The organism is Paraburkholderia sartisoli (assembly GCF_900107685.1).
Lineage (GTDB): Bacteria > Pseudomonadota > Gammaproteobacteria > Burkholderiales > Burkholderiaceae > Paraburkholderia > Paraburkholderia sartisoli.
This window is the reverse complement of the sequence record NZ_FNRQ01000005.1, coordinates 171991-229661: the sequence shown is the minus strand read 5'-3', so window position 1 is coordinate 229661 and position 57671 is coordinate 171991. Positions and strand designations below refer to the sequence as shown.

The 57671-nt window shown below is 62.8% G+C and carries 48 protein-coding genes (2 of these 48 only partly in view); 5 read left to right on the top strand and 43 right to left on the bottom strand.

Features of this window, described 5'->3' with window-relative positions; translation table 11 throughout:
* The 14 genes from BLV45_RS16905 to hemE all read right to left on the bottom strand — a co-directional run.
* Positions 1-372 carry the start of an NAD(P)/FAD-dependent oxidoreductase gene (locus BLV45_RS16905; protein ID WP_245753332.1) on the bottom strand. It extends 969 nt beyond the left edge of the window, so 372 of the gene's 1341 nt are visible here — the first part of the coding sequence; it begins with the start codon at positions 370-372; the stop codon falls past the left edge of the window.
* Positions 372-1409 carry a DUF2156 domain-containing protein gene (locus BLV45_RS16900; protein WP_090535101.1) on the bottom strand — a complete coding sequence of 346 codons (1038 nt, stop codon included), beginning with the start codon at positions 1407-1409 and terminating at the stop codon, positions 372-374. The genes BLV45_RS16905 and BLV45_RS16900 overlap by 1 nt, the downstream gene beginning before the upstream one ends.
* Complete coding sequence (locus tag BLV45_RS16895; RefSeq protein ID WP_090535100.1) at positions 1399-1875, bottom strand: hypothetical protein; 477 nt, start codon at positions 1873-1875, stop codon at positions 1399-1401. Before BLV45_RS16895 ends, BLV45_RS16900 begins: the two co-directional genes overlap by 11 nt.
* 10 nt (positions 1876-1885) lie before the next feature.
* Entirely contained in the window at positions 1886-2689 is an 804-nt protein-coding gene (locus BLV45_RS16890) for a glutathione S-transferase family protein (protein ID WP_090535099.1), read from the bottom strand.
* A 21-nt stretch (positions 2690-2710) separates the two neighbouring features.
* Positions 2711-3355, bottom strand: coding sequence for a methyltransferase family protein (locus BLV45_RS16885; protein ID WP_090535098.1), 645 nt, complete (start codon positions 3353-3355; stop codon positions 2711-2713).
* Positions 3356-3368: 13 nt separating this feature from the next.
* The gene (locus tag BLV45_RS16880; protein WP_245753330.1) at positions 3369-4607 is read right to left on the bottom strand and encodes a cytochrome P450; all 1239 of its coding nucleotides are present in this window, start codon (positions 4605-4607) and stop codon (positions 3369-3371) included.
* Between the two features lie 31 nt (positions 4608-4638).
* Positions 4639-6468 carry a fatty acyl-AMP ligase gene (locus tag BLV45_RS16875; protein WP_090535097.1) on the bottom strand — a complete coding sequence of 610 codons (1830 nt, stop codon included), beginning with the start codon at positions 6466-6468 and terminating at the stop codon, positions 4639-4641.
* Positions 6469-6504: 36 nt separating this feature from the next.
* Entirely contained in the window at positions 6505-9384 is a 2880-nt protein-coding gene (locus BLV45_RS16870; protein WP_245753329.1) for an aminotransferase class III-fold pyridoxal phosphate-dependent enzyme, read from the bottom strand.
* Positions 9385-9919: 535 nt separating this feature from the next.
* Entirely contained in the window at positions 9920-11068 is a 1149-nt protein-coding gene (locus BLV45_RS16865) for a branched-chain amino acid ABC transporter substrate-binding protein (RefSeq protein ID WP_090535096.1), read from the bottom strand.
* Between the two features lie 88 nt (positions 11069-11156).
* Entirely contained in the window at positions 11157-15107 is a 3951-nt protein-coding gene (gene putA / locus BLV45_RS16860) for a trifunctional transcriptional regulator/proline dehydrogenase/L-glutamate gamma-semialdehyde dehydrogenase (RefSeq protein WP_090535095.1), read from the bottom strand.
* Positions 15108-15571: 464 nt separating this feature from the next.
* Positions 15572-15838 carry a hypothetical protein gene (locus tag BLV45_RS16855; protein WP_245753327.1) on the bottom strand — a complete coding sequence of 89 codons (267 nt, stop codon included), beginning with the start codon at positions 15836-15838 and terminating at the stop codon, positions 15572-15574.
* A 2-nt stretch (positions 15839-15840) separates the two neighbouring features.
* Positions 15841-17280, bottom strand: coding sequence for a YeiH family protein (locus tag BLV45_RS16850; protein WP_090535094.1), 1440 nt, complete (start codon positions 17278-17280; stop codon positions 15841-15843).
* A 188-nt stretch (positions 17281-17468) separates the two neighbouring features.
* Positions 17469-19724 (bottom strand): primosomal protein N', encoded by a 2256-nt coding sequence (locus BLV45_RS16845; RefSeq protein ID WP_090535293.1) that lies wholly within the window; start codon positions 19722-19724, stop codon positions 17469-17471.
* Positions 19725-20173: 449 nt separating this feature from the next.
* On the bottom strand, positions 20174-21271 hold the full coding sequence (gene hemE / locus BLV45_RS16840; RefSeq protein ID WP_090535093.1) for a uroporphyrinogen decarboxylase: 1098 nt from the start codon (positions 21269-21271) through the stop codon (positions 20174-20176).
* Positions 21272-21516: 245 nt separating this feature from the next.
* Here hemE and BLV45_RS16835 point away from each other — a divergent pair, with 245 nt between their 5' ends.
* Positions 21517-22335: a transporter substrate-binding domain-containing protein gene (locus BLV45_RS16835; protein WP_090535092.1), complete on the top strand. Its 819-nt coding sequence runs from the start codon at positions 21517-21519 to the stop codon at positions 22333-22335.
* Positions 22336-22966: 631 nt separating this feature from the next.
* On the opposite strand, the gene BLV45_RS16830 is transcribed toward BLV45_RS16835, so the two are convergent.
* The 20 genes from BLV45_RS16830 to BLV45_RS16735 form a co-directional block, all read right to left on the bottom strand.
* Positions 22967-24697: an AMP-binding protein gene (locus tag BLV45_RS16830; RefSeq protein WP_090535292.1), complete on the bottom strand. Its 1731-nt coding sequence runs from the start codon at positions 24695-24697 to the stop codon at positions 22967-22969.
* 249 nt (positions 24698-24946) lie between these two features.
* Positions 24947-25372 carry a F0F1 ATP synthase subunit epsilon gene (locus BLV45_RS16825; protein ID WP_090535091.1) on the bottom strand — a complete coding sequence of 142 codons (426 nt, stop codon included), beginning with the start codon at positions 25370-25372 and terminating at the stop codon, positions 24947-24949.
* Positions 25373-25462: 90 nt separating this feature from the next.
* The gene (gene atpD / locus BLV45_RS16820; RefSeq protein WP_074281813.1) at positions 25463-26857 is read right to left on the bottom strand and encodes a F0F1 ATP synthase subunit beta; all 1395 of its coding nucleotides are present in this window, start codon (positions 26855-26857) and stop codon (positions 25463-25465) included.
* Between the two features lie 94 nt (positions 26858-26951).
* A complete protein-coding gene (atpG, locus tag BLV45_RS16815) occupies positions 26952-27842 on the bottom strand; it encodes a F0F1 ATP synthase subunit gamma (protein WP_090535090.1) in 891 nt (296 codons plus the stop codon).
* 136 nt (positions 27843-27978) lie between these two features.
* On the bottom strand, positions 27979-29520 hold the full coding sequence (gene atpA / locus BLV45_RS16810; protein ID WP_090535089.1) for a F0F1 ATP synthase subunit alpha: 1542 nt from the start codon (positions 29518-29520) through the stop codon (positions 27979-27981).
* Between the two features lie 58 nt (positions 29521-29578).
* Positions 29579-30118 carry a F0F1 ATP synthase subunit delta gene (locus BLV45_RS16805; protein WP_090535088.1) on the bottom strand — a complete coding sequence of 180 codons (540 nt, stop codon included), beginning with the start codon at positions 30116-30118 and terminating at the stop codon, positions 29579-29581.
* Positions 30119-30120: 2 nt separating this feature from the next.
* Positions 30121-30591, bottom strand: a complete 471-nt coding sequence (locus BLV45_RS16800) for a F0F1 ATP synthase subunit B (RefSeq protein WP_090535087.1) — start codon at positions 30589-30591, stop codon at positions 30121-30123.
* Between the two features lie 136 nt (positions 30592-30727).
* Complete coding sequence (gene atpE, locus BLV45_RS16795) at positions 30728-30997, bottom strand: F0F1 ATP synthase subunit C (RefSeq protein ID WP_007180033.1); 270 nt, start codon at positions 30995-30997, stop codon at positions 30728-30730.
* 82 nt (positions 30998-31079) lie between these two features.
* Entirely contained in the window at positions 31080-31931 is an 852-nt protein-coding gene (atpB, locus tag BLV45_RS16790; RefSeq protein WP_090535291.1) for a F0F1 ATP synthase subunit A, read from the bottom strand.
* Between the two features lie 143 nt (positions 31932-32074).
* Complete coding sequence (locus tag BLV45_RS16785) at positions 32075-32617, bottom strand: ATP synthase subunit I (RefSeq protein ID WP_090535086.1); 543 nt, start codon at positions 32615-32617, stop codon at positions 32075-32077.
* Between the two features lie 281 nt (positions 32618-32898).
* Positions 32899-34044 (bottom strand): SLC13 family permease, encoded by a 1146-nt coding sequence (locus tag BLV45_RS16780; protein WP_407671025.1) that lies wholly within the window; start codon positions 34042-34044, stop codon positions 32899-32901.
* Between the two features lie 18 nt (positions 34045-34062).
* Positions 34063-34953: a ParB/RepB/Spo0J family partition protein gene (locus tag BLV45_RS16775; protein WP_090535084.1), complete on the bottom strand. Its 891-nt coding sequence runs from the start codon at positions 34951-34953 to the stop codon at positions 34063-34065.
* An 87-nt stretch (positions 34954-35040) separates the two neighbouring features.
* Positions 35041-35811 (bottom strand): ParA family protein, encoded by a 771-nt coding sequence (locus tag BLV45_RS16770; RefSeq protein ID WP_090535083.1) that lies wholly within the window; start codon positions 35809-35811, stop codon positions 35041-35043.
* A 60-nt stretch (positions 35812-35871) separates the two neighbouring features.
* A complete protein-coding gene (gene rsmG / locus BLV45_RS16765; protein ID WP_090535082.1) occupies positions 35872-36561 on the bottom strand; it encodes a 16S rRNA (guanine(527)-N(7))-methyltransferase RsmG in 690 nt (229 codons plus the stop codon).
* Entirely contained in the window at positions 36558-38516 is a 1959-nt protein-coding gene (mnmG, locus tag BLV45_RS16760; protein WP_090535081.1) for a tRNA uridine-5-carboxymethylaminomethyl(34) synthesis enzyme MnmG, read from the bottom strand. The genes rsmG and mnmG overlap by 4 nt, the downstream gene beginning before the upstream one ends.
* 172 nt (positions 38517-38688) lie before the next feature.
* Positions 38689-39453, bottom strand: a complete 765-nt coding sequence (locus tag BLV45_RS16755; RefSeq protein WP_245753363.1) for an ABC transporter ATP-binding protein — start codon at positions 39451-39453, stop codon at positions 38689-38691.
* On the bottom strand, positions 39453-41237 hold the full coding sequence (locus BLV45_RS16750; protein WP_090535080.1) for a branched-chain amino acid ABC transporter ATP-binding protein/permease: 1785 nt from the start codon (positions 41235-41237) through the stop codon (positions 39453-39455). Before BLV45_RS16750 ends, BLV45_RS16755 begins: the two co-directional genes overlap by 1 nt.
* A gap of 4 nt (positions 41238-41241) precedes the next feature.
* Complete coding sequence (locus tag BLV45_RS16745; protein WP_090535079.1) at positions 41242-42297, bottom strand: branched-chain amino acid ABC transporter permease; 1056 nt, start codon at positions 42295-42297, stop codon at positions 41242-41244.
* 206 nt (positions 42298-42503) lie between these two features.
* The gene (locus BLV45_RS16740) at positions 42504-43664 is read right to left on the bottom strand and encodes an ABC transporter substrate-binding protein (RefSeq protein ID WP_090535078.1); all 1161 of its coding nucleotides are present in this window, start codon (positions 43662-43664) and stop codon (positions 42504-42506) included.
* 213 nt (positions 43665-43877) lie between these two features.
* A complete protein-coding gene (locus BLV45_RS16735) occupies positions 43878-45044 on the bottom strand; it encodes an ABC transporter substrate-binding protein (RefSeq protein ID WP_090535077.1) in 1167 nt (388 codons plus the stop codon).
* Between BLV45_RS16735 and BLV45_RS27605 the strand changes: the two genes are divergently transcribed.
* Positions 44932-45285 carry a hypothetical protein gene (locus tag BLV45_RS27605; protein WP_176954183.1) on the top strand — a complete coding sequence of 118 codons (354 nt, stop codon included), beginning with the start codon at positions 44932-44934 and terminating at the stop codon, positions 45283-45285. The two genes, BLV45_RS16735 and BLV45_RS27605, sit on opposite strands and share 113 nt — an antisense overlap.
* 299 nt (positions 45286-45584) lie before the next feature.
* Here BLV45_RS27605 and BLV45_RS16730 read toward each other — a convergent pair whose 3' ends face one another.
* From BLV45_RS16730 to BLV45_RS16695, 7 genes are all read right to left on the bottom strand, one after another.
* Entirely contained in the window at positions 45585-46556 is a 972-nt protein-coding gene (locus tag BLV45_RS16730) for a branched-chain amino acid ABC transporter permease (protein ID WP_176954195.1), read from the bottom strand.
* On the bottom strand, positions 46556-47440 hold the full coding sequence (locus BLV45_RS16725) for a branched-chain amino acid ABC transporter permease (RefSeq protein WP_090535075.1): 885 nt from the start codon (positions 47438-47440) through the stop codon (positions 46556-46558). Before BLV45_RS16725 ends, BLV45_RS16730 begins: the two co-directional genes overlap by 1 nt.
* Before the next feature lie 152 nt (positions 47441-47592).
* Complete coding sequence (locus tag BLV45_RS16720) at positions 47593-48801, bottom strand: ABC transporter substrate-binding protein (RefSeq protein ID WP_090535074.1); 1209 nt, start codon at positions 48799-48801, stop codon at positions 47593-47595.
* Positions 48802-48868: 67 nt separating this feature from the next.
* Positions 48869-49627, bottom strand: coding sequence for an ABC transporter ATP-binding protein (locus tag BLV45_RS16715; protein WP_090535073.1), 759 nt, complete (start codon positions 49625-49627; stop codon positions 48869-48871).
* A complete protein-coding gene (locus BLV45_RS16710) occupies positions 49624-50403 on the bottom strand; it encodes an ABC transporter ATP-binding protein (protein ID WP_090535072.1) in 780 nt (259 codons plus the stop codon). The genes BLV45_RS16715 and BLV45_RS16710 overlap by 4 nt, the downstream gene beginning before the upstream one ends.
* A gap of 231 nt (positions 50404-50634) precedes the next feature.
* Positions 50635-52335, bottom strand: a complete 1701-nt coding sequence (locus BLV45_RS16705) for a GMC family oxidoreductase (RefSeq protein WP_090535071.1) — start codon at positions 52333-52335, stop codon at positions 50635-50637.
* Positions 52336-53096: 761 nt separating this feature from the next.
* On the bottom strand, positions 53097-54617 hold the full coding sequence (locus BLV45_RS16695; protein ID WP_090535070.1) for a CoA-acylating methylmalonate-semialdehyde dehydrogenase: 1521 nt from the start codon (positions 54615-54617) through the stop codon (positions 53097-53099).
* 130 nt (positions 54618-54747) lie between these two features.
* Between BLV45_RS16695 and BLV45_RS16690 the strand changes: the two genes are divergently transcribed.
* Together BLV45_RS16690 and BLV45_RS16685 are read left to right on the top strand one after the other, a co-directional pair.
* Positions 54748-55647: a LysR family transcriptional regulator gene (locus BLV45_RS16690; protein ID WP_090535069.1), complete on the top strand. Its 900-nt coding sequence runs from the start codon at positions 54748-54750 to the stop codon at positions 55645-55647.
* 187 nt (positions 55648-55834) lie between these two features.
* Complete coding sequence (locus tag BLV45_RS16685; RefSeq protein WP_090535068.1) at positions 55835-56383, top strand: class IV adenylate cyclase; 549 nt, start codon at positions 55835-55837, stop codon at positions 56381-56383.
* A 33-nt stretch (positions 56384-56416) separates the two neighbouring features.
* Here the strand turns inward: BLV45_RS16685 and BLV45_RS16680 are convergent, their stop codons facing one another.
* Positions 56417-56917, bottom strand: a complete 501-nt coding sequence (locus BLV45_RS16680; RefSeq protein ID WP_090535067.1) for an Lrp/AsnC family transcriptional regulator — start codon at positions 56915-56917, stop codon at positions 56417-56419.
* A 204-nt stretch (positions 56918-57121) separates the two neighbouring features.
* On the opposite strand from BLV45_RS16680, the gene BLV45_RS16675 reads away from it, so the two are divergent.
* Positions 57122-57448: a 4a-hydroxytetrahydrobiopterin dehydratase gene (locus BLV45_RS16675; protein WP_281246319.1), complete on the top strand. Its 327-nt coding sequence runs from the start codon at positions 57122-57124 to the stop codon at positions 57446-57448.
* A 101-nt stretch (positions 57449-57549) separates the two neighbouring features.
* Here BLV45_RS16675 and BLV45_RS16670 read toward each other — a convergent pair whose 3' ends face one another.
* Positions 57550-57671, bottom strand: partial view of a DUF3717 domain-containing protein gene (locus BLV45_RS16670; RefSeq protein ID WP_090535289.1) — the 3' portion only. 103 nt of this gene lie beyond the right edge of the window; the window shows 122 of its 225 coding nt (coding positions 104-225); its start codon lies off the right edge, out of view — the gene reads right to left on this strand; it ends in the stop codon at positions 57550-57552.

Sequence of the window (57671 nt, the reverse complement as noted above, 5' to 3'; positions counted from 1 at the left end):
GTTCACCAGACTGGCCGTCAACGCCACGGCGTCGAGCGAATACGCGTAGGCCGCATGCGCGAAATCAGGCCCCGGCGAGCGCATCTGTCGCTCGATCGCTGGACCGACCCGCGGCGCGCATTGACCGGAGTTCAGCCCGCTCGCGCCGTACCCGATACGGCCGGCCTCGAGCAGCGCGACGTCGAGCCGTGGCTCCGCCATCTTGAGATGGAGCGCGGTCGAGAGCCCGGCCAGACCACCACCCACGATGGCGATTTCGCAGGTCATGTCGCCGGCTGCCGCGGGCGCGGCTTCGTCGAGTGGAAAGGGAAGCCAGACGGTCGAGGGCGCGCTCACCACCTGGCGCCCCGGAAACAGCATGACGGAAGCCACTAGATCGCTCTCGTCAAACGAAGGAATTGCCACAGTCCGCTGGCGGTCGCGCCGTTCTGAAATGCGATGTACTCAGGCTGAATGAGATCGGGCGCCCATTTGAGCTTGTATTGCAGCTGCGCTTCAGCGGGATAGATGAAGCTGCCGTGCCGCGCCAGTTGCCGGAACGTCCACGCCGTCGCACGGCTGTGCGCGCCCACGATTTCGTGTTCGTCGGCAAGCGATGTGAGCGGCGTGAAGCCGAAATTCAGCATTCCCGCGCCTTCCGCCTTAAAGCGCTCGATGGCCGTGATGTTGATCAACTCCATCACGCCCGTCGTCGCATCGGGCTTGCGCCGGGTAAGGTCGTGCATCCAGCCCATGTGCCGGCCGAAGCTCGCCGTGTAGAGAACGTAGGCCACCGTCACGTCGTTTTGCATCGCCACGAACAGACGCTTGACCGAGCGGTCGAGGCGATCGAGCACGCCCACTTCGCCGATGAGAAAGGCCAGTTCCTTTGCGCCCTTGTCCTTGATCCATTCGCGGTCGATGGCAGCGATCGCGTCCCGGATCTCCGGGGTCACAGGCACGTCAGCGCCAAGTTCGAGCACGCAGACGTGACTGCGGCGCGCGCGCGATATCTTGTTGCGCAGCTTGATGAACGGCGTGCCTGAAATCCTGAAGCGATCAAGACTCACGCTGTACGACGCACCGATCTGGTTGACCCGGAATCCGCGACTCGCGAACAGGACTGCGTCGTCGCGAAGCATCTGGACTGCGACAACCTTGCGCCGCTCCCGGCGCGCCCAGTCGAGAAACTGGTCGAGCAACGCAGCGCGCTGCCGGGGCGCGGCCGTGATGCCCGCGACCATCACCAGATGATGACGACCCGCTGGCCGGTACGCAATCAGCCCGTCGATATTGGGCGCGCGAAACCGCAAGGTCTCCTGATTGACGGCCAGCAACGCCGACGGATGGTCCGCATGGCGCCGCAGCACGTCGACTGGATCGTTCGACGCCCGAACGTCAAGCACTTCAGCGGGCACATTATGTTGCATCTCGACCTCCTCGCCGTGTCGTGGAGGCATTGACGTAGGCCGTTCTGAAATGCACGAACGCGGGATGAGCGGCCGGCTCGAAGCTCACGCCAAAGGGCTTCAGGAAATTGCCGAACAGCGCGCGATCGCCGCACAGGTGGACCGGTATGGCGAGCAACGCCCATTCGGGCCGGACGAGCCATGCCCACAGCGCCGCGACCAGCAATCCGGAGACCGCGCTGTGCGTGCTGTTGTACAGCACATAGAACACACGGTGAATCCGTCTGCCACGTGCGCGCCGGTGAGCGAACGCGCCAGGTACGTATCCGATGACATCGATATAGGCGAACAGGAGCACGAATGCCCACCAGCGGATCTGCGTCAGATGAGCGACGCACAGCCCGACACAGATCACGAGCGCCACCCCGTTTTCCAGCCGCAGCAGCCGGTATGTCGCGGGCGTTTCAAAAAGGTTCTGCTGGTCCATGGCGCCCTCTTCAGTCCGTCTGCTGCATGAGCTGTCCAAGCTTCGGGTGCGCCGCCACCACAAGCTTCGTCATGAGCGCCTGCAGTTCGGGATCGAGATAACGTACGAACGATGGCTGCATGGACGGTCGTGTCAGCATTCGCATGTACCAGGAACGCAGATGTGGATGCGATTCGAACGTCATCAGATCGCCGAGGCCCACGTGCTCCGCGCGCATCACATAAGGCAACGCGGCAAGATCGGCGAGACTGCAGGCCGGCCCGGCGAGCCACGCATGGGCGTCCGCGAGCTGTGCTTCCATGCGCATGAAGAATGCGCGATGCCGGTCAATACAGTCCCGCAGTTCCGGCGCATCGAGTCCGTGCTCCAGCACGCTACGGCGCCACGTGCGCACCGACGCATCAGGTATCGCCTGCAGCAGGGCGTTGACCGCCCCGGACGGCTGCTGCAACAGCAGCGGACGCGCCAGCACCGCCCACGTCACAACACCCGATGCGTGGTGCAGTTCGCGGTCGATCCAGTGGTTCCATTGCCGCGCGGCATAACGATGCGCAGGCGCGACGGGCATCAACGGGTATTGCGGAAACGCTTCGTCGAGGTATTCGCAGATGAACCACGACTCGGTCAATACAAGCCCGTTGTGTTCGAGCACCGGTACTTCCGCCCGCCCGTTCAGACGACGGAAGGCTTCGCTGCAATGCTCGCCGGCAAGGAGATCCACGATGCGATCGCTCCATTCGAGCTGCTTCTCGGCGAGTGCGAGCCGGACCTTCTGCGATGCAACGGAAAATGGCGAATGATGAAGAATGAACATAGAGGTCGTTTATTTCCAGAGTTACCAGACGAGCGGAACCAGCCGCTTCACGCGGCCGCAATAGGTGATGTACTGCGCGCCGAACGTCTGCAGCATCAAACTTTCTTCATAGCGGATGCGTCGTACAAAAGCGGCCAGTAGCAGCACACCGGCCAGCGCGGCGGAGACCGGTGCATGCATCGCGAGCAGCATGCCGGTGTAGAGGAACCACGCACCCGTGTAGCTCGGGTGACGCATCAGGCGATACGGACCGCTCGAAATCACCTGCTGGCCTGACTGCACGCGCACGTGCCAGGTGAAGAAGCGTCCGAGCTCCGCAACGGCCCATGCGCGCAGTAGCGCGCCGGCGATAGCAATCGCGAACGCGGCGATGGCAAGCGTGTCCCAGATCATGCTTGCCGGATAACGCCACACCAGACATTCGACCACCCCGCCCAGCAACGTCAGATATACCGTCCATACGAGTTGCTTCGCGGTGCCTCGATCCTCGGGCGGCGCATCGCGATCGAGCGGGCTATAGGCAGGCTGTGTCAGTGAAGCGAGCAGTCCGGCCCCCACCATCGCCCAGAGCTTCGGCGAAGCGAGCGCGGCGGGCTGAAGAACCGCGGCAGGCACGAGAAAGACAAGCGTCACCGCGACGAGTCCCGTCATGAATTTGCGAATCATGGGAAGCTCCGTGTCACGCGGTAGCGGGCAGGGACTGCAACCCGCGAAACACCACGGTGCCAGGCAGCCAGCGTGGATTGTCGATCTCCGGTTTGAGATCCGGCAGGCGTTCGAAAATCGTTTGCAATGCGACCTCCGTTTCCACCTGGCCGAGTTGCGCGCCAAGGCAGTAGTGCGGACCACCGCCGAACGAAAGCGGGTAGCTGTTCCTGCGCGAGATGTCGAAACTTTCGGCCTCCGGCCACGCCGCCGAATCGCGGTTCGCCGACGCCACGATGCACAGGATCGTTTCGCCAGCCTTGATCGACGCCCCCGCGACCTCGATGTCCTCGCGTGCCTGGCGCGGCGTCATCTGCACGGCCGAATCGTAGCGAACCATCTCGGTGACCGCGTCGGGCAGCAGTGCCATGTCGCTTTTCAGCGCGCGAAGCTGGTCCGGGTGCCGGTACAGCGCAAGTAGTCCATTGCCGATCGTGTTCACCGTCGTCTCCTGACCGCCGACGAACATCATCCGCAGGTTGTCTATCGTCTCGGCGCGCGTTATCAGACCGTCCGCTTCGGCCGCAATGAGCAGCGACGTCAGATCGTCACCGGGCTCGCGCCGACGCAATTCGATCAGCCATTGAAAATACGCATGAGCTTCGTTGACGGCCCTGTTCTGTTCGAACAGTTCCAGGGGACTCAATGGCGCGGGCTCGAGCGCGCGCGAACCGTTGGCACTGCGCCGGCTGAACTTCGGCCAGTCCTGTTCGGGAATGCCGATCAGGTGGCAGATCACCGCGCTTGGCAAGGGAAAAGCAAGATCCAGCATCACGTCGAATGCCGTCTTTTTGAGCGCCGCGTCGACCAGATCGCTCATCACCGACCGCATGAACGGTCGCATCGCCTCGATCCGCTTATGGGAGAAACCACGTGCCACCGCATTGCGCACGCGCAGGTGATCTTCGCCATCTTTCATCACCATCATGTTGCGGGCCGATGCGTACACTGGCTGATCGACGATGCCCGGGCCGAGCCGCTTCGACATGTTTTCGAAGTAGAAGTACCCGCGCCCGAAATGGGCGTCCTTCAGCATGAACGAGACTTCGCTGTGCCGGCTGGCAATCCATACGCCATGGGGCGAGCGATACATCGGCGCGTGCTCGCGTAGCTGCGCATAGACGTGATAGGGATTGCGCACGTGCAGGGGATGAGGAACAAGCGGATCGAACGCGGGGGCAAAAGCGGCCGTGTCCGGAGAAAGCGCTGACATGAAAATCTCCTGGAAAAAGGGGCGAACCGGTTCAGGCGGAAAGCGGCGTTTCGTGCCGCGCGTCGCGGGCCGTAGCCGTATGGGCGAAACGCGGGTTAATCCATTGCGCGACGACCTGAAGACGGCCTTCGAGGAACTGCTCGCGACAAGGACGGCGCGACAGCTTGCCGCTCGTTGTCTTGGGAATGCTGCCATTGGCAATCAGAACGATCGCGTAGGGCTGGATGCCGTGATGCCTGTAGATGGCGTCGCGCATGCAGGCGGCGATCTCATCCGCGCGAAGCGCATCGCGCCGGTTGATTTCCTGCGCAAGCACGAGGTGATCCTCATTGCCGGCGGTGATGCCAAACGCGATGCCGCACCCCGGGCGCATCGCCTCGTGGCACCGGTCGACGGTACGTTCGATATCGTGCGGATAGTGATTGACGCCGCGAATGATGATCAGGTCCTTGAGACGGCCGCTGACATACAGTTCGCCCTCATGCATGAACCCGAGGTCGCCCGTCTTCAGGTAGGCATCCGCGCGGTTGCGCATGCGGGCACCGAATACCTCGGCAGTCAAGGACGGGCGCTCCCAATATCCCGCTGTCACTGACGGCCCCGCGACCCAGATTTCGCCGATGCATCCATCGGCACACTCGAGTGCCGTGTCCGGATCGACGATGCGCACGTCGAGACCGGTTGCTGGCCTGCCGCAACTGACCAGTTCGCGCGCCGGCGTATCGAGCGGTGTGCCCACCTGTGCGATGGCCCGCGCGTCGTTCGCGTAGGCGACGCTGTCGATCGACAGCGTGCGGGGCGGTTCGTCGCGCCGCTTGCCCGTCACGAAGAGCGTGGTCTCCGCCATGCCATAGCAGGGATAGAACGCACTGCGCCGGAACCCGTACGGTCCGAAGCGTTCGGCGAAACGGTTCAACGTGTCGGCCCGCACAGGCTCAGCGCCGGAATACGCCAGCTCCCAGCTCGACAGATCCAGTGTTTCGAGCGTTTCGTCCGGAACCTTGTCGACACACAACTCGTAAGCGAAATTGGGCGCGCCGCTCAGGGTGCAACGTCGCTTCGACAATTCACTGAGCCATCGCTCCGGGCGGCGCAGGAAAGCGGCCGGCGCCATGAAGCTGACCGGCACGCCCGCGCAGAATGACCCCATCATCGCTCCGATCAGCCCCATGTCGTGATAGGGCGGCAGCCAGGTCAGATGGTGATCGCCGGGTCTGAACTGCAGATGCAATGCGATCAGGTAGACGTTGTGCAGCAGATTGCCGTGCGTGACCTTGACGCCTTTCGGCGCGCCCGTGGAACCCGACGTGTATTGCAGGATCGCGAGCTGATCTCGACCTGTATGCGGATCGCGCCATTCGTCTTCGCGCCCCCCGACAGCGAGATCGATATCGGTCGCGAACCAGCGCAACCGGGCGAGCGGTCCGGCCTCGTCGTCCAGCTGGGTGAGCGTTGCGGCTGTCGTCAGCGCGGCGCTCGCGCCGCAATCGTGTGCGACGGCAGCAAGGCGGTCTCGCAGACGTGGGTTCAGCGGCGGGTACGCGGGCACGCCCGTCATGCCGGCATACAGGCAGCCGAACAGCGCGCACAGATAGTCGAGCCCCGCTGGGTAAAGCAGCAGTACGCGGTCGCCCGGTTTGCACGAGGTTTGCAGCAGCGCGGCAATCTGCCTCGCTCGCTGATCGAAGCGCAGGTAAGTGATCGACTGGTCTTCGGGCTGCGAGCCCGAATAGTCGATGTAGGTAAACGGCCGGCCAGCCGGGTTCGCATGCGCGTGGCCGCGCGCGATTTCGACGAGGTTCGAACTGCCGTACGGTGCGGCCGGAACCAGAAGCTGGAGCGGTGGGTTCGACGCGGTCATGGGAATCTCCTTGAAACGGATAGGTCGATGCACGGCTCAGGCGAGTGGCAGTGCGCGTTGCGCGGTGAACCCGATGAAGCGTTGCCACTGGTCTTCCGCGAGCGGCCGGCCGAAGCTTTGGAGCCCCGCCAGGGCGAAACCGTGCTTGCGTGCGAGTTGCCGTTGCCGCGAGATCTCCCGCACATCCAGCGTGTTGCCGATGCTCACGTTCTCGAAACGTCCTTCGAGTGCGAGCAGCATCGTTTCGGCCATGCACGCGAACGCCGTGCCGGGCGCGATGCCATACGGACCAATCCGCGAGGAACCCGGCAACGCGATGATTCCGCCGTCGATCACGAGTACGTCGGGACGGCGATCGACAATCGAAGCCGGAATGGAGCGCGGCCGCGATATGTCGCACACGATGGTTCCCGGCCGCAGCAGGGCTTCGTCAATGACGTCGCCGGGAAAACTGGTTGCCGCGAGCGCGACGTCCGCCTCGCCAAGTACCCGGATGTCGCCTGTGAGCATGAGCGTCTCCTGCTCTTCCAGCTGTGCGATCAAGGCATCGGTGTCGGGTTGACCCGAAGCGACGTTCATGTGCGCCGCGGCGCGCCTGATCTGTGCGGCAACAGAATCGGGGAGAACGATTTCGTCGCATGTCGAAAGCGCTCCCTCGACGATCATGCGTGCCACTGCAAGAAGCCGGGCGCGCCCGATCTGACGTGCGTGCGCCGGATTGCCGATCAGCAACATTCGCGCGGCACGGCGCGACAAAAGAACCGCCATGCACGATCCAATCGCACCCGCCGCGCCGATGACCGCCGCCGTACTCGCGTCCCACGGACGGCCCGTGCGGTGCATGACGTCGTCGAGTGCTTCGACGCCTGCGGCGACGGTGTAAGAGTTGCCCGATGTCAACGCAACGTCCGGATTCAGCAATTGCGCGCCGCCGCCGCTGACCACGGACGTATAGGCACCGAGGCCGACTATCCGCGCGCCGCGTTCGAACGCGAGCCTGATGCCGCGCTTCAGCACCGCGATGGCCTCGTGCTGGGAAAGCTGACGCAACTGCGCCGCCGTGTGACTGATCATGATGAAATCGCCCCGCGCTTTCGCACCTGCCGGCGACTCGATCCGCGCGCTGGAGCCGACGACGGGATCGATCAGGCCGTCCATGCTTGCCGCGAACTCCGCCAGTTCATCCGCGTTCAGGCTGTTCAGGCCGGGGTCATAGTCGGCATAGCTCTGCGCGTCGAGCGGGTGAATCAGAAACCCGAAGCGATGTTCGTCTGCCGCACCGCGCGAAAGGAGAAGCGGCGGCGTGACTTCGGTGATCGCGGGCAACCCGGCTGTCTCAGCCTTGCCGGCCACCCCGACTGCCATGCATGCGGGCGCCTCGCGCCGCAGCAGCGCACGATAGAACCTGCCGGTATCGCGGCTCGCCAGCACGCTCAACGCGCGTTCGAGCGCATCGGCCGCCCTGTCGCAATGCTCGCGCGTCGCCGTCAGCGGCGGCTGGACGCGCAGTACGTCTCCACGATTGAGCGTCGGCGCGAAGCGGATGCGCTCGACGTTCAGCAGGTAGCTCGCGACAAACTGAGCCAGTTCGCTCTCCTGCGCGGCGATGCCGAGGAAATTCTCCGGCCAGCGAGCGCGATCCGCACTCAGCCGGATACCCAGCATGAATCCTTGTCCGCGGATCTCTTCGATCAAAAACGGAAAGCGCGCGCGCATCGCCTCCAGTCGCTGCTTCAGATATGCGCCTTCGACGCGCACGTGACACAGTAATTCGCCTCCGTTGCGCGTGAGCCGCTCCAGCGTGGCGAGCCCGACGCGCGACGCCAGCGCGTTGCCCGCAAACGTCGACGAGTGTTTTAAAGCGAACTTCTCGCTGTATGCGGCCTCGGTACACAGCACTGCGCCGACCGGTACTAGGCCACCACCCAGCGCCTTCGACAGCAGGAGGATGTCTGGGCGCACGCCTTCGTACTCGCAGGCGAACATCGCACCGGTACGCCCGAGTCCGGTCTGTACTTCATCGACAATCAGCAAGACCCCATGCCGCCGGCAAATTGTCTCGACCGCGGCCAGATACCCTTTCGGCGGCACGTGAACACCGCCCTCGCCCTGGATGGGTTCGACGATGAACGCGGCATGGACGCCTGGCCGGGAAGCGAGATGCTGGTCGAGCGCGGCGGCGTTGCCGTACTCGATATGGTCGAATCCTGCCAGCGGCAAGCCGAAATGCGATTGATAGTCCGACTTTCCCGTGGCCGATAATGCGCCGAACGTCTTGCCGTGGAAGGCATTCTTCGTCGAGAGGATGTGCGTTCGCCCCGTGGCGTGACGGGCCATCTTGAGCGCGGCTTCCACCGACTCCGCGCCGCTGTTCGTGAACGTCACATATCGAAGCCCGGGCGGTGCCAGTTGTATCAACCGCTCTGCGAGAAGTCCAGCCGACACGAGACAGGATGGCTGCGCGAAAACCGGCTCCGCATCGGCGCGCAGCGCGTCGACCGCCTTCCAGATATCCTCGGGATGGTGGCCGAACGGAACAGCGCCGTATTGCGCCAGGAAGTCGAGATATGCTTCGCCTTCCTGGTCGTAAAGATACGCACCATCGGCGCGCACGAACGACCTGTCCATGTGGATCTGCGCGAGCTTTTTAGCCAGCCAGGGATTCACGAAAGACTCAAACGCGCTTGCGGAACCTGAACCGGATTTCGGTGCCTGCTGCAGTTCGACCAGCGCACTGACCAGTTCGGTCGATTCGGTTACGTATTCAAGAAAGTCGACCGGGATCGAAATCTCAAGCCATCGTTCCAGCGAGCTGAGCAACTCGGCACCCGACAGCGAGTCGATACCCAGATCAGCCAGACTGGCCGTTTCGCCTTGCCATACAGCGTTGAAATGCGCTCGTGTATAGGCGATCAACCATGCAGTTATTTCCCGCTCTGTCTTTATTGACACTGAACCATCCATTTTCTGAATCAGGCGAATCAAGCCGCGCCTCGAAGGCGTTTCAAATTCCAGATCCTCGTTCCTTCCGTCTCAACCAGTCGAAACATCAACGGGATATTATTAGCGTTACTAAGCAATATGGGCGTGATGTAGGACTTCGATGCGGTCAAGATTAACTGCTAGCCACGTCGCCCGTAAATCAGATGGTTGAATCTGGATCAAGGTTTTGGAGATTACAAAACAGGCTATCCAAAACAAATGAAAATGAGGCGCTTCTTATGAATATCGGCTTATTTAAGAGATTCGAGGTGCGGTCTGCGAGACAAAAAGGAGGGAGGCGGGAAAGACGTTGCGGGCGCGCTGGGTGTCCACGCACGAAAAAACACCCTGGGAGCCAGACTGGCTCACAGGGTGTTCGAAGCTGCCCGGATCGCAACGAGAAGCGCTGCGATCCGGGTTGTGACGCATGCGCCGCGTTTTCGCGACGCTATCATCTGACCAGGTAGCGTTACTTGCCGCCCACGCTTTGCAGCGTCGTCCACTTGCCGTCGACAACCTTGTACAGCGTGATGCCGCCGTTCTTCAGGTCACCCTTGCTGTCGTAAGCGAGGTCTTTCGACGTCACCGCCGGCATCGACGTTTGCGCGAGCATCGGCAGATACTTGGCCGGATCCGTCGAGTTCGCCTTCTTCATCGCGTTGAACAACGCCATGGCGCCGTCGTACGCGTACGGCGAATACGTCTGCACGTCTTCGTTGAAGCGCTTCTTGTACCTCGCGACGTAGTCCTTGCCGCCCGGCATTTCGTCCAGCGGCAGGCCAGCCAGCGACGCCACCGTGCCGTTCGCCGAGTCACCCGCGATCTTCAGGAACGTGTCCGTCTTGACCATTTCGCCAGCCATCAGCGGCGACTTCATGCCCAGCGTCTTCATCTGCTTGACCATCGGTGCCGCCTGCGAATCCGCGCCGCCGTAATAGATCAGGTCCGGGTTCGCCGCCTTCAGCTTCGTCAGGATCGACTTGAAGTCGACGGCCTTGTCGTTCGTGTACTCGCGCGCGATGATCGTCGCGCCCGATGCCTTCGCGGCCTTCTCGAACTGGTCAGCCAGACCCTGGCCGTAGGCGGTGCGGTCGTCGACGATCGCGATCTTCTTCATGCCGAGCGACTTCACGGCGAACGTGCCGGCCACCGAACCTTGCTGCGTGTCGGAGGTCATCATGCGGAACGTCGTCTTGAAGCCTTGCTGCGTGTACTCGGGCGCCGTCGCCATCGCGATTTCCGGAATGCCCGCGTTCGCGTAGATGCGCGAAGCCGGGATCGTCGTACCCGAGTTGAAGTGGCCGAGCATGCCCTTGATGCCGTCGTCGACGAGCTTCTGCGCGACCGTCGTGCCGGTGCGCGGGTCAGCCTGGTCGTCGGCCGAGTCGAGCACGAAGCGCACCGCCTTGCCGCCGATTACCGGCTTCGTCGCGTTCTCTTCTTCCACCGCCAGCGTGATGCCGTTCTGGAAGTCCTTGCCGTAGTGCGCCTGCGCGCCCGTCATCGGACCGGCAAAGCCGATCTTCACGTCTTCAGCCGTTTGTGCCTGCGCGGTCCCCGCCAGCGACATGACCGCGACGAGCGTCGCAGCTGTCAGCCCTTTCATCGTGTGTTGCATAGCTTCTCCTTTGGTACCAGGTGTGAGTGGAGCGGCATCGGGGTCGCCGTGACGCTTCCATTTTTTTGAATTGATCGTCGAGGTTCGCTCAGCCAATCGTCATCAAATTCGCATTGCCGCCTGCTGCTGCCGTATTTACGCTGACCGAACGTTCCGTCAACAGACGTTCAAGCGCGTAATCCTCATCGCCGCTTTCCAGCGCGCGTGCCGCCACGCCCTGCACCGATACGATCGGCCCCGGCCGTTTCGCGACTTCCTTCACCAGCGCGAGCAGTTCGTCGCTGTCGCCTTCGAAAAGCACTGCATCGAAAGCGGCCTCGGCGCTCTTCTTCACGCTCGCGTGTTGCTTCAATCCGGCAGGCAATGCAGCCACCAGCTGCTCGCCTGCCGCGCCTTCGAAAAGCGCGCGGTTTCCTGTCGCCAGCACCGCGGCAAACTGCGCGCGGGCGCCGCCTGACGTCGACGGCACGCACAGCACGGTGCCGCGTGCGCCGAGCGTGTACGTGTTGCGCTCGCCAGTCGGCCCCGGCAACACGGCCGTCGCGCCAGCCAGCACGTACGACAGGTAACCATCGCAGCGCGCGGCGAGCGTCGCCTCGCCTTCGCCGATCAGCCAGTCGCGCAATGCCGTCAACATGGCTGCCGGATTGTCCCCCATTCCATCCATTTTTTGGGATGACTGCGGCGCATCCACCACAAGCGCCGCGGCGAGCGACTTCGGCAAGCCCGCCGGACGCTTGGCCAGCAGGCGCTGCAGATACAACGCGCCGCCCGCCTTCGGTCCCGTGCCCGACAGGCCTTCGCCGCCGAACGGCTGCACGCCGACCACCGCGCCGATCACGTTGCGGTTCACATAGATATTGCCGACGTGCGCGCGGCCGATCACATGCGCGATCGTTTCGTCGATCCGCGTGTGGACGCCAAGCGTGAGCCCGTAGCCCGTCGTGCGGATCTGGTCGAGCAGCTTGTCGAGCGCGCTGCGGCGATAACGCACCACGTGCAGCACCGGGCCGAACACTTCGCGCTTCAGTTCGTCGATGCTGTCGAGTTCGATCAGCGTCGGCGGCACGAACGTGCCGGCGGCGCAGCCTTCCGGCATCGGCAGCTGCACGACCTTGCGGCCCTTCTCGCGCATCGCGGCGATGTGCGCGTCGATGCCGCGCTTTGCATCGGTGTCGATCACCGGGCCGACGTCGATCGACAGACGATCCGGATTGCCTACCGCGAGTTCGCCCATCGCGCCCGTCAGCATTTCGAGCGTGCGGTCGGCAACATCGTCCTGCAGACAGAGAACACGCAGCGCCGAACACCGCTGGCCGGCGGAGTCGAACGACGACTGCAGCACGTCGGCGACGACCTGCTCCGCGAGCGCCGACGAATCGACGATCATCGCGTTCTGGCCACCGGTTTCGGCGATCAGCGGAATCGGCTTGCCGTCGGCGTCGAGACGCGACGACAGCGTCCTGTTGATGAGGCGCGCAACTTCGGTCGAGCCGGTGAACATCACGGCACGCGTGCGCGCATCGGCGACGAGCGCGGCGCCCACCGTTTCGCCGTCGCCCGGCAGCAGTTGCACGGCGCCCGTCGGCACGCCGGCTTCGCGCAGGATGCGCACGGCCTGCGCGGCGATCAGCGGCGTCTGTTCAGCCGGCTTCGCGAGCACGGTGTTGCCGGCCGCGAGCGCCGCCGCAACCTGACCCATGAAAATCGCCAGCGGGAAATTCCACGGGCTGATGCACACCACCGGACCGAGCGGGCGATGCGTGTCGTTCGAGAACTCGTTGCGGATCTGCGTGGAGTAATAGCGCAGGAAGTCGATCGCTTCGCGGATTTCCGCGACGGCGTTAGGCAACGATTTGCCCGCTTCGCGCACGACGAGACCCATCAGCGTATGCATCTGCGCTTCGAGCAGGTCGGCGGCACGCGCGAGACAATCGGCGCGCGCCTCGACGGGCGTCGCCTGCCAGATCGGCGCGGCGGCAACCGCATGCGCGAGCGCGGCGCTCACGTGTTCGGCGGTCGCCTCGACCACCGTGCCGACGAGGTCACGCTGATCGGCTGGATTGCGCACGTCGCGCGCGGCGCCGTCGGCGATGTCGTTGTCGGCGAGCATGGGCGCCGCGCGCCACGGATGATGCGCGCTCGCCAGCAACGCCGACGACAGCGACGCCAGCCGATGTTCGTTCGACAGATCGAGCCCCATCGAATTGAGACGCTCGGCGCCGAACAGGTGACGCGGCAGCGGAATCTTCGCGTGCGGTGCGCCGAGCGGCGTGATCTTCGACGCTTGGTCGATTGGATCGGCGACGAGATCCTTGATCGCGACGGTTTCATCGGCGATGCGGTTCACGAACGACGTGTTCGCGCCGTTCTCGAGCAGCCGGCGCACGAGATACGCGAGCAGCGTTTCGTGCGTGCCGACCGGCGCGTACACGCGGCACGGACGGTTCAGCTTTCCAGCGGACAGCGGGCCGGTGACTTCCTCGTACAGCGGCTCGCCCATGCCGTGCAGGCACTGGAACTCGTACTGGCCGGGATAGTAGTTCTGGCCGGCCAGGTGATAGATCGCCGAGAGCGTGTGCGCGTTGTGCGTCGCGAACTGCGGATAGACGGCATCCGGCGCGCCGAGCAGCTTTTTCGCGCAGGCGAGATACGAGACATCTGTATAGATCTTGCGCGTGTAGACCGGATAGCCTTCGAGGCCATCGACCTGCGCGCGCTTGATTTCGGTATCCCAGTACGCGCCCTTCACGAGGCGGACCATGATGCGGTGACGGCTGCGGCGCGCGAGATCGATCAGGTAATCGATCACGAACGGGCAGCGCTTCTGATACGCCTGGACCACGAAGCCGATGCCGTTCCAGCCGGCCAGCTCCGGATCGAAGCACAGCGCTTCGAGCAGGTCGAGCGAGATTTCGAGGCGGTCGGCTTCTTCGGCGTCGATGTTCAGGCCGATGTCGTAACGGCGCGCGAGGATCGCAAGCGCGCGCACGCGCGGCAGCAACTCGCTCATCGAGCGTTCCTGCTGCGAGCGCGAGTAGCGCGCGTGCAGTGCCGACAGCTTGATCGAGATGCCCGGGCCTTCGTAGATGCCGCGCCCGCCTGCGGCCTTGCCAATTGCGTGGATCGCCTGCTCGTACGATGCGTAATAGCGCTGTGCGTCGGCTTCGGTCGTCGCGGCTTCGCCGAGCATGTCGTACGAGTAACGGAAGCCCCGCGCCTCGAACTTGCGGCTGTTGGCCAGCGCTTCGGAAATGTTCTCGCCGGTGACGAACTGTTCGCCCATCAGGCGCATCGCCATGTCGACGCCCTTTCTGATCAGCGGCTCACCGCCCTTGCCGATCAGCCGCGTCAGCGCCGACGAAAGACCCGTCTCGCTGTTGGTCGTCACCAGCTTGCCGGTGATCATCAGGCCCCACGTCGCGGCGTTGACGAAGAGCGACGGCGCCTGGCCGACGTGCGAGCGCCAGTCGCCCTTGCTGATCTTGTCGCGGATCAGCGCGTCGCGCGTGGCGCGATCGGGAATGCGCAGCAGCGCCTCGGCGAGGCACATCAGCGCGACGCCTTCCTGGCTCGACAGCGAGAATTCGTGGATCAGTCCTTCGACGCCGCCACCCTTGCTCTTGGTGCGCAACGCTTCGACGAGCTTGCCGGCCAGCGCCTCCACGTCGCCCGCGAGATTCGCGGGCAGACGCGCCTGACCCAGCAGGAATGGCACGCACTCCGGCTCCGGACGGCGATACGCCGCCGTGATCGCCGCGCGCAGCACCGACTGCGGCTGCACGCTCTGCGCGAATTCGAGGAACGGATGCGAGGCGCTCTCTTCGTCGGAATCGACGATGGCGCTCCCGGCCAGATCGACCACGCCGTTCAGGCCCGACAGCTCGGCGGGCAGTTGACCCTGCTCGATCTTCTCCAGATACGCGAAGATCGCCTGCTTGATCAGCCAGTGCGGCGTGCGCTCTAGACGTGTGGCGGCATCTTTCAGCCGGGAACGGAGGAGGTCGTCAACTTTGACGCCAAGGGTAGTGCTCGCCATGTTTCCTTCGAATGCCGATTTGACCATCGGCGAAAGACTAGAAAGTTGGCGAATCGTACCCCTTCAATTAAAAAGGTGCAACCGCATGTGGGAAAAGGTTGCACCTCTCGCAAGCCCTTGTGCCACCTGGGTTTGCGCCGGGTCTCGGCAAACCGGATGCGCCCGGTTGCGATCAGTATTTTCCCTGGCCAGATTCTTTTCGTCGCGACCCTTATCGAATCCTGCGCCGCGCCGATATACAGGCATACGCCGCAAAACAGGCGTCTTGCTCACAGGGAAGGTAGTGGAAATGGAAAAGTGGATGGTGGTGACCGGAATCTGGACGATGTGCGCGCTGTGTGCGGTGTTTTTTATTCGCGGCGCATCGTATCCAGCGGCAAAACGGATCGAAACGGCACGCGTGGACGCACGTGGCGAGCAATCGGCGGAAAACGCGCCCTGAGTGACGCGCGAGCCGGCGTCGTTCAGCGAGAAATGCGGGCGGGCGTTGGGTCGAACTGGCTGCAGGTGTCGGCGGGCGAGACGAGCTGGTCGTGCAGGCGACACAGCCGGCTCGCCGCCACGCTCGCGCCGAAACCCGAACTGAAGACGGTGAGGCCTGGAATGCTTTGCTCAAGAGAATGCCGGTCGTCGGCGCGGTGCCGGCATCCGGCGCAACACCGGCTTGCGTCGCGCAGCGCGGCGGTTTCCGGCGCGCCGCGCGCGAACGTCGAGGTGCCGTCTGGCTTCACGGTCACTGTCCCAGGCTATTCCAGTACGATGCGAACACGTGCGCGGACAGCACGTAGCCGATGGCGATATTGACTACCACGCCCGCCGTGAACACGAGGAACGGCTTCAGGCCGGTCGCCGCCAGCGAGCGCAGGCGCGTGGTCAGTCCGATGCTCAAAAAGCAGAAGATGAACGCCCACGTGCGCAGCGCGGTGATCGGCCCGACGAATTCCGGCGTCACGACCTTGCGGTAATCCGCGAGCGAATAGTGGCTGGCAATCCAGGTCACGAGCGCCGACGCGATCACGAAACCAATCACGAATTTCGGAAAGCGCGCCCAGATTTCGCGGGCGTCGGCGCGGGATTTGACGTTGTTGTCTTCGGATTCCCAGCGCGTCGTCGCGACGATCGCGAGCAGGAACGCCCAGATGCCTATCCAGATGTCGCGGCCCACCACCTTCATCAGCGTGAATGCCTGCAACGCCGCGTCCGGTGCGCCCGCGATCGCGCCGCCCGCGCTCTTCGCGAAGTCGCCGTAGGCCTGCGCGGCGGCGATGCCGGCTGCATCGGCGAATTCCGAGGTGCCGATCCACGCGCCCGCGACGCCGGTCGGCAGGCCGAGCGAGCGTGACGCGAACGGCAGCACGAAGATCATCACGATCGCCCACAGGATCACGAGCGTGATCGCCACGGACGCCTGCTCACGCTTCGCGCGCACCGCACCCGCGATCGCAATCGCCGCCGACACGCCGCACACCGCGCCGCCCACGCCGAGCACCGCCGCGAAACGCCGGTCGAGGCCGAACGCCTTGCCCACGAAGAAGATCACGAAGAACGTGATCAGCGAGACGATCGTCGCCTGGCCGACCGCGACCGGCCCGGCCCACACGAGCAGCGTGAACGGCAGCGTCGCGCCGAGCAGCACGATGCCGACCTTGATGTAAAACTCGACGCGCAGCCCGGCAGCGAACCACTCCGGCAGACGGAACACATTCGAGATCACGAGCCCGAGCGCAAGCGCGACGAGCGGCGGTTCGAGGTTGTACTTCGCCGCGCTGGTCCACGCGCCAAGCTCGAAAATCAGCACCGACACGACGAACAGAACCAGAAACGCCGGCAGGAAGTGCGCGACGTTCTGTTTGAGTCCGGCAAGGCTGACGCTGAACAGCACGGCAAACAGGACGAACAACGCAGCGTAATTCGGCAGATGCCTGACGATATCCGTACCGGCGGCGCCGACGCTCGCCCATTTGGCGGGTGCAACCGCAAGCCACTTGATGCTGCCGCCGGACGCGAACAGCGCCCACGCGATCACGATCACGAAGAGGCCAATCCAGACGGCCCACCAGTCTTCGGTTGAAAAGAGACCGCCGCCGCCGCGCGTCGTGCGCTCGATACGTTCGGTACCGTCCGCCGGCGCGGGCTGCGCGCCCGCCGGCAGGCTGTGGTTTGTATCGCTCATCGCAAAGCCCCGGAAGTTGAGGTGCGTCGGCGCAGGGGTGGGTCGGGTTCGAATTGTTGTGAAAATTGCGCCGATTGGGCGAAATATAGTTGAGCGGCATCCGAAAACGAAACGACCTTTCGCTCTATCGATATAACCGGACGGGATTTGCCCACGGTGCGCCGGATCGGCCGGCCACGCGAGCCGCGTCAGATGTCGAGTGGATCGACTTCGAGGTTCCAGCGCAGCACGCCCTTGAGCGTGCGCAGCATCGGCTGCCACGCATGCAGCGTCGCCTGGAGCGCGCCGCGCGATGCGCTTTCGATCAACAACTGCGCGCGATGCACGTGCATCACCTTGACGATGGTCAGCGGCACCGCGTCGTAGACGCTCACGCGTTCGGCCGCGGGAATCGTCGATAGCTGCGCGGCGGCCTGCTGCAAGAACGCGAGCGCCGCTTCGAGCGTGCGGCCCTCGGCGCGCAGCAGCGCCTGGTAGACGAACGGCGGCAGATGGGCGTCGCGGCGCTCGCCAAGCTGCGACTTCGCGAAGCCGACGTAATCGTGGCGCGCGAGCGCGTGATACAGCGCGTGACGCGGATAGCGCGTCTGCACGAGCACTTCGCCCGGCAGGCCGGCGCGGCCGGCGCGGCCGCTCACCTGCATCAGCTGGGCGAAAAGCCGCTCGCTCGCGCGAAAGTCGTGGGAAAAGAGCGCGGTGTCGGCGTTCACGACGCCCACCAGCGAGACGCGCTGGAAATCATGTCCCTTCGCGATCATCTGCGTGCCGACGAGGATGTCGACTTCGCCCGCGTGTACGTCCGAGAAGAGCGCCTGCGCGCTGCCCTTGCGGCGCGTGCTGTCGGCGTCGATGCGCAGCACGCGCGCGCCCGGCACGACCTCCGCGAGCGTTTCCTCGACGCGTTGCGTGCCGCGTCCCAGCGGCGCGATGTCGACGTTGCCGCAGTCCGGACACGCGCGCGGAATGCGCGACTCCCAGCCGCAATGATGGCAGCGCATCGCGCGCTCTGGCTTGTGCAGCACGACGTACGCGCTGCATCGCGGGCAGCCCGCGACCCAGCCGCATGCGTCGCACGAGAGCACCGGCGCGTAGCCACGCCGGTTGAGAAACACGAGGCTTTGCTCGCCGCGTTCCAGTCGCGATTTCAGCGCCGCGATCAGCGGGCCCGACAGGCCGTCGATCGAAGCGCGTCCGCGCCGATGTTCTTCCTCGAGATCGATGAGTTTGATGGCGGGCAGCACGGCGTCGGCCACCGCGCGGCGCGACAGCGTAAGCCGCGTGTAGCGCCCCTGATCCGCCTGCCACCAGCTTTCGAGCGAAGGCGTCGCGGAGCCGAGCACGACCGGAATGCCGAGCTGCTTCGCGCGATAGATCGCCAGATCGCGCGCCGAGTAGCGCAGCCCTTCCTGCTGCTTGTAAGCCGGATCGTGCTCTTCATCGACGACGATGATCGCCAGCTTCGGCAGCGAAGCCAGCACGGCGAGCCGGGTGCCGAGCACGATCCGCGCGCGGCCCGTGTGGGCGGCAAACCAGTGACGCGCCCGCTCGCCTTCGGCAAGCCCGCTGTGCAGCGTGACGATCGCGCCGGCATCGAGCGCCGCGAAGCGCGCGCGGAACGCCGCTTCGAACTGCGGCGTGAGATTGATTTCGGGGACAAGAACGAGCGCCTGCGCGCGCGGGTCGGCGGCGAGCAGGCCGGCCAGCGCCCGCAGATAGACTTCGGTCTTGCCGCTGCCGGTTACGCCGTGCAGCAGGAACGGCACGAAGCCGTCCGCGTCGCGGATGGCTTCGACGGCGGCCGTCTGTTCGTCGGTGAGCGTCGGTAGCGTCGCGGGCGGCGCGTCGGCGGGTGGCGCGTCGGATGCGGCCGCGCGCACGTCGGCGGCTTCGATCACGTCGCGCTCGACCCAGCCTTCCGCCAGCCAGGCGTCGAGCGTCGCGACGGCCTTCAGATGCAGCGCGCGCGCATCGGCGGCGGATAGCGAGCCGGCTTCGGCCAGCACCCCGGCAAGACGGCGCAACGCGCTGGCGCGCGCCGGCAACGCGTCGGGCAACGCGTCGCGACCCGCCGGCATCAGCCGATAGCGCTCTTCCGGCGCGAGCAGCCGCGCCCAGCGCGTCGCGTCGCGCAGCGCCTGGGGCAGGCCTGGTAACGCGACTTCGCCGATTCCGCGCTGGTAGTAGTCGGCCGCGAATGCCGCCAGCTTGAGCCACGCGGCGGATAGCGGCGGGCACGCCGTGCATGCCGCGTTCACCGCGCGCAACCGGTCGGAGGGCACGTCGCTGCGATCACTCACTTCGCACACGAGGCCAACCGTATCGCGCTTGCCGAATGGCACGCTCACGAGCATGCCGGGCACCGGCGGCGGCTCGATGTCGCACCGGTAGTCGAAGAGCGTCGGCAGGGGATGATCGAGCGCAACGCGCACAAAAACGTCGCTCACGCAGCGCTCACCATGCAAAGCGGGTCAAATCGGGTTAGCCGATCAGGCGAGGTGAAAACGCCGAAGTTAAAGTAAAACCTCACTTTCGACGCCAAGCTTTGGATTCTGCTGAAGAATTGCAATCGGTCCGCCCGGCCTGTGGATAACTTTGTTGAGAACTCTGTCGCGACGGCCCGAAAACGGCGGCCCGCCGTCGTTCCGTGGGCTACCGCACATATCTCGAATAGCCGCTAAAACCCTTGCCAGTCAAGGCTCGGATCAAACTCGCACACAACTTGCAAGCCCAAAACAGCGATGTAACGCTCTACTGCGCCGCAGCGAGACAAATGTGCATAAGTCAAGTCTTGACAATTACGGGATGGCTGCGTGGCGGCCTCGTTACGCCGTCGTCACCCTTACGTCGAGAGCCCACTTCATCGCACCGCAACAAAATTTTCACGCTCGTAGCGTCACGTCGGGACGCCGCCGGCGCGAATGGCACGACTGTGCCGGTGTACCTCGTCGACGAGCTCGGCGACGTGCTCCGGCGGCGTGAACTGCGAGATGCCGTGGCCCAGATTGAAGACGTGGCCCGGATGGTTGCCGAAGCTGTCGAGCACGGCGCGCGCCTCGATCCGGATCGCCGAAGGCGACGCGAACAGCACCGAGGGATCGATATTCCCCTGCAGCGCCACCTTGTCGCCGACGCGCTCGCGCGCCTTCGACAGATTCACGGTCCAGTCGAGTCCGACCGCGTCGACACCCGTCGCGGCGATCTCGTCGAGCCACAGGCCGCCGCCTTTGGTGAACGTGATGACTGGCACCTTCGCGCCGTCGTGTTCGCGCTTGAGCTGGGAGACGACCTGCTGGATGTAGTGCAGCGAGAAGCGCTGATAGATGCCGTCGGCAAGCGCGCCGCCCCACGTATCGAAGATCATCACGGCCTGCGCGCCGGCTTCGATCTGCGCGTTCAGGTAGGCCGCGACCGCCTTCGCGTTCACGTCGAGAATGCGGTGCATCAGGTCAGGGCGCGCATACAGCATCGACTTCACGGTGCGGAAGTCGGCTGACCCACCGCCTTCGACCATATAGCACGCCAGCGTCCACGGGCTGCCCGAAAAGCCGATCAACGGCACGCGCTGCCGGCCCTGCGCGTCGACCAGCGAGCGACGGATCTGGCTGACGGCGTCCGTCACGTAGCGCAGCGTGGCGTCGATATCCGGCACCGCGAGGCGCGCGACGTCGTCTTCCGTGCGCACCGGATGCGCGAACTTCGGGCCTTCGCCCGTCTGGAAGTCGAGGCCGAGACCCATCGCGTCGGGAATCGTCAGGATGTCGGAGAAAAGAATCGCGGCGTCGAGCGGATAGCGGTCGAGCGGTTGCAACGTGACTTCCGTCGCGTAATCGGGATTCTTCGCGAGGCCGAGGAAGCTGCCCGCCCGGCTGCGCGTTGCGTTGTATTCCGGCAGGTAGCGACCTGCCTGCCGCATCAGCCAGATCGGCGTGTATTCGGTCGGCTGGCGCAGGAGCGCGCGCAGGAAAGTGTCGTTCAGAAGAGTATTGACCACGTTGCGGGCGACTGGAGGCAAAGGGGCATTTTACCGGACACCGCCGCCCGCATCGCGCGGGATGCGATGAATAAACGCGGCGGTCTGTTGCGCTCGTGTGCTGGCCCGCGGCGCCGGTCGCGAGCGGTGCCATCCAGTGCCTCACCGGGCGGCAGTCATCTTCTTATCAAGCCCGGATTGCCGGGCTATCATCAACGGCCTTACCCGCGTTTAACTTCCAATAACAGACAAACGAAGGAGACTCGATGAACAAAACCGCCCTCGCATGGACCAGCGCCCTGATCTGCGCCGGCGCGCTGAGCGCCGTGAGCCCGGCGTCCGCCCAGACGAACAGCGCTGTAAGCGCCGCCGCCACGCCACAGGGGTCGCGTCTCGACGAAATCGTCGCGCGCGGCACGCTGCGCGCCTGCACGACCGGCGACTACAAGCCATATTCGTTCTACAAGCCAGACGGCCAGTTCGAGGGCATCGACATCGACATGGCCGAATCGCTCGCGCACTCGCTCGGCGTGAAGGCGGAATTCGTGAAGACGTCGTGGTCGAACCTGATGAACGACTTCGTCGCGAAATGCGATGTCGCGATCGGCGGCGTCTCGACCACACTCGACCGGCAAAAACGCGCGTTCTTCACCGAGCCCTACATGATCGACGGCAAGACGCCGATCGTGCGCTGCGACGACGTCAACAAGTACCAGACCGTCGCGCAGATCGACCAGCCGTCGACGCGTGTGATCGTCAATCCGGGCGGCACCAACGAGCGCTTCGCGAAGCAGTTTTTCCCGCACGCGAACATGACCGTCTATCCGGACAACGTGACGGTGTTCAAGCAGATCCTGGCCGGCAAGGCCGACGTCATGGTCACCGATGCGTCCGAAACCTTGCTGCAGCAAAAGCTCAACCCGGGGTTATGCTCCGTGCATCCGGACAAGCCGTTCCAGTACGGTGAGAAGGCATGGATGGTGCCGCGCGGCGACGTCGTGTTCCAGCAGTACGTCGATCAGTGGCTGCATCTGGCGCGCGCAACCGGCGAATACCAGGCCATTCAGGACAAGTGGCTGAAGTAGCTTCCGGCGACGCCAGCAGATCACGAGGAAAAGTCTGCTGGCGTGGCATTGCGCGATGATCGCGCGCGGCATCGAATGCCGGGAAATCCCCTGCTCCCAACACGCGATAAAAAAGCGCAGTATGGGTAAATCGACAACGTTCGCGGAGTTCGGAATTTCCTACCGGCTAAAGCAATATTTAGAACAGTTCGGATCGGAAAGTAATCCCGCAAAGCCTTGTCTGACGGGCGTTACAACCTGAAACACTTTGTTACCGCGCCAGCAGACTTATTCGCCCACAATGCCCTTCAACGGTTTCAACACGGATGTGGCTGGGTGCGTAGTGTGAGCGGATACGATGCACCGTGCCGGTCGGCTTTTGCCGAAGCCCTGACAAGGGGCATCCCTGCTGGGGCCGTGGTCGGCGTGATGTGCGTCGTCCCACCAGGTTCCTTCATTGGTCTCCTCGCGCTAACCCCGTAGCGTGTGGTTTTTAGCGGGCTCCAGGCCCGCTTTTTTTTCGTCTGGCTAAACGTCTGGTCCCGCTTTTTTAGCGGTTTTTCGCGGACGTTTCAGCTATCAAGTTGTCCCAGGAACACGATTCCGGCAAGGCGTCGCATGCGCTTGCGCGCGACGCCCTGCTGCGTTCAGATCACGCGGTTTTATCGGCGGTGATCTTCAACTCTTCGATCATCCGTTGGCGCATCACGAACTTCTGCACCTTGCCGGTGACCGTCATCGGAAGCTCGTCGACGAAGCGGATATGCTTCGGCACCTTGTAGTGCGCGATCTGGTCGCGACAGAATGCCTGCACCTCTTCCGCCGTGGCCTGCTCGCCCGGACGCAGCACGATCCACGCGCACACTTCCTCGCCGTACTTCAGGTCGGGCACGCCGAACACCTGCACGCTCTGGATCTTCGGATGACGAAACAGAAACTCCTCGATTTCGCGCGGGTAGATGTTTTCGCCGCCGCGAATCAGCATGTCCTTCAGACGGCCAACGATGTTGCAATAACCCTCGGCGTCGAGCGTCGCGAGATCGCCGGTGTGCATCCATCCCTCGACGATGCTTTCGTTCGTTTTGGCTTCATCGCCCCAGTAGCCCAGCATCACCGAGTAACCCTTTGTACACAGCTCACCGGTTTCGCCAACCGGCACCACGTTGCCGCTCGCGTCGACAAGCTTCACTTCGAGATGCGGCTGGATGCGGCCGACGGTTGTCGTGCGCTTGTCGAGCGGGTCGGCCGTCGAACTCTGGAACGAGACGGGGCTCGTTTCCGTCATGCCGTATGCGATGGTGATTTCACCGAGATGCATCTTCGACACCACTTTCTTCATCGTTTCGATCGGGCACGGCGAACCCGCCATGATGCCCGTGCGCAGGCGGCTCAGATCGAAGCGTGAGAATTCGGGATGGTCGAGTTCGGCGATGAACATCGTCGGCACGCCATGAAGCGCCGTGCATTGTTCCTCGGCGACCGCGGACAATGTCGCGAGCGGATCGAATCCCTCGCCGGGGAAAACCATGTTCGCGCCCACCGAAACACACGCGAGCACCGCCAGCACCATGCCGAAGCAGTGATACAACGGCACCGGAATGCACAGGCTGTCGTGCTCGCTCAGGCGCATGGCCATCGCGATGTAGCGCGCGTTGTTCACGACGTTGCTGTGCGTGAGCGTCGCGCCCTTCGGGTTGCCCGTCGTGCCGCTCGTGAACTGGATGTTGATCGGCTCATGCGCCGACAGCGTGGCGCCGATCGCGTCGAGCCTTGCGACGTCGAGTGAAGCGCGACCCTGCTCGATGACGTCGGAGAACGTCAGCATGCCGGGTGTTTCGGTGTCGCACATGCGGATCACATAACGCAGCTCCGGCAGACGTGCCGCGCACAGTTCGCCGGGCGCCTGCGTGGCCAGTTCGGGGGCGAGCTCCTGCAGCATCTCCAGATACATCGACGACTTGAAGCTGTGCGCGGAAACGATCGCCTTGCAACCCACCTTGTTCAGCGCGTATTCGAGTTCGGCCAGGCGGTACGCCGGGTTGATGTTGACGAGCACCGCGCCGATACGGGCCGTGGCGAACTGCGTCAACAGCCATTCGACGCGATTCGGCGACCAGATGCCGACACGGTCACCCTTCCCGATCCCCAACGTCAGCAGGCCGGCGGCGAGAATGTCGACTTCGTCGGAAAACTCCTTCCACGTCCAGCGGATGCGCTGCTCGCGGAACACCACTGCGGGACGGTCGGGAAAGCGGCGCGCCGTGTCCAGCAGAAACTCACCGACGGTTGCCTCGCTCAGCGCAATCTCCGTCGAGCCGCGGACGTACGACAGGTTGTCCTTCGGCTCGATAAGTGCGCCCTCGCCTCCAGTCTGGATTGCCATGGTGTCTGTCTCCGTGAGCGACGCGTCGTCGCCCGGTTGAAATGAATTTGAAACCGATTGTGCCACCGGCGGATGACCGCGCGGCATCAAGTGTTACCCGCAGCCTTGCTCTTGCCCCTGCCGCTTGCGGACTCCGGCGGCAAGAATCAACCTGCGATTCTGCTTACCTTTCCGTAAACGTCAAGTGAAGGATAAAAAAAGCAGCCACGAGGGGCTGCTTTTTTACTTCTACTGCGTGTCGCGTTGCGATCAGTGCTGACCGCGGAGCTTGCGCAGACGCTGGATCGCAGCGAGCTGAGCCGTCGCATACGCGAGTTCCGCTTGCGCGGTAGCGTATTCGAGGTTCGAACCCACGTTCTGCAGCGCCTCTTCAGCGCGCTTGCGCGCTTCTTCGGCCTTGGCTTCGTCGAGATCCTTGCCGCGGATTGCCGTGTCGGCAAGAACCGTCACTGCGCCCGGCTGGACCTCAAGAATGCCGCCGGCGACGAACACGAACTCTTCTTCGCCGTTTTCCGCCTCGATGCGCACCGCACCCGGACGAATCCGCGTGATGAGCGGCGTGTGGCCCGGCAGAATGCCCAGTTCACCCGCTTCGCCCGGCAGCGCGACGAATTTCGCCTGACCCGAGAAGATCTGCTCTTCCGCGCTGACGACGTCTACTTTGATAGTTGCCATGGTGTCGATTCCTGGTTGAGCGTAATGCGTTCGGCGCGGTCTTTACCGTGATACCCGCAAAACCCGCGCCTCGTTGCCTGCACTCAAGCCTTACTGGATCTTCTTGGCCTTTTCGAAGGCTTCGTCGATCGTGCCGACCATGTAGAACGCCTGCTCCGGCAGATGATCGCACTCACCTTCGACGATCATCTTGAAGCCGCGGATCGTTTCCTTCAGCGGCACGTACTTGCCCGGCGAGCCCGTGAACACTTCAGCGACGTGGAACGGCTGCGACAGGAAACGCTGGATCTTGCGAGCGCGCGCCACGGCAAGCTTGTCTTCCGGCGCCAGTTCGTCCATGCCCAGAATCGCGATAATGTCGCGCAGTTCCTTGTAGCGCTGCAGCGTTTGCTGCACGCCGCGCGTGATCGCGTAGTGCTCTTCGCCGATCACGTTCGGGTCGATCTGACGCGAGGTCGAATCGAGCGGGTCCACTGCCGGGTAGATACCCAGCGAAGCGATGTCACGCGACAGCACGACGGTTGCGTCAAGGTGGCCGAAGGTCGTAGCCGGCGACGGGTCGGTCAAGTCATCCGCAGGGACGTACACGGCCTGCACCGACGTGATCGAGCCGGTCTTGGTCGACGTAATACGCTCTTGCAGCTTGCCCATTTCTTCAGCGAGAGTAGGCTGATAGCCCACTGCCGACGGCATACGGCCGAGCAGTGCCGACACTTCCGTGCCTGCCAGCGTGAAACGGTAGATGTTGTCGACGAAGAACAGCACGTCGAGGCCTTCGTCACGGAAGTGCTCCGCCATCGTCAGGCCGGTCAGCGCAACGCGCAGACGGTTGCCCGGCGGCTCGTTCATCTGGCCGTACACCAGCGCGACCTTGTCGAGAACGTTCGAGTCCTTCATTTCGTGATAGAAGTCGTTCCCTTCGCGGGTACGCTCGCCAACACCCGCGAACACGGAGTAACCACCGTGTTCCTTCGCGATGTTGTTGATCAGTTCCATCATGTTCACGGTCTTGCCCACACCGGCGCCACCGAACAGGCCCACCTTGCCGCCCTTGGCGAACGGGCAGATCAGGTCGATAACCTTGATGCCGGTTTCGAGCAGTTCCGTCGAAGGCGACAGTTCGTCGAACGCCGGCGCCTTCTGGTGAATACCGCGAACCACGTCCGAATTGATCGGGCCGGCTTCGTCGATCGGGCGGCCCAGCACGTCCATGATCCGGCCGAGGGTCGGCTTGCCGACCGGCACGCTGATCGGCTTGCCGGTGTTCTTCACCGTCGTGCCGCGACGCAGACCGTCCGATGCACCCAGACAGATGGTGCGGACGACGCCGTCGCCCAGCTGCTGCTGGACTTCGAGGGTCAGTTCCGAACCTTCGAGAATGAGCGCGTCGTAAATCTTCGGCATGTCCGAACGCGGGAATTCCACGTCGATCACCGCGCCGATGCACTGTACGATCTTGCCTTCTACCAAAGCAGTAGTACTCATCGCTTTTCCTTTAGATACTCAATTCTTCACTCGCGCAAAGGCGCAGTTTCGATGGGGCTCGCCGTGAGGCGCCTGCCCGCGTTGACCATGACGGTCAAACCGCAGCGGCGCCACCGACGATTTCCGACAGTTCTTTCGTGATCGCTGCCTGACGGCTCTTGTTGTACACAAGCTGCAGTTCGTTGATGACCGTCTTCGCGTTGTCCGAAGCGGCCTTCATGGCGACCATCCGTGCCGACTGCTCCGACGCCATGTTTTCCGCGACGGCCTGATAGACCAGCGCTTCGACATAACGCACCAGCAGTTCGTCCACCACTGCCTGCGCGTCCGGCTCGTAGATGTAGTCCCACGAAGTCTTCGGCGTGGCGCTTTCGCCGTTCTCGTCCTTGCGCTCGAAGTCTTCCGCCGACAGCGGCAGCAGTTGCTCGATCACCGGCTCCTGCTTCATCGTGTTGATGAAGCGCGTGTACGCGAGGTACACCGCCGAAATCTTGCCTTCCGAGTACAGGTCGAGCTGCACCTTCACCGCGCCGATCAGCTTTTCAAGGTGCGGCGTGTCGCCCAGATGGACGACATTCGACACCACGTTCGCACGCAGACGGTTCAGGAAACCAAGACCCTTGGTACCGATCGCCGTTGCTTCGACCGACTTGCCGGCGGCTTCCAGATCCTTGAACTTCTGGAGCGAAGCGCGCAGCACGTTCGTGTTCATACCACCGCACAAGCCCTTGTCGGTCGTGACAAGGATGATGCCCGCCGTCTTCGCACCGTCATTCGACACCATGAACGGGTGACGATATTCCGGGTTCGCACGGCTCATGTGCGCAGCGATGTCGCGGACCTTGTCGGCGTACGGGCGAGCAGCGCGCATGCGCTCCTGAGCGCGGCGCATCTTCGATGCGGCCACCATCTCCATCGCTTTCGTGATCTTGCGCGTGTTTTGCACGCTCTTGATCTTGCCGCGAATTTCCTTCATTCCAGCCATTACTTGCTCCTTGTCGGCCCGAATTAGCGCTTCAGCGCTTACCCGGGTCCCATGCAAAGCGATCGAAGCAGCGCGGGTTCAGTTGCCTGCGGCCCGCGCCGCCTCAAGGTCCGTTTATGCCTTGCGGGTCCGCGGATCAGTAAGCGCCGGACTTCTTGAAGTCTTTGAGGGCCGTGTGCAGCAGGCCTTCGTCGTCCTTCGAGAGTTCCTTGGTGTCTTCGATGCGCTTGATCAGGTCAGCGTGCTTCGTCTTCAGGTATTCGCGCAGGCCCTTTTCGAACGGCAGCACTTGCGCAACTTCCAGGTCGTCGAGGTAGCCGTTGTTCGCGGCGAACAGCGCGATAGCCAGTTCCCACACCTGCAGCGGCTGATATTGCGGCTGCTTCAGCAGTTCCGTCACGCGGCGGCCGCGCTCCAGCTGCTTGCGGGTGGCTTCGTCGAGGTCCGATGCAAACTGCGCGAACGCAGCGAGTTCACGGTACTGCGCGAGGTCGGTACGGATACCGCCCGACAGCTTCTTCACGACCTTCGTCTGAGCCGCACCACCGACGCGCGACACCGACACGCCAGCGTTAATGGCCGGACGGATACCTGCGTTGAAAAGGTCGGTTTCGAGGAAGATCTGACCGTCGGTAATCGAAATCACGTTCGTCGGAACGAATGCGGTCACGTCGCCTGCCTGCGTTTCGATGACCGGCAGTGCCGTCAGCGAACCGCTCTTGCCCTTCACTTCGCCGTTCGTGAACTTCTCGACGTAGTCTTCCGACACGCGAGCAGCACGTTCCAGCAGACGCGAGTGCAGATAGAACACGTCACCCGGATAAGCTTCGCGGCCCGGCGGGCGGCGCAGCAGCAGCGAGATCTGACGATATGCCCATGCCTGCTTGGTCAAGTCGTCATAGACGATCAGCGCGTCCTGACCGCGGTCGCGGAAGTATTCGCCCATCGTGCAGCCGGCGTACGGTGCGAGGTACTGCATCGCAGCCGATTCCGAAGCCGAAGCGGCCACGACGATGGTGTATTCCATCGCGCCGGTTTCTTCGAGCTTGCGCACCACGTTCATGATCGACGAAGCCTTCTGGCCGATCGCGACGTAGATACAGAAAAGGTTCTTACCCTTCTGGTTGATGATCGCGTCGACAGCGACTGCGGTCTTGCCGCACTGGCGGTCGCCGATGATCAGCTCACGCTGGCCACGGCCAACCGGCACCATCGCGTCGATCGACTTCAGACCCGTTTGGACCGGCTCCGAAACCGACTTACGCCAGATCACGCCCGGAGCAATCTTTTCGATTGCGTCGGTCTTCTTTGCGTTGATCGGGCCCTTGCCGTCGATCGGGTTGCCGAGTGCGTCGACCACGCGGCCGAGCAGTTCCGGACCGACCGGCACTTCGAGAATGCGGCCCGTCGTCTTGACGATGTCGCCTTCCGAAATGTGTTCGTATTCACCCAGAATCACGGCGCCGACCGAGTCGCGCTCGAGGTTTAGCGCGAGACCGAAGGTGTTGCCCGGGAATTCGAGCATTTCGCCCTGCATCACTTCCGACAGGCCGTGAATACGCACGATACCGTCGGTCACGGAGATCACGGTGCCCTGGTTGCGAACGTCTGCGCTCGCTTCAAGGCCCTGGATCCGGCTCTTGATCAGCTCGCTGATCTCAGAGGGATTGAGTTGCATTATTCGCTCCTGATAGTCAATTCTGTTGCGTGCCAGCCGCTCAAGCGCGTTACGCGCTTCAGGCCGTCAGAGCCGTCTGCATGCTGGCAAGCCGCGCGCGGACCGAGGTATCGAGCACTTCGTCGCCGACCGTCACGCGCACGCCGCCGATCAGCGACGCGTCGGTTTCAACCGCCGGCTTCAGTTTGCGCTTGAACTTGCGTTCGAGACTTGCGACGAGGTCGTTCAACTGCGCGCCTTCGAGCGGAAATGCGCTGACGATCAGCACATCGGCCGCCCCTTCACGGGCGTTCTTCAGCGCTTCGAACTGCGTGGCGATTTCCGGCAGCAGCGTCAGACGATGATTGTCGACCAGCATCTGCACCAGATTCTTCGCCTGCGCGTTGTCCTTCAGCGGCGACTTCACCGCGGACAGCAGCAGTTCGCTGACCTGCGCGCGGCTTACTTTCGGGCTCGTGGCGACCGACAGCACTTCGGGCAGACGCGCAACCTGTGCCAGCTCCTGCACGAGCGTGGACCAGGCGGCGGTGTCACCAGCTTCGGCCACGCCAAACAGCGCTTCTGCGTACGGGCGGGCGATGGTTGCAAGTTCGGCCATGATCAGAGCTCGGCTTTCAGTTGATTCAGCAGGTCAGCGTGAGCTGCCTGGTCGACTTCGCGCTTCAGGATCTGTTCGGCGCCCTTCACAGCCAGTGCGGCGACTTCGCCACGCAGTGTTTCACGGGCCTTCACGACTTGCTGTTCAGCGTCAGCCTTGGCCTGCGCGATGATGCGGGCAGCTTCTGCCTGTGCCTGTGCCTTGATTTCGTCTGCGACTGATACTGCGCGCTTTTCTGCGTCAGCGATACGTTGCTGACCATCGTTGCGTGCCTGTGCCAGTTCCTGGTCGACGCGCTTGTGCGCGGCTTCGAGTTCAGCCTTGCCCTTTTCGGCAGCAGACAGACCGTCGGCAATCTTCTTGGAGCGCTCGTCGAGGGCGTTGATCAACGGCGGCCACACGAACTTCATCGTGAACCACGCGAGGATCAGGAACACGACCATTTGCGCAAACAGGGTTGCGTTGAGATTCACGGTGTTTCCTTAAACGTTGCGATGTCGGAAATTGAAACGGTAAGGCGCTCATCGACTTTCGTCCGATCAGCGCCCAGGTACCCGTTCCGCCCTGCGCCCTATCCGTTATAGATCAGGCGCAAACTTCCGAGGAACCTCAGCCTGCCAGCTTCGACAGCAGCGGGTTCGCGAACGCAAACAGCATTGCCACACCAACGCCAATCAGGAACGCCGCATCGATCAGACCAGCCAGCAGGAACATCTTGGTTTGCAGCGGGTTCATCAGTTCCGGCTGGCGGGCACATGCTTCGATGTACTTGCCGCCCATCAGGCCGATACCGATACAGGCGCCGATTGCACCCAGGCCGATGATGATGCCGATACCGATGGCGGTCAGACCCTGGATGTTGGCGATGAAAGCTTGCATGATCACTCCTTTGTGAAAAGTCTTTTGGAACTGGGATTTAATGAAACAAAACTAAAGCAATTCTTTTAATCGACGCGCCACGTTAGTGGGTGTCGTGAGCCTGGCCGATGTACACCAGCGTCAGCATCATGAAAATGAACGCCTGAAGCAGAACGATCAGAATGTGGAAGATCGACCACACCGTACCTGCGATCACGTGGCCGATGAAGCCGAGTACCGAGGCGTCCGCGCCGAAACCCCACATGCTGCCGAGCAGGGCGATCAGCAGGAACAGCAGCTCGCCGGCGTACATGTTGCCGAACAGCCGCATGCCGAGCGAAACCGTTTTCGCGACGAACTCGATGATGTTCAGTGCAAGGTTGGGAATCCACAGCAGCGGATGCGCACCGAACGGCGCGGACAGCAGTTCATGCACGAAACCGCCGGCGCCCTTGATCTTGAAGTTGTAGTAAATCATCAGCGCGAACACGCCGAGCGCGATGCCGAGCGTGCCGTTCAGGTCGGCGGTCGGGACGATGCGATGGTGCGGAATGACTTCCGAAAGGCCCAGCCAGCCGATCACGCGGCCCGGCAGGTCGACGGGGAGGAAGTCGAGCGAGTTCATCAGCGCGACCCAGACGAACACGGTCAGCGCGAGCGGCGCAATGAACGTGCGCGAGCCGTGAATCATCGATTTCGATTGATCCTCGACCATCTCGACCAGCATTTCGATCGCGCACTGAAAACGGCCGGGCACGCCGGACGTCGCCTTGCGGGCGGCGAAATGCAGGATCAGGATCGTAGCCAGACCGCAGACGATCGACCAGAACAGGGTGTCCAGATTCCAGACGTGAATGTCGAAAATCGACGTCTGGTGCGCGGTGGAAAAGTTCTGCAAGTGGTGCGCGATGTACTCGGACGGATCCAGAGCGCGCGTGCCTTCGCTAGCTGCCATATCGTTAATGCCACCCAAATTGTCGAAAATCTTTCCAGGCTGTTCCCGGCGCAACGCCATGTTGCGGGAACACGCCGGCGCGGATTCGTGTCGAACCCGCCTGCCTGTTGCTGACGCCGTGCGCCAGCCGTGTGTTCAGTGCCTCACCGCCAGGCAAGCGCGATCCAGTACGTCTTGAGAGCGACCAGGTAAGTCACGAGCAGCGGAATCCAGCGTACGTCGTGATACCAGAACGCGATAGCCACGAACATCGCAATCGTCGCCCCCATCTTGAGCGCCTCGCCGATCATCCAGCTCATGGACGTTTCGGCGCCGCTCAATGTTCTCAAACGTGCCGCGAAAATCGCACTCGGCACCCAGCAGATCGCTCCCCCCAGGAATGCAGACAGCGCAGCATCGCCCGGCGGCTTGTAAAACAGCCACCACAGCAGCGTTGCTCCCAGGGACAAAACCATTTGCGCCATCACAACCCGGAAAGGCGTGACGCGCGATGGACGACTCACGTCCGGACCAAACAGCTTCTCAGCTTCAGTCCGCGTAAGCGGAACGATATTGTTATCTTGCTGCTCAACATCCCACGCTTCGTCATGCGTTGCGTGCTGCCCCGAAGACCCGGATGCGGCATGCGTTGCGCGGTGTTCGTCGTGCCCTTCGTGGGGCGCCTGATCCGACGATTGAGCCGCCATCGCAGTGTTCCGTAAAGTCTTGTTCAGCCCGCGAGCTTACGCACCGCTTACGGGGTTGCCTGGCAAATAAATCCGGGCGATTGTAAGCGATAGTTGCAGGCAATTCAAGACTTTACGTCGACCAATAACCTGCATGAAACGCGCCTTCATCATGCGGGAAATGGCTGTCTACTGCGGGAGACACGACAACTGTAAGGCGGCCGGGGTGCCCCCGGACCAGAGGTGTCCGGAACGGTCGGATACGACGCTCCAGCGCCCGCCAGAACGCTCTGGCAGCCGTCTCATAAATGCAACAGAAGGCCCGCGCCGATTGCTCCGCCGACGATCCAGAACGGGATCGAGAAAAGGTGAAATTGCAGCCACATTCCGCGCTCGTTTGAAAGACGCACGGCAATCAGATTGGCGAGCGATCCGATCGCGATGCCAAAGCCGCCGACGCTGACACCGAACGCCAGCGCGCGCCAGTCTTTCGTGAATTCGGCGAGCATGATCGCGGCCGGCACGTTGCTGATGCCCTGTGACAGGATTGCGCCGGCGGCGTACGCATGCAGCGGCGAACCGCCGATATCGAAGCGGCCGATCATCTCGCGTATCCACGGTAGCGCGGCGACGCTGCGCAGCACGATGAACATGAACACGAAGATCAGCAGCAGCGCCCAGTCGATCTGCAACACGACCCTGGGACGCCACAGCAGGAAGCCCAGCCCGATGCCCGCGAGGCCGATAGCGGCGTGATGCGCGTCCGCCAGCAGCACGAAAGCGACGAACAGCACGGCCGCGACGCTCACGAGGGGCCGATCTACCGGATGCGGCTCGGTGTCCTTCGAGAAATCGAGCGCCTTGTCGCGGAAAAAGACAGCGGCCAGCAGATACAGCACAACCATCAACGCGACGCAAAGCGGCGTCAACGCCAGTACGAACGCGCCGAACGACACACCGCTTGTCTGCCAGAGAAACAGGTTCTGCGGGTTGCCAAACGGCGTCAGGATAGAACCGGCATTGACCGCCAGCGCGATAAAAATCACGAGCCGTTTGAGCGGCAGCGGCGTCAGCTTGTGCAACGACAATGCAAGCGGGACGACGACGAACAACGCGACGTCATTCGTGAGCAGTGTGGAAAGCGCGGCGGCAAGACCGACCACCAGAAACGCAAGGCCGCGCTCCGAATGAATGCGATGCACGACGCGGTGCGCCATCCAGAGCAGGAATCCTGATAATTCGACGGCCTTCGTCAATATCAGGAGTCCAGCGAGCGTCAGCACGGTCTGCCAGTCGATGAGCGCCGGCAACGAAGCCCATGGTCGCGGATGCAGCCACTGAAGAACGATCAGCGCGACGACGAGAACCGACAGAACCGGTTCTTTCGTCGCGAACGCAAACACTTCACGGATGATGCTTCGGGACGCCTTTGGCGTGCGTTCTGCCACGGGCACGATCGCGCGTGCTCAGGCGGTGGTCGTGGTACCGCGCAGTCGCGCGAGAATGCCTTCCAGTGCGTCGAGGTCGCCGAAATCGACGAGCACCTGCCCTCGCCCACGCCGGCCGAGCTTGATCTTCACCGTCGCGGCCAGCAGGTCGGAAAGTTCTTCCTCGAGGCGCCGGGTATCGCGTCCGCCGTCGTGACCCACACGTGCTTTCACAGCCGGCGCAGCTTTGGTCGTGGCGGTCACGAGCTTTTCGGTCTCGCGAACCGACATGCGCTTGTTGACCACCTGGTTTGCAAGCGTGATCTGCGTCGCGGCGTCGACGGCGAGCAGCGCACGCGCGTGCCCCATGTCGAGATCGCCCGCGAGCAGCATCGTCTGAACGGGCGACGCCAGATTCAGCAGACGTAGCAGGTTCGACACGGCGCTACGCGAGCGTCCCACGGATTCCGCAGCCTGCTCATGCGTGAAGTGGAATTCGTCGAGCAGGCGCTGGATGCCCTGTGCTTCTTCAAGCGGATTCAGGTCTTCGCGCTGGATGTTCTCGATCAGCGCCATGGCGGCGGCGGTCTGATCGGGCACGTCCTTCACGAGCACCGGCACTTCGTCGAGCCCGGCCAGACGCGCCGCACGGAAACGACGCTCGCCCGCGATGATCTCGTACATATCCGCGGACACCGGACGCACCAGGATCGGCTGCATCACGCCCTGTGTACGGATGCTGGCGGCCAGTTCCTGCAGCGCGCCCTCGTCCATCCGCGTGCGCGGCTGGTACCTGCCGGCCTGTAACTTGCCGAGCGGTAACACGTTGGGCGCGCCGTCGATCTTCACCGCCTCGGTGATGTCCGTGCTGCCGCCGAGCAGCGCCTCGAGTCCACGGCCCAATCCCTTCTTTCTTGCTACTGCGTTCATCGTGCTTCCTCGATCCGCCTTGAGTGCTGTCTTGAGGGTCGCCTTGCTGGCCACCCTGTTCTTCACGCCGGGCTCCGTCGCCGCGCGTTACAGCGCGCGAACCCGTTCAATCATTTCCGCGCCGAACTGGACGTAAGCCTGCGCGCCGCGCGACGCCCGGTCGAAAACCACGCCCGGCAAACCGTAGCTCGGCGCTTCGGCCAGACGGACGTTGCGCGGGATCACCACGTCGAATACCTTGTCGCCGAAATGCGCTTTCAACTGGTCGGAAACCTGCTGCTGCAGCGTGATGCGAGGATCGAACATGACGCGCAGCAGGCCGATTACCTTGAGGTCTCGGTTCAGGTTCGCATGCACCTGTTTGATCGTCGCCACGAGGTCAGAAAGCCCCTCCAGCGCGAAGTATTCGCACTGCATCGGGATTACGACGCCATGTGCCGCGCACAGGCCGTTGAGCGTCAGCAGCGAGAGCGCCGGCGGACAGTCGATCAGCACAAAGTCGTAATCTTCCGCGACGACTGCGAGGGCGTCCTTCAACTGGCGCTCGCGATTGTTGACGCTGACCAGTTCGACCTCGGCGCCCGCGAGCTCGCGGTTGGCCGGTAATACATCATACGAAACGCCTTCGGGCTTGACGCGCGCATCCGCGACGGTCACGCCGTCGACCAGCACTTCGTAGACGGTGTTTTCACACGCGGCCTTGTCGACGCCGCTACCCATCGTGGCATTGCCCTGCGGATCCAGATCGATGAGCAGGACCCGCTGTCCCTGCGATGCGAGGCTCGCGGCGAGATTGACTGCTGTCGTCGTCTTCCCGACGCCGCCCTTCTGGTTCGCAACGCAGAAGATTTTTGCCATCGTTGGTGTGTCCCTTTTTGCTGCTTTTAAATGATTGGTGTTGGGTCGATCCGGCGCCGATCAGGTATCGATCGTGACTTCGATCAGATGCCGCTCCGCGTCGAGCGATGGCACCTTGAGCCGGATAATTTGCTGTACATGTGAGCCTTGCGGCAACCGCTCGATCTCGCCGTCAGGTCGAATACCCTTCATCGCCCAGATCGCACCGCGCTCCGCGACGAGATGACGGGCCAGTGTAACGAAATCCGAGAGCTCTGCGAACGCACGCGAGACGATTACATCGAATTTAGCCGGCACTTCGACGCCCGGCCGCAAGGTTTCAACACGGCCCGTCACCACCGACAGATTGGCGAGCCCCAGTTCAGCCTTGGCCTGCGACTGGAACGCGGTCTTCTTGTGAACGATGTCGTTCAGCGTGACGGTCCAGTCCGGCAGGACGATGGCGAGCACGATACCGGGAAGCCCGCCACCGGAACCCACGTCGAGTACCGACGACGCTCCGCGCGACGCGAGATGCGGCACGATCGATAGCGAATCGAGAATGTGCTGGATCAGCATCTGCCTGGGATCGCGGATGGCGGTCAGGTTGTACACCGCGTTCCACTTTGCCAGCAGCGCGACGTAATCAAGCAGCTTGCCGAGTTGAGACTCGCTCAAATCGAGACCGAGTTCGCCCACGCCTTCATGCAACAACGTCGACAGCGATTCCCGGCTACCCGCTATGCTGGCGCTCCTCTGCCCTGCCGTCATTGGATCACCGGCTTGCTGTCGGCGCCGTTGTCCGCGACCTTTGAAGACCGACGGCCGAGGCCTCGCTTCAGATGCACCATGAGCAGTGAGATTGCAGCAGGCGTGATGCCGGAAATCCGCGATGCCTGGCCGATCGTCTCTGGGCGGAACTGCGTCAGCTTTTGGCGTGCTTCGAACGACAGGCCGCGAACTTCCGCGTAGTCCAACCCTTCGGGAAGTCGCGTGCTTTCGTGGGCTTCGTTACGTTCGATTTCGTCTGCCTGACGCTCGATATAGCCCTGATACTTCACGCCGATTTCGATCTGCTCCTTGATTTGCGTGAGCAGGACGGCATCGTCAGCCAGGATTTCGGTCGGACCGCATGTACCGTCTAGCAGGCCGCAAATACCGTCATAACTCACGCCTGGTCGGCGCAGCAGGTCGGCCAGACTGTATTCGTGGTCGATTGGCTTTCCGAGTAGCGCCGTGGCCTCTTCGACCGATAACGTCTTAGGATTGACCCAGGTTGTGCGCAGGCGCTCTGTTTCACGTGAAACAGCGTCGCGCTTGCGATTGAATGCGTCCCACCGGACGTCATCCACCACGCCAATCTCGCGACCCATTTCGGTCAGACGCATATCCGCGTTGTCTTCGCGCAGGCTGAGGCGATATTCGGCGCGACTCGTGAACATACGGTACGGCTCGGACACGCCACGCGTCACCAGATCGTCGACAAGAACGCCAAGGTATGCCTGATCCCGGCGCGGACACCACGCTTCCCTGCCCTGAACCTGCAAGCCGGCATTGACACCTGCAAGCAGACCCTGTGCAGCCGCCTCTTCGTAGCCGGTCGTACCATTGATCTGCCCGGCGAAGAACAAACCGTCGATCACCTTGGTTTCCAGCGATGCCTTCAGGCCACGCGGATCGAAATAGTCGTACTCGATCGCATAGCCTGGACGCAGGATGTGCGCATGCTCCAGCCCGCGCATCGAGCGAACCAGTTCCAGCTGTACATCAAACGGAAGGCTGGTCGAGATACCGTTTGGATAGAACTCGTTCGTCGTCAGCCCTTCTGGTTCCAGAAAGATCTGGTGCGATTCCTTGGATGCGAACCGGTGAATCTTGTCTTCAATCGACGGACAATAACGCGGCCCGACGCCTTCGATCACGCCCGTGTACATCGGCGAGCGGTCGAGGCCGCTGCGAATAATGTCATGGGTGCGCTCGTTGGTATGCGTGACCCAGCACGGAACCTGGCGCGGATGTTGTTCAACGCGCCCGAGAAACGAAAACACCGGTACTGGATCCAGATCGCCCGGTTGCTCTTCGAGCACCGAAAAATCGATTGTGCGACCGTCAATGCGCGGCGGCGTACCGGTTTTGAGGCGCCCCTGCGGCAGCTTCAACTCCTTGAGGCGCGCCGATAGCGACACCGCGGCGGGATCCCCCGCGCGGCCGCCGGTGTAATTGTTCAACCCAACGTGGATCTTGCCGTCGAGGAACGTCCCGGCCGTCAGCACGACGGCCCGCGAACGGAAGCGGATTCCGACCTGCGTCACCGCGCCCACGACACGATTGCCCTCCACCATCAGATCGTCGACTGCCTGCTGGAACAGCCACAGATTCGGCTGATTCTCCAGACGATGCCGGATCGCCTGCTTGTACAGCAGCCGATCCGCCTGCGCGCGCGTCGCCCGCACGGCGGGGCCCTTGGACGAGTTGAGGATACGGAACTGAATGCCGCCTTCATCCGTGGCCGCGGCCATCGCGCCGCCAAGCGCGTCGATTTCTTTGACCAGATGGCCTTTGCCAATGCCGCCAATCGACGGATTGCAGCTCATCTGCCCGAGGGTCTCGATGTTGTGCGTCAGTAGCAGCGTTTTCGCGCCCATGCGCGCGGACGCCAAAGCGGCTTCGGTGCCGGCATGACCGCCACCGACGACGATAACGTCAAATTCTGAGGGGAAAAGCATCGTGGATCTCACGCCGGATACGTCGCGTGAACCTTTCAAAGGAAATGTATGGGCGAATTATAACGGGTTCGCTTTTGGCCCGAATTTCGTCCGTTCGGCCAACGATAAAAAAGCGGTGTGTTTCACGTGAAACACACCGCCTTTAACCGCAATCGGGCAAGCAACGCCGCGGTTAAGCGACCTTTTTGGTCAGCCCCAGATACGTCTCAATGACGCGAGGATTCTGCGCCAGATCCGCGGCGGCACCCTCGAGCACCAGTTCGCCAGTTTCAAGAACGTAGCCGTAGTCCGATATCTGCAGCGCCGCGCGGGCATTTTGCTCGATCAGCAACGTGGCAACACCCGTCTGCCGCAACGCACTAATGATATGAAAAATCTCTTTCACGATGAGCGGCGCAAGCCCGAGGCTCGGCTCGTCGAGCATCAACAGATCGGGCTTGCCCATCAATGCCCGACCGACCGCCAGCATCTGCCGCTCGCCGCCCGACAACGTGCCCGAGGCCTGTTTGCGCCGCTCCTTCAACCGCGGAAACAACTGAAACACCGGTTCGAGCTGATCGAGAAAATCGCGCTCTCCGGCCCGCTTGCGGCGATATGCGCCGAGCACGAGATTGTCCTCGACCGTCATCGTGGAAAACAGCTCTCGCTTTTCCGGGACCAGACACATGCCCCGTTCAACCCGTTTTTCGACAGGTACGGCGCTGACGTCCTCGCCCCTGAAGGCGATCGCGCCCTTCGCATGCCCGCTCACCGGCAAAGCACCCATGATCGCGTTGAGCAGCGTCGACTTGCCTGCGCCGTTCGGCCCGATCACCGACACGATCTGGCCGGACCGAACCTTGATCGCCGCTTTGTGCAGCGCCTCGACCTTACCGTAGCGAACGGACAAGCCTGCAACGTCAAGAATCGGCGCGCTGGAATCAGGTTGCATCGTCATCATTCCACCCCGCCGAGATAGGCTTCGAGCACGGCCGGATCCTTCTGCACATCCTGCGGCAAGCCTTCCGCGATTCGGGTACCGAATTCCATCACCACCAGCCGATCAGTCAGATTCATCACAAAATCCATGTCGTGCTCGACCAGCAGCACGCTCATGCCCTCTTCCTTGAGCTTTTTCAGCAGCACAGCCAGTTGCTGCTTTTCCTGATACCGAAGCCCGGCAGCAGGTTCATCCAGTAGCAGGAGCGTCGGATCACAGCACAGCGCACGCGCGATTTCCAGAATCCGTTGCTGCCCCAGCGCCAGGCTGCCGGCTTCGTCGTACATATGCTGCTCGAGGCCGACGCGACGAATCTGCCGTGCAGCCTCCGCCATCAGGCGGCCTTCTTCCGCTCCGTTGAGTTTCGCGACGCTACGCCAGACACCCGCGTGGCCGCGCAGATGCGCGCCAATCGCAACGTTCTCCAGCACCGTCATACCGGGCAGCAGCTTGACGTGCTGGAACGTCCGGCCGATACCGCGTTTGACGATTTCACGTGAAGTCAGCGAATCGATCCGCTCGCCGCGGAACGCAATCTCACCGCTCGTCGCCTGCAACACACCGGTCACCAGATTGAACGTCGTCGATTTGCCGGCACCGTTCGGACCGATCAAACCGATGATCTGGCCGGCCTTTACTTCAAAGCTGACATCGTTCACCGCAACCAGCCCGCCGAACTGCTTGCGCGCCTTCACGACCGAGAGCAGCGTCTCGCCAGCCGTCGGCTTGCTGCGCTGCGGCAAAGGTTCAGCGTGATCGGGCACGTGGGCGCTTGGGCCACCCGGAAAGAACCGCGCGACGAACGGCCAGACGCCCTGACGCGCGTATTGCAACAACAGCACCATCAGGATGCCGAAGACAATCACTTCGAAATTGCCGCTTTCGCCAAGCAGCTTCGGCAGCCAGGTCTGGAGGTAATCCTGCAGGAGCGTCAGGATAGCCGCGCCCAGCACGGCGCCCCACACGTGCGAAACGCCGCCCACGACCGCCATGAACAGAAACTCGATGCCGTGGTTCAGGCCAAACGGCGTCGGGTTCACCGCGCGCTGCAGATGGGCATAGAGGAAGCCCGAAACAGAAGCGAGAACCGCCGCGTAGACGAAGATCACGACGCGCATCCACGCTGTATTCACGCCCATTGCCTCGGCCATCGAGCCACCGCCGCGAAGTGCCCGGATTGCGCGTCCCGGCCGGCTATTAAGCAGATTCTGAACAGAGATCACCGCCGCGAGCACGACAACCCAGATCAGGTAATAGATGTGCCGCCCCGACTCCAGCTGGATACCGAATACGTTGAGCACCGGAATGCCGTTAATGCCGTCGTATTTGCCGAGCATCTCCATGTTGCCGAAGAGGAAGAACAGCGCGAGCCCCCACGCGATCGTCCCGAGCGGCAGGAAGTGGCCGGACAGGCGCATCGTCACCGCGCCCAGCACGAGCGCGATCAGCGCCGTCAGCACGACGCCGACGATCAGCGCGAGCCACGGCGACACGCCGAACTGCGTCGTCAGATACGCCGTCGAATACGCGCCCACGCCGACGAACGCGGCCTGCCCGAAGCTCGTCATCCCGCCGATGCCCGTCAGCAGCACGAGCCCGATCGCGACAATCGAATACAGTCCGATGTAGTTGAGCAGCGTGACCCAGTACTCGGGCACCCGGATCGGCTGCGGCAACACCGGCAGCGCGAACATCACCACGAGGAACAGCCAGAAGAACCTGTTTTGCATGATCCGTTTCATCGTGTCACTCCTCGTCCTCTTCCGCGTGCGGGCTCACGAAACTTCGCCACAGCAGCACCGGGATGATCAGCGTGAACACGATCACTTCTTTGTAGGCACTCGCCCAGAACGACGAGTAGGACTCCAGCACGCCCACGAGGATCGATCCGGCGGCCGCCAGCGGGTAGCTGACGAGACCGCCGATGATCGCCCCCACGAACCCCTTCAGGCCGATCAGGAAGCCCGAGTCGTAGTAGATGGTCGTGAGCGGCGCCACGAGGATGCCGCACAGCGCGCCGAGGCCCGCGGCAAGCGTGAACGCGAGCCGCCCCGCCTGCGTCGTGCCGATGCCGACGAGGCGCGCGCCGACGCGGTTCACCGACGTCGCGCGCAGCGCCTTGCCCGAGATCGAGCGGTCGAAGTACAGGTACAGCGCCGCGATCAGCACGACGGCGGTGCCGATGACCCACAGGCTCTGCCCGGAGATCGTCATGCTGCCGACGTTGAACGTGGCGTCGGAGAAAGCCGTCGTGCGCGAGCCCTCCGCGCCGAACATCACGAGACCAACCCCGACCATCGCGAAATGCACGGCGACCGCGACGATCAGCAGCAGCAGCGTGGTCGCTTCCGCGATTGGTTCATACGCGAGCCGGTACACGAACGGTCCCATCGGAATCACGATCAGCAGCGTCAGCGCGATCTGCACGACCATCGGCAGCGGCTGCATGAAGAGGCCGCGCGTCACCGCATAGACGGCAATCGGGAACAGCAGATATTTGCCCGCCAGCGTCACGAGCGTGCGGGCCGCGTGGCGCCGCCGCTCAGGATGCCGCACGAGCCCGGCCGTCTCGACGACGAAGCACGCCGCGCCCATCGCGATCAACAGCCAGCAGGTGGCCGGAAACTTCTGCGTCTGGATGGCGGCGAGCGTCAGCGCGCCATATGAGACGAACTCGCCCTGCGGAATGAAGATCACCCGCGTCACCGAGAACACCAGCACCAGCGCAAGTGCGAGCAACGCATAGATTGCGCCCGTGGTGATCCCGTCCTGGGCAAGGATCGCCGCTATAGATAGATCCATACTTCCTCTGAAACGTCGAAGTCGAAATTGAAACCGGGGCCGAGGCGTGAACCAGCGGGCACCTTTGTCGTCGGAATGAGTTCGTCATCCCTGCACGGAAACGCGACCGCCGCGCCCGGGTAAGGCGCGGCGGTCGTCGCCATTTTCATCGAACAGAATGCCGGCGCGGCGGCGCCGCCACACCGTATGCGAGAAGCGCGTACTTTTTAGTCGTTCTGGAGTTTCCACTTGCCGTCGACGATTTCGACCATCACGCGTGCGCGGTCGTCGAAGCCGTTGTGGTCGGTCGTCGTGGTGTTCATGATGCCGTGCGCGACCGGCAGGTCCTTCAGGTTCTCAAGCGATGCACGCAATGCCTCGCGGAACGCTTCCGTGCCCGGTTGCCCTTTCTTCAGCGCTTCGGGGATCGCGCGCTGCAGCATCTGGCCTGCATCCCACGCGTGACCGCCGAACGTGGAGAGCGTGCCCGCGCCGTAGGCCTTCTCATAGGCGACCTTGTACGCTTCGGACGACTTCTTCACCGGGTTCGAGTCCGGCAGCTGCTCGGTCACGAGAACCGGGCCGGCGGGCAGCAGTTCGCCTTCGCAGTCCTTGCCGCACACGCGCAGGAAGTCGTTATTGGCCACGCCGTGCGTCTGGTAGATCTTGCCCTTGTAGCCGCGCTCCTTCAGCGTCTTCGCGGGCAACGCGGCCGGCGTGCCCGAGCCGGCGATCAGGATGGCGTCCGGGTTCGAGCTGAGCAGTTTCAGCACCTGGCCTGTCACGGAAGCGTCCGTGCGGTTATAGCGTTCGTTCGACACCACCTTCAGGTGATGCGCGGCGGCCGACGCGCTGAACACCGTGTACCAGTTCTCGCCGTACGCATCCGAGAAGCCGATGAAGCCCACGGTCTTCACGCCATGCTTTTCCATGTATCCGGCGATCGCGTCGGCCATCAGGCCGTCGTTCTGCGGCGTCTTGAACGCCCACATGCGCTTCGCGTCCATCGGCGCGATGATCGCGGCCGATGCGGCCATCGAGATCATCGGCGTCTTGCCTTGCGACACCACGTCGAGCATCGCCAGCGAATTCGGCGTGACCGTCGAGCCAATGATCGCGTCGACGTGATCTTCGTCGATCAGCTTGTGCGTGTTCTGCACCGCGCGACTCGTATCGGATGCGTCGTCGAGCACGATGTACTGCACGCTCTTGCCGCCGATCTCCTTCGGCAACAGCGCGATCGTGTTCTTCTCCGGAATGCCGAGCGACGCAGCCGGCCCGGTCGCCGATAACGTCACGCCGATCTTCACCTGTGCCGACGCGGCGGTCGCGCCGCATACGAGCGCCGCTGCGAGGCTTGCGCGTACCCAGTTGCCTGTTGTTTTCATTGCTGTCTCCAAACGCTGTGCGTTGCCTGTTGTTTGATCCGGCTTCTACGCCGGTTTCTGAATCTAGTTTTCGGCTTCGGGCGTGAATAGCATGGTTTTCCCTGTTCGGGATAAAACGCCTCTGCGTCGCTGCCACAACCGGTACGCAGAAAAAAAGGCACGTCTGACTGAACGTGCCTGTTTCCGGGTTCAAATGCGCTGTCTCGTCCTGGATCAGTCGGTGGCCAGCTTCCACTTGCCGCCGACGATCTCGACCATCACGCGCGCCCGCTGATCGAGGCCCGCGTGATCGCTCGCGCTCATGTTGAAGATGCCATGTGAAGCCGGCATGTCCTTCGTGCTTTCGATCGCCGCGCGCAACGCGTCGCGGAACGCCGGCGTGCCGGGCTGCCCTTTCTTCAGCGCGAGCGGAATCGCGCGTTGCAGGAGCAGGCCGGCGTCCCACGCATGGCCGCCGAACGTCGACACCGAACCCGCGCCATACGCGGCTTCATACGCGTGTTTGTACGTCAGCGCGGATTTCTTCACGGGGTTCGAATCAGGCAGCTGGTCAGCCACCAGCAGCGGACCCGCCGGCAGATACGTGCCATCGCAATCCTTGCCGCACACGCGCAGGAAGTCGTTATTCGCGACGCCGTGCGTCTGGTAGAACTTGCCCTTGTAGCCGCGCTCCTTCAATGTTTTTTGCGGCAGCGCAGCCGGTGTACCCGCACCGGCGATCAGCACGGCGTCCGGGTTCTGCGACATCATCTTCAGCACCTGGCCGGTCACCGAGGCGTCGTTGCGCGCAAAGCGTTCGTTCGCGACCACCTTGATCTTCGCGAGATCCGCGGCCTTCGCGAATTCGCGGAACCAGCTCTCGCCGTAGCCGTCCGAAAAGCCGATGAAGGCAACGGTCTTCACGCCATGATTCGCCATGTGCTGCGCGATCGCCGTCGCCATCAGGATGTCGTTCTGCGGCGTCTTGTAGACCCACGCGCGCTTCGCATCCATCGGTTCGACGATCGTGGCCGCGGCGGCCATCGAAATCATCGGCGTGGTAGTTTCAGCCGCGACGTCGATCATGGCCAGCGAGTTCGGCACGACAGTCGAGCCGATGATCGCGTCTACATGGTCTTCGCTCGTGAGCTTGCGGGCATTCTTCACCGCCAGCGTGGAATCCGTTGCGTCGTCCAGCACGATGTATTCGACCTTCTGGCCGGCGACTTCCTTCGGCAGCAACGCGATCGTGTTCTTTTCCGGGATGCCCAGCGAAGCCGCCGGGCCCGTGGCCGACAGGGACACGCCAATTTTCACCTGCGCCGACGCCCCACCGCTCCATGCTGCCAACACGGCCGCCGCGACGCATGTCGCGCTGATCCATCGCATTGCCGACTTCATTCCGCTCCTCTACCCCGTCATCTCCGCGCGCATTGGCGTCGATTCAATAATTCGAGAATTTTTACACCGACCACATGGTCGGCGAATGGCGAGTGTAGCGGACGCGCGCGCCCGGCTGCAAGCGTTTTGGCAGCTTCAGGGCGTTGATAATCCAGCGAAAAATGCGGAAGAGAAATACGTGAGGAAATGCTGTGGGGATTCAGCGCGGGATAAACCGGAAATAAAGCCGATGCATGACTGAAAAGGCAAATAAAAAGCGCTGCTGGATATCAATCCAGCAGCGCTTTCGTGTGGGCACTTTGTGCCTCATGTCTCCTCGTTCTCCACCTGCAAATTTCGTGTCGCCGGTGCTTCAGAACTGCGTGAAGATTAAACAACCCCGAATCGTGGGACAACTAGCATTTACCCTAGTGGTGCAATGCAGCACTCATTTGGGGCGTGTTTTATAGCGTCCGGTTGATGTTTCGGCGCGTTGTCGCGCGAACGCGAAGCCGCCGGTTATATCGGATACCGAATCATTTCCGGCTGTCACGCGATCGCTCATGCGCGCAGTGGCCGCACCCGCGCCACGATCTCGCCGACAATGCCGCGCCGGAACGCCAGCACGCATGCGATGAAGATCACCCCGGTGACGATCGTCACCGCTTCGCCGAACGAGCGGAACCAGTCGATGCCGGTCGCGTTCGCGAGTGCGGTGCCGATATCGCCCAGCCGGTCCTCGAGCGCGACAATCAGGGCCGCGCCGAGCAGCGGCCCGAAGAGCGTGCCCATGCCGCCGACGAGCGTCATCAGGATCACGAGACCGGACATGGTCCAGTACGCGTCGCCGAGCGTCTCGAAGCCGAGCACGAGCACCTTCAGCGACCCGGCAAGCCCCGCGAGCCCCGCGGACAGCACGAACGCGAGCAGCTTGAAGCGATCCGTGTCGTAGCCGAGCGAAACCGCACGCGGCTCGTTCTCCTTGATCGCGACCAGCACCTGCCCGAACGGCGAATGCACGATCCGCACGATCAGCAGGAACGCCAGCACCATGATCGCGAGCACGACGTAATACAGCGCAAGGTCCGACGAAAGATCCAGCATGCCGAAGAGCTTGCCGCGCGGCACGCCTTGCAGGCCGTCTTCACCGTGCGTGAATGGCGCCTGCAGGAACACGAAGTAGACCATCTGCGCGAGCGCGAGCGTCACCATCGCGAAGTAGATGCCCTGCCGGCGGATCGCGAAGAGCCCGACGATCAGGCCGAGCAGCGTCGCCACCGCAGTGCCCGCGACGAGACCCAGCTCCGGCGAAAACCCGAGCGACTGGACGCCATAACCCATCGTGTAGCCCGCCGACGCGAGGAACATCGCGTGCCCGAACGACAGCAGCCCCGTGTAACCGATCAGCAGGTTGAACGCGGCCGCGAAGAGCGCGAAGCACAGCACCTTCATCACGAACAGCGGATAGGCGCCGATGAACGGCGCGGCGATCAGCGCGACAAACAGTAGCCCGTATAGCGCTTTTCTCTGCATCATTTTTCCTTGCCGAAAAGACCCGCGGGACGCACCAGCAACACGAGCGCCATGATCACGAAGACGACGGTCGCCGACGCTTCCGGATAGAACACCCGCGTGAGCCCTTCGATCACGCCGAGCATCAGGCCGGTCAGGATCGAACCCATGATCGAGCCCATCCCGCCGATCACGACGACGGCGAACACCGTGATGATCATCGGCTGCCCCATCAGCGGCGAGACCTGAATGACCGGCGCGGCCAGCACGCCGGCAAACGCCGCGAGCGCAACGCCGAACGCATAGGTGAGCGTGATCATGCGCGGCACGTTGACGCCGAACGCCTCGACGAGCTTCGGATTCTCGGTGCCGGCGCGCAGATACGCGCCAAGACGCGTTTTCTCGATGACGAACCACGTGGCGAAGCACACGACGAGTGATGCGACGACGACCCACGCGCGATAGTTCGGCAGGAACATGAAGCCGAGATTGGTCGCGCCGGACAGCGCGGACGGCACGTCGTAAGGCTGGCCTGACGATCCGTAGATCGAACGGAACACGCCTTCGACGACGAGCGTGAGCCCGAACGTCAGCAGCAGGCCGTAAAGATGATCGAGGCGATACAGCCAGCGCAGCATCGTGCGCTCGATCACGATGCCAAAGAGCCCGACCACCAGCGGCGCGACCACCAGCATCGCCCAGTACGGAAGGTCGAAATAGGCGAGGCCCATCCACGTGATCATGGCGCCGAGCATGAACAATGCTCCGTGCGCGAAGTTGATCACGTTGAGAAGGCCAAAGATCACGGCGAGACCCAGGCTCAGGATCGCGTAGAACGAACCGTTCACGAGTCCGAGCAGCAACTGGCTCAGCATCGCCGGAAGCGGAATGCCAAAGATTTCCATTAAACCCGTCGTCCAGATGAGATCGATAGACGCGCGAACCACTCGGCGCGTGGGCCGTCGGGCGTCCGCACGTTGACCCGCGCAACTGCGCGGGTCAACGTGCGACGATGCCGCCTGCCGCCGCCCGCAAACGGGCGCGCGTCAGCCGACGCTTACTTCCACAGCGCGCAGCGCGATTCCGCCTTCGTATCGAAAGCTTCGTCGCCCGGAATCGTCGCGAGGATCTTGAAGTAGTCCCACGGCTCTTTCGATTCAGACGGCTTCTTCACTTCCATCAGATACATGTTGTGAATCATGCTGCCGTCCTGGCGGATGTACCCCTTCGCGTAGAAGTCGTCGATCTTGATCTTGTGAAGCTGATCCATCACCTTGTCGCTGTCGGTCGTGCCGGCTGCCTGCACGGCCTTCAGATACGTCGTGACGGCCGAGTAGTCCGCGGCCTGCAGGCTGGTCGGCATCTTCTTCATCTTCGCGAAGTAGCGTTGCGCCCACTGACGCGACTTCGCGTCCATGTTCCAGTACCAGCTGTCCGTTGCCAGCAGACCCTGCGTGGTTTCGAGGCCAAGGCTGTGGATATCGGTCAGGAAGACCAGCAGCGCGGCGATCTTCATCGTCTTCGTGATGCCGAATTCCTTCGCGGCCTTGATCGAGTTGATCGTGTCGCCGCCCGCATTCGCGAGGCCGAGCACCTGCGCCTTCGACGCTTGCGCCTGCAACAGGAACGACGAGAAGTCCGACGCCGACAGCGGATGACGCACTTCGCCGAGCACCTGGCCGCCGTTCGCCTTCACGACGTCCGCCGTGTTCTTCTCCAGGGCCTTGCCGAACGCGTAGTCAGCCGTCAGGAAGAACCACGTCTTGCCGCCCTGCTTCGTCACGGCGGAACCCGTGCCCTTCGCAAGCGCCATCGTGTCGTACGCGTAGTGGACCGTGTACGGCGTGCATTGCTCGTTCGTCAGGTTGTCCGCGCCCGCGCCGATGTTGATGTACGGAATCTTCTTTTCGCCCGCGACCTGGCTGGTCGAGAGCGCCGTCGCCGAGTTCGTGCCGCCGATGATCGCGTTCACGCCTTCGCGGTCGATCCATTCACGCGCGCGCGAGGCTGCGATGTCGGCCTTGTTCTGGTGGTCGGCGTAGACGAGTTCGATCGGCTTGCCGTTCACCTTGCCGCCGAAGTCGGCGATTGCCATGCGGATCGCTTCGAGGCCGCCCGGGCCGTCGATGTCCGCGTACAGGCCCGAAAGGTCGGTGATGAAGCCGATCTTCACGGTGTCGCCCGCGGCGGCCTGGGCCGTGCCCATCGTCAGCGCGGTACTGGCGATGCAAAGTGCCGCGAGCCCTGCGAGAGTCTTCAGTTTCATGCGTGTCTCCTTGTTTCCATGCTTGTGGTTATTCAGAGGCATTCAGGCGTTCCCACTACGTCGACGCTTACACCCCGAGCAGATCGTGTAGAACCGGCATCTTGCTTTCGAGCTCCCCTGCGCCGAAATGCTCGACGATATGGCCGTGTTCCATCACGTAAAAACGGTCGGCGAGCGGAGCCGCAAACCGGAAATTCTGTTCGACCATCACGATCGTATAGCCGCGCGACTTGAGCGTCATGATCATGCGCGCGAGCGCCTGCACGATGACCGGCGCGAGACCTTCCGAGATTTCATCGAGCAGCAGCAGGCTTGCCCCGGTACGCAGAATACGCGCGACGGCCAGCATCTGCTGCTCGCCACCCGACAGGCGCGTGCCCTGGCTCTGGCGCCGCTCCTGCAGATTCGGGAACATCGAATAGATCTCGTCGATGGACATCGCGCGCGCCGCGTCGCCCACGGGCGGCGGCAACATCAGGTTTTCCTCGCACGACAGGCTCGAAAAGATGCCGCGCTCTTCCGGGCAATAACCGACGCCACAGTGAGCGATCCTGTGCGTCGGCATCGCGATGGTTTCGCGGCCCGAGACCTGGATCGAGCCGGTGCGACGTCCCGTGAGCCCCATGATCGCGCGCAGGGTCGTCGTGCGGCCGGCGCCGTTGCGGCCGAGCAGCGTGACGACTTCGCCCCGGCTCACCGTGAGATCCACGCCGTGCAGAATGTGGGACTCGCCATACCAGGCCTGCAGGCCGGCGATCGCCAGCGCGGGCACGGCACCGGCCGCGCCGCTCACTTCGGCGCTTTCGCGTTCCGCAATGGTGTTCATGCATGCGCTCCGGCGAGGGCTGCGTCCGCGCTACCCATGTAGGCCTGCATCACGAGCGGATTCTTCGACACGTCCGCGTAGCTGCCTTCGGCCAGCACCTCGCCGCGTTGCAGGACCGTGATCGTGTCCGAGATGCCGGCGATGACGTTCATGTTGTGCTCGACCATCAGGATCGTGCGTCCCGCCGATACTTTCTTGATGAGCGCCGTCACGCGGTCGACGTCCTCGTGGCCCATGCCTTGCGTCGGTTCGTCGAGCAGCATGAGTTCGGGCTCCATCGAAAGCGTCGTCGCGATTTCGAGCGCGCGCTTGCGGCCGTACGAGAGTTCGACGGTCGGCACGTCGGCGAAATCGGTGAGGCCCACCTGCGTGAGCAGATCCATCGCGCGATCGTCGAGCTCGCGCAGCGAGCGTTCGCTCTTCCAGAAATGAAAGGCGGTGCCAAGCGAGCGTTGCAACCCGATGCGAACGTTCTGCGATGCTGTCAGATGCGGAAACACCGCGGAAATCTGGAAGGACCGGATGATGCCGCGCCGCGCGATCTGCGCCGGACGTTCGCGCGTGATGTCGATGCCGTTGAAGACGATCTGGCCCGCTGTCGGTTCCAGGAATTTGGTCAGCAGGTTAAAGCAGGTGGTTTTACCGGCGCCGTTGGGGCCGATGAGCGCGTGGATCGACCCGCGGCGCACGCGCAGGTTCACGCCGCTCACGGCGGTGAACCCCTTGAATTCCCTGGTCAATCCGCGCGTCTCAAGAATCGTGTCGCCGAGAATCATGTTCCCTTCCAGACGGAGTGAGGCGAAGTGCTACGATCTTCCGCGCCTGAAAACCGCGCGACGTTTTATGACGACACCCTCGTGTCGTCCGTTTGCGTGGTGCACCAATGCGGACGGTAATCCATGCCGCACCACACAGCACGGGTGCCATTGTCTCGCCAATGATGCAGCGCATTCATCGGGATTTGCACTTAGTGTTTTATGCGCACCCCGCATTCGATTACGTGCATGTCATGCAATTGACACCGTTTGCGGACGATGTGTCTCTGTTTCGAGACCCGAAAGTCGAGCACGGCGATCGGCGCGGATCATGTCGCTTGCGCGCTCCGCGATCATCAGCGTCGGCGAGTTCGTGTTGCCCGACGTGATGCCGGGCATGACCGAAGCATCGACGACACGCAGACCGTCGACGCCGATCACGCGCAGCCGGTTGTCGACGACCGCGCCAGGATCGTCGACGACACCCATGCGGCAGGTGCCGACCGGATGAAAGATCGTCGTGCCGACCTGGCCTGCCGCCTGTTGCAGTTCTTCTTCTGTCTGAAACTGGATGCCTGGCAGGATTTCTTCGGGGCGATAGCGCGCCAGTGCCGGCGCCGCTGCGATACGGCGTGTCAGTCGCAGCGCGTTGGCGGCGACGTGACGGTCGTAGTCGGTGGAGAGATAGTTCGGCGCGATGAGCGGCGCCGCATGCGGATCGTTCGATTCGATGTGGATGCTGCCGCGCGACGTGGGCCGCAGATGGCACACCGAAGCCGTGAACGCGTTGAACCGATGCAGCGGTTCGCCGAACCGGTCGAGCGACAGTGGCTGCACGTGGTACTCCAGGTCGGGGCGCGTGAGCGCGCGATCATCGGGATCCGACCTGGCGAACGCGCCGAGTTGCGATGGCGCCATCGACATCGGTCCGCTTTGCAGCAGCAGGTATTGCAGGCCGATCATCAGTTTGCCCCACCAGTGCGCGGACGCCGTGTTGAGCGTACGCACGCCGTTGACCCTGAAGGCCATGCGCAACTGAAGATGATCCTGAAGGTTTTCGCCGACGCCGGGCAGATCGCGCACGACCTCGATACCGAGGTTTTGCAGACGCGCGGCGTTGCCGATGCCCGAGAGTTCGAGCAGTTGCGGCGAGTTGACGGCGCCTGAGCTGAGCACGACTTCGCAGCGTGCTTTCGCGATGAAGTCGGTGTTGTCGCCACGATATTCGACGCCCGTGCAGCGGCGTCCTTCGAAGACGAGGCGTTGCGTGTGCGCGCCCGTGATGACCGTGAGGTTTGGGCGTTGCATTGCGGGGCGGAGGAACGCTTTCGAGGCATTCCAGCGGATCCCGCGTTTCTGGTTGACGTCGAAGTAGCCGACACCGGTGTTGTCACCGCGGTTGAAGTCGTCGGTGGCCGGAATGCCGGTTTGCTGCGCGGCTTGCGCGAAGGTTTCGAGCACCTTCCATTTGAGGCGCTGTTTTTCGACGCGCCACGGGCCGCCTGCGCCGTGCGATTCGCTGGCGCCGCCGTGATAGTCCTCACTGCGTTTGAAGATGGGGAGGACGTTTTGCCAGGCCCATGACGGGTCGTTCGTGACGCGAGCCCATTCGTCGTAGTCTTCGCGCTGGCCGCGCATGTAGATCATGCCGTTGATCGACGAGCTTCCGCCTAGCACGCGTCCGCGTGGATAAGAGAGGGAGCGGCCGTTCAGGCCGGGTTCCGGCTGTGTTTTATAGAGCCAGTCAGTGCGAGGGTTGCCGATGCAGTAGAGGTAGCCGACCGGCACATGAATCCAGTGGTAGTCGTCCTTCCCGCCGGCTTCTATTAGCAGTACCTGCACGTCCTTGTCTTCGCTCAGGCGGTTGGCAAGGACGCAGCCTGCCGTGCCGGCGCCGATTACGATGTAGTCGAATTCGCCTTCCAGCAGACGGTGGTTTGTTTGTTCATTCATGGTCGTCACCCAGTCGTTCCTTGTTCGGGTCGCCGTTCACGACATGCCGATGGGGTTTTTGTTTTGTTCTGGCTTTTTGGCCTTTCCTTTTGTTGTTCTGGGCTGTTGGCCTTTCCTTGTATTCGTGTCGGTCTATTGGCGTTGCCCCTGTGCGGGGCGGCACCTACTTTTCTTTGTCTTGCCAAAGAAAAGTAGGCAAAAGAAAGGCGCTTCGAAAACTCATTTCTTCAAGGCGCATCTTCAGCGGGGAACGGCAACCCATGAAGTGTCGCCCCCACGCCTCACCCGCCATCGGTCCCCGCGCGATTCCGTCCCGCGCGCATTCACTGCCCATGACAAAGGGCTCATCCACCCGACTCCGCGCTACGCGCATCGTCGATCGGCATAACCCTCCCATGCACGCACCCGTAATCGCTAATGCCTAACATCGGCTGCGAAACCCCTCGCTGCACAACCGCTCCGCGACGCACGCAGTGCGGAGTGGGATGAATGACGGCCTTGTCACGGACACGGACCGCGCGCGGGATGGAATCGCGCGGGGACCGATGTCGGGTGAAGTGCGAGAGAGACACTTCATAGGTTGCCATTCCCCGCTAAAGATGCGCCTTGAAGAAATGAGTTTTCGCAGCGCCTTTCTTTTGCCTACTTTTCTTTGGCAAGACAAAGAAAAGTAGGTGCCGCCCCGCACAGGGGCAACGCCAATAGACCGACACGAATACAAGGAAAGGCCAACAACAACAACAACAACCAAACCCAAACCCTTACTTAGCCACCGGCATCGTAAACTCAGCGCCCTTGGCAATACTGTCAGGCCACCGCTGCATGATGCTCTTATAGCGGGTATAGAACCTCACACCCTCTTCCCCATACGCATGGTGATCACCAAAAAGAGACCGCTTCCATCCACCAAAAGAATGCCATGCCATCGGCACAGGAATCGGCACATTAATCCCGACCATCCCGATCTCGATCTGCCGCGAAAAAGCACGGGCCACACCGCCGTCGGAGGTAAACAACGCGACGCCATTGGCAAACTCGTTCGCGTTGATCAAAGCAACAGCAGAAGCAAAATCCGGCACCCGAACCACGCACAGCACAGGACCAAAAATCTCGTCCTTATAAATCGTCATGTCGGTCCGCACATCGTCGAACAAGGTCCCGCCCAGGAAAAACCCGGCCTCGTGACCCTCGACCCGATGTCCCCGCCCATCCACTACGAGCTTCGCGCCCGCCGCAACACCCGCCTCGATATATCCCTCGACCTTCGCGCGATGCGCCGCCGTCACGAGCGGCCCCATCTCGGCCTCTGAATCCATCCCGTTGCGAATCCTCAACGCCTTCGTACGTGGCGTCAGCCGCTCGATCAACTCGTCGGCAACGTGCCCCACCGCAACCGCAACCGAAATCGCCATGCACCGCTCGCCGGCCGATCCATACGCGGCACCAATCAACGCATCGACAGCCTGGTCGAGATCGGCATCCGGCATCACAACCAGATGGTTCTTCGCCCCGCCCAGCGCCTGCACGCGCTTGCCACGCTTCGTGCCTTCCGTATAGATGTATTCGGCAATCGGCGTCGAACCGACAAACGACAGCGCACTCACGTCAGGATGCTGCAACAGTGCATCGACGGCCACCTTGTCGCCATGAACGACGTTGAATACGCCATCCGGCAAGCCGGCTTCCTTCAGCAGTTCCGCAAGCCGGACTGCAACGGACGGATCGCGCTCCGACGGCTTCAGCACGAACGTGTTCCCGCACGCAATCGCCACCGGAAACATCCAGCACGGCACCATCATCGGAAAGTTGAACGGCGTCACGCCCGCCACGACACCCAGCGGCTGACGCAGGTTCCAGTTGTCGATGCCACCGCCAATCTGGTCAGTGAAATCGGTCTTCAGCAGATTCGGAATGCCGCACGCGAACTCGACAACCTCGATGCCGCGCATCACCTCGCCCTTCGCGTCGGAAAACACCTTGCCGTGCTCACGCGTGATCATTTCCGCCAGCTCATCGTGGTGACGGTCAAGCAATTCCTTGAACCTGAACAGAACGCGCGCGCGCTTGATGGGCGCCACCGCGCTCCACGCGGGATACGCGGCCTTCGCGGCAGCCACGGCGCCATCGACCTCCGCCACGCTCGCCAGCGGAACCCGCGCGCTCACGCTGCCAAGCGCCGGATTGAACACGTCGGCAAAGCGATCGCTCTTGCCCTCAATCGCCCGGCCATTGATAACGTGGGTCAGCGCGCGTACGCGGGCGCCTTGATCTGTCTCGCTCATGTCCTTCCTCCTGGATGAAAACCGGTAAGCGTGCATTGCACACACGTCTCACCGAAGCGTAATCGCCCCTGCCTCCCTAAATCCAATGAGTTATGCTCAATTGCGATATAAGACAGGCTAATATCAGGATATGGACCTGACTCTGCTCCGGGCATTCGTCACCGTCGCGCGCGAGGGCAATCTCACGCGCGCGGCCGTGCAGCTGCATCTGACCCAACCCGCCGTCAGCCTGCAGATCAAGCATCTGCAGGAAACGCTCGGCGTGTCGCTCTTCACGCGCACGTCGCACGGGCTCACGCTGACCCGCGACGGCCAGGCTTTGCTGCCGCACGCGGAGCGCACGCTCAACGCGGCGAGCGACGTGCAGCGCGCCGCCGCCGCGCTGCGTCACGAAGTGCGCGGCCGGCTGCGCATCGGCACGATCCTCGATCCGGAATTCCTGCGGCTGGGCGGCTTTCTCAAGCAGCTCGTCGAAACCTGGCCGCATATCGAAACCGCGCTGCGTCACGGCATGTCAGGCTGGGTGCGCGACCAGGTTCTCGCGGGCGAACTGGACGTCGGTTATTTCATCGGCCAGCCCGCGGACGCGGGAAGTCGCAGCGAAGCGGCGTTCCACGCGCTCACGTTGACCCACTTCAAGTATCGCGTGCTCGCGCCCGCGGGCTGGAAGGACCGCGTCAAGGGCGCGCACGACTGGCGCGCACTCGCCGCGCTGCCGTGGATCTGGACGCCGCCGGCTTCCGCGCACAACCGGTTGCTGTCGCATCTGTTCGGCGAAGCGGGCGTAAAGCCGGTGAAAGTGGCCGAAGTCGACCAGGAGCCGTCGATGCTCGATCTCGTCAAATCGGGCGTCGGGCTCACGCTCGCCCGCGACGCGACGGCCATCGCCGAGGCGCACGCTCACGCGCTGACGATCGTCGAAGGCATCACGGTGCCCACCGAACTCACGTTCATCTCGCTCGCGAGCCGCAAGGACGAACCGGCCATCGCCGCCGCCATGAAGCTGATCGAGCAGCAGTGGACGATATGAGCGCGCCTCATGACAGCCTGCGCCATGCGGGGTGATGTAAAGACACTGTCACGCGCTTTTTGCTAGATTCGTGTTTTGCGCACTGCGCCACCCCCGCCTCTTTCCGCCTTTTCCGTTGGTCCATCCCGACGCGCTTCACCGGATGACGTGAAGCCGCCTTCGCCCTATCTTTCGACAGGAGTCTCACATGGCCCGCAACATCGAGATCAAAGCCCGCGCCAGGCAATTCGACGAACTGCGCGAACGCGCCGCACAGCTTTCGCCGGACGCGCCGCTGATCTTCCGCCAGCAGGACTTCTTCTACGACGTGCCGCGCGGACGCCTGAAACTGCGCCAGTTCGACGACGGCACCCCCGCCGAACTGATCTTCTATCAGCGCGACGACCGCGATGGCCCGAAGGTTTCGTACTACACGCGCAGCCCGGTCACGAACGCCGAGGCAATGCATTCGCTGCTGGCGACTGCCCTGACCACACGCGGCATCGTCACGAAGGAACGCCACGTGTATCTGACGGGACGCACGCGGATTCATCTGGACCGCGTCGACGGTCTGGGCGATTTCATCGAACTGGAAGTCGTGCTCGCGCAGGATGACGACGAAGCAGGCGGCGAAGCCGAGGCGCACGCTCTGTTCGCGAAGCTCGGCGTGCCGGAAACGGATCTGGTGCCGGTCGCGTACGTGGACCTGCTTAATCCAGAAACCGAGCTGGAAACCGAACCGCTGAAGGTGGCCTGAAGCGGGCGAGCCGCGCCTGAAACGCTCGCCCGCTCACGCGGCGGGCGCGGTGGGCGCGCCCGGCGAAAGATGGCCGAGCGGCAGCGGCCCATTGCGCTTGAACGTCGTCAGCACGATGTTGGAGCGCACGCTGTCGACGCCGGGCACGCGCATCAGCTTCTTCATCACAAACGAAGACAGCGCGTTCAGATCGGGCGCCACGATCCGCAGCAGATAATCCGCATCGCCCACCACGGCGTGGCATTCGAGCACTTCCGGCAGCACGTCGAGCTGCTGCTGGAACTGCTCGATGATCGAATCGCCGTGATGCTTCAGTTTCAGGCTGGTGAACGCGGTGACGCCGAGCCCGAGCTTCTCGGGCCGCAACACGACGCGATAGCCGTCGATCACACCCGCCGATTCGAGCCGCTGCAGCCGCCGGCCGATCTGCGAAGGCGACAGCGGTATCTGCTCGCCAAGCTGCTGGTGCGTCGCGCGCCCGAAGCGCTGCAGCACTTCCAGAAGCGCCAGATCAAAGTGATCCAGTTCGAGCATGATTACTCTCCGCACTAAATAGCAGTTTAATGCACGATTATTGCATGAACATCGCCAATATCGTCACTATTGCGTCTTTCGGCACGTTCTCCGCAGCGGCGTCCGGGCGCATCGCGCCGCGTCCAGCAGCGCCTCGCCATCCGTGAAAAAATAGTCTCACCCACGCGAGGCGCCACGGCGCCCGCGCGCTTACAACCTGGCAACCTGGCAAGCGAGGTATTCCCGATGATCCAGAAACTGACGTCCGAAGCACGCGCAGCGGAGTTGGGCCAGCTGGACGGCTGGCAGGTCGCCGAGGGCCGCGACGCGATCGCGCGCAGCCTTCAGTTCGCCGATTTCAACGAGGCGTTCGGCTTCATGACACGCGTCGCGATCAAGGCACAGGAAATGGACCACCACCCCGAGTGGTTCAACGTCTACAACAAGGTCGACATCACGCTCTCGACGCACGAGGCGAGCGGCGTGACCGGACGCGATATCGCGCTGGCCCGTTTCATCGACGACGTCGCGAAGTCAGTCTTGCGCCCGTGACGCAAAAAAATAGAAAGAAGCCGCGCGAAAGCAGCGAAAACCCGTCGTAACACGTCTGATGAAAGGGTTTTGCAGGTAATCAGGCCACCAAACCTTCACTTCTACAGGCCGTTTTTAAGGCGAACGTAAGAATTCCAGGCTTCGCGGGCAATCGCGTCCAAACGTTCCGGTGCGAGCCAGGTCTCTCGCTGTACAATCATCTGCGCATACGGCCTGGAGAGCG

What these genes read in the sequence shown, in the direction of transcription:
- BLV45_RS16900 (WP_090535101.1), bottom strand. Translation starts at nt 1,409, where the DNA reads ATGCAACATAATGTGCCCGCTGAAGTGCTTGACGTTCGGGCGTCGAAC.
- BLV45_RS16895 (WP_090535100.1), bottom strand. Translation starts at nt 1,875, where the DNA reads ATGGACCAGCAGAACCTTTTTGAAACGCCCGCGACATACCGGCTGCTG.
- BLV45_RS16890 (WP_090535099.1), bottom strand. Translation starts at nt 2,689, where the DNA reads ATGTTCATTCTTCATCATTCGCCATTTTCCGTTGCATCGCAGAAGGTC.
- BLV45_RS16885 (WP_090535098.1), bottom strand. Translation starts at nt 3,355, where the DNA reads ATGATTCGCAAATTCATGACGGGACTCGTCGCGGTGACGCTTGTCTTT.
- BLV45_RS16880 (WP_245753330.1), bottom strand. Translation starts at nt 4,607, where the DNA reads ATGTCAGCGCTTTCTCCGGACACGGCCGCTTTTGCCCCCGCGTTCGAT.
- BLV45_RS16875 (WP_090535097.1), bottom strand. Translation starts at nt 6,468, where the DNA reads ATGACCGCGTCGAACCCACCGCTCCAGCTTCTGGTTCCGGCCGCACCG.
- BLV45_RS16865 (WP_090535096.1), bottom strand. Translation starts at nt 11,068, where the DNA reads ATGCAACACACGATGAAAGGGCTGACAGCTGCGACGCTCGTCGCGGTC.
- putA (WP_090535095.1), bottom strand. Translation starts at nt 15,107, where the DNA reads ATGGCGAGCACTACCCTTGGCGTCAAAGTTGACGACCTCCTCCGTTCC.
- BLV45_RS16850 (WP_090535094.1), bottom strand. Translation starts at nt 17,280, where the DNA reads ATGAGCGATACAAACCACAGCCTGCCGGCGGGCGCGCAGCCCGCGCCG.
- BLV45_RS16835 (WP_090535092.1), top strand. Translation starts at nt 21,517, where the DNA reads ATGAACAAAACCGCCCTCGCATGGACCAGCGCCCTGATCTGCGCCGGC.
- BLV45_RS16830 (WP_090535292.1), bottom strand. Translation starts at nt 24,697, where the DNA reads ATGGCAATCCAGACTGGAGGCGAGGGCGCACTTATCGAGCCGAAGGAC.
- BLV45_RS16825 (WP_090535091.1), bottom strand. Translation starts at nt 25,372, where the DNA reads ATGGCAACTATCAAAGTAGACGTCGTCAGCGCGGAAGAGCAGATCTTC.
- atpD (WP_074281813.1), bottom strand. Translation starts at nt 26,857, where the DNA reads ATGAGTACTACTGCTTTGGTAGAAGGCAAGATCGTACAGTGCATCGGC.
- atpG (WP_090535090.1), bottom strand. Translation starts at nt 27,842, where the DNA reads ATGGCTGGAATGAAGGAAATTCGCGGCAAGATCAAGAGCGTGCAAAAC.
- atpA (WP_090535089.1), bottom strand. Translation starts at nt 29,520, where the DNA reads ATGCAACTCAATCCCTCTGAGATCAGCGAGCTGATCAAGAGCCGGATC.
- BLV45_RS16805 (WP_090535088.1), bottom strand. Translation starts at nt 30,118, where the DNA reads ATGGCCGAACTTGCAACCATCGCCCGCCCGTACGCAGAAGCGCTGTTT.
- atpE (WP_007180033.1), bottom strand. Translation starts at nt 30,997, where the DNA reads ATGCAAGCTTTCATCGCCAACATCCAGGGTCTGACCGCCATCGGTATC.
- atpB (WP_090535291.1), bottom strand. Translation starts at nt 31,931, where the DNA reads ATGGCAGCTAGCGAAGGCACGCGCGCTCTGGATCCGTCCGAGTACATC.
- BLV45_RS16785 (WP_090535086.1), bottom strand. Translation starts at nt 32,617, where the DNA reads ATGGCGGCTCAATCGTCGGATCAGGCGCCCCACGAAGGGCACGACGAA.
- BLV45_RS16775 (WP_090535084.1), bottom strand. Translation starts at nt 34,953, where the DNA reads ATGAACGCAGTAGCAAGAAAGAAGGGATTGGGCCGTGGACTCGAGGCG.
- BLV45_RS16770 (WP_090535083.1), bottom strand. Translation starts at nt 35,811, where the DNA reads ATGGCAAAAATCTTCTGCGTTGCGAACCAGAAGGGCGGCGTCGGGAAG.
- rsmG (WP_090535082.1), bottom strand. Translation starts at nt 36,561, where the DNA reads ATGACGGCAGGGCAGAGGAGCGCCAGCATAGCGGGTAGCCGGGAATCG.
- mnmG (WP_090535081.1), bottom strand. Translation starts at nt 38,516, where the DNA reads ATGCTTTTCCCCTCAGAATTTGACGTTATCGTCGTCGGTGGCGGTCAT.
- BLV45_RS16755 (WP_245753363.1), bottom strand. Translation starts at nt 39,453, where the DNA reads ATGACGATGCAACCTGATTCCAGCGCGCCGATTCTTGACGTTGCAGGC.
- BLV45_RS16750 (WP_090535080.1), bottom strand. Translation starts at nt 41,237, where the DNA reads ATGAAACGGATCATGCAAAACAGGTTCTTCTGGCTGTTCCTCGTGGTG.
- BLV45_RS16745 (WP_090535079.1), bottom strand. Translation starts at nt 42,297, where the DNA reads ATGGATCTATCTATAGCGGCGATCCTTGCCCAGGACGGGATCACCACG.
- BLV45_RS16740 (WP_090535078.1), bottom strand. Translation starts at nt 43,664, where the DNA reads ATGAAAACAACAGGCAACTGGGTACGCGCAAGCCTCGCAGCGGCGCTC.
- BLV45_RS16735 (WP_090535077.1), bottom strand. Translation starts at nt 45,044, where the DNA reads ATGAAGTCGGCAATGCGATGGATCAGCGCGACATGCGTCGCGGCGGCC.
- BLV45_RS16730 (WP_176954195.1), bottom strand. Translation starts at nt 46,556, where the DNA reads ATGCAGAGAAAAGCGCTATACGGGCTACTGTTTGTCGCGCTGATCGCC.
- BLV45_RS16725 (WP_090535075.1), bottom strand. Translation starts at nt 47,440, where the DNA reads ATGGAAATCTTTGGCATTCCGCTTCCGGCGATGCTGAGCCAGTTGCTG.
- BLV45_RS16720 (WP_090535074.1), bottom strand. Translation starts at nt 48,801, where the DNA reads ATGAAACTGAAGACTCTCGCAGGGCTCGCGGCACTTTGCATCGCCAGT.
- BLV45_RS16715 (WP_090535073.1), bottom strand. Translation starts at nt 49,627, where the DNA reads ATGAACACCATTGCGGAACGCGAAAGCGCCGAAGTGAGCGGCGCGGCC.
- BLV45_RS16710 (WP_090535072.1), bottom strand. Translation starts at nt 50,403, where the DNA reads ATGATTCTCGGCGACACGATTCTTGAGACGCGCGGATTGACCAGGGAA.
- BLV45_RS16705 (WP_090535071.1), bottom strand. Translation starts at nt 52,335, where the DNA reads ATGAATGAACAAACAAACCACCGTCTGCTGGAAGGCGAATTCGACTAC.
- BLV45_RS16695 (WP_090535070.1), bottom strand. Translation starts at nt 54,617, where the DNA reads ATGAGCGAGACAGATCAAGGCGCCCGCGTACGCGCGCTGACCCACGTT.
- BLV45_RS16690 (WP_090535069.1), top strand. Translation starts at nt 54,748, where the DNA reads ATGGACCTGACTCTGCTCCGGGCATTCGTCACCGTCGCGCGCGAGGGC.
- BLV45_RS16685 (WP_090535068.1), top strand. Translation starts at nt 55,835, where the DNA reads ATGGCCCGCAACATCGAGATCAAAGCCCGCGCCAGGCAATTCGACGAA.
- BLV45_RS16680 (WP_090535067.1), bottom strand. Translation starts at nt 56,917, where the DNA reads ATGCTCGAACTGGATCACTTTGATCTGGCGCTTCTGGAAGTGCTGCAG.